Origin of the sequence: Sediminibacterium sp. KACHI17 (assembly GCF_040362915.1) — a bacterium.
In the GTDB taxonomy this organism is placed as follows: Bacteria; Bacteroidota; Bacteroidia; order Chitinophagales; family Chitinophagaceae; genus Sediminibacterium.
The window spans coordinates 346,029-403,699 of sequence record NZ_AP029612.1 but is presented as its reverse complement, the minus strand read 5'-3'; the positions used below and the strand labels follow the sequence as shown (position 1 = coordinate 403,699).

Annotated in this window: 50 protein-coding genes (2 of these 50 cut by a window edge); 23 read left to right on the top strand and 27 right to left on the bottom strand. The window is 40.5% G+C overall.

All coding sequences use genetic code 11. From position 1 onward, the window contains the following. From gltB to murB, 7 genes are all read left to right on the top strand, one after another. Positions 1-4,221 carry the 3' portion of a glutamate synthase large subunit gene (gene gltB / locus ABXG83_RS01640; protein WP_353549757.1) on the top strand. The gene continues 303 nt to the left of window position 1, outside the view, so the window shows 4,221 of its 4,524 coding nt (coding positions 304-4,524); the start codon falls outside the window, past its left edge; its stop codon occupies positions 4,219-4,221. Positions 4,222-4,238: 17 nt separating this feature from the next. Next, on the top strand, positions 4,239-5,711 hold the full coding sequence (locus ABXG83_RS01635) for a glutamate synthase subunit beta (protein WP_353549756.1): 1,473 nt from the start codon (positions 4,239-4,241) through the stop codon (positions 5,709-5,711). Positions 5,712-5,940: 229 nt separating this feature from the next. Then, on the top strand, positions 5,941-7,329 hold the full coding sequence (locus ABXG83_RS01630; RefSeq protein WP_353549755.1) for an ammonium transporter: 1,389 nt from the start codon (positions 5,941-5,943) through the stop codon (positions 7,327-7,329). 152 nt (positions 7,330-7,481) lie between these two features. Further along, positions 7,482-8,510, top strand: coding sequence for an outer membrane beta-barrel protein (locus tag ABXG83_RS01625; RefSeq protein ID WP_353549754.1), 1,029 nt, complete (start codon positions 7,482-7,484; stop codon positions 8,508-8,510). Positions 8,511-8,608: 98 nt separating this feature from the next. Beyond that, positions 8,609-9,349: a lysophospholipid acyltransferase family protein gene (locus ABXG83_RS01620; RefSeq protein WP_353549753.1), complete on the top strand. Its 741-nt coding sequence runs from the start codon at positions 8,609-8,611 to the stop codon at positions 9,347-9,349. 27 nt (positions 9,350-9,376) lie between these two features. Further along, on the top strand, positions 9,377-11,812 hold the full coding sequence (gene priA, locus ABXG83_RS01615) for a primosomal protein N' (RefSeq protein WP_353549752.1): 2,436 nt from the start codon (positions 9,377-9,379) through the stop codon (positions 11,810-11,812). Between the two features lie 17 nt (positions 11,813-11,829). Next, positions 11,830-12,861 (top strand): UDP-N-acetylmuramate dehydrogenase, encoded by a 1,032-nt coding sequence (gene murB, locus ABXG83_RS01610; protein ID WP_353549751.1) that lies wholly within the window; start codon positions 11,830-11,832, stop codon positions 12,859-12,861. A 126-nt stretch (positions 12,862-12,987) separates the two neighbouring features. Here murB and ABXG83_RS01605 read toward each other — a convergent pair whose 3' ends face one another. The 13 genes from ABXG83_RS01605 to ABXG83_RS01545 form a co-directional block, all read right to left on the bottom strand. Continuing rightward, complete coding sequence (locus tag ABXG83_RS01605) at positions 12,988-14,349, bottom strand: OmpA family protein (RefSeq protein ID WP_353549750.1); 1,362 nt, start codon at positions 14,347-14,349, stop codon at positions 12,988-12,990. Between the two features lie 92 nt (positions 14,350-14,441). Further along, positions 14,442-14,969 carry a septal ring lytic transglycosylase RlpA family protein gene (locus ABXG83_RS01600; RefSeq protein ID WP_353549749.1) on the bottom strand — a complete coding sequence of 176 codons (528 nt, stop codon included), beginning with the start codon at positions 14,967-14,969 and terminating at the stop codon, positions 14,442-14,444. A 252-nt stretch (positions 14,970-15,221) separates the two neighbouring features. Next, positions 15,222-15,530 carry a thiamine-binding protein gene (locus tag ABXG83_RS01595; RefSeq protein WP_353549748.1) on the bottom strand — a complete coding sequence of 103 codons (309 nt, stop codon included), beginning with the start codon at positions 15,528-15,530 and terminating at the stop codon, positions 15,222-15,224. Continuing rightward, on the bottom strand, positions 15,523-15,840 hold the full coding sequence (locus tag ABXG83_RS01590; RefSeq protein ID WP_353549747.1) for a DUF952 domain-containing protein: 318 nt from the start codon (positions 15,838-15,840) through the stop codon (positions 15,523-15,525). The genes ABXG83_RS01595 and ABXG83_RS01590 overlap by 8 nt, the downstream gene beginning before the upstream one ends. 21 nt (positions 15,841-15,861) lie before the next feature. After that, positions 15,862-16,854, bottom strand: a complete 993-nt coding sequence (locus tag ABXG83_RS01585) for a chorismate synthase (RefSeq protein WP_353549746.1) — start codon at positions 16,852-16,854, stop codon at positions 15,862-15,864. Positions 16,855-16,865: 11 nt separating this feature from the next. Beyond that, on the bottom strand, positions 16,866-18,143 hold the full coding sequence (gene aroA, locus ABXG83_RS01580; protein ID WP_353549745.1) for a 3-phosphoshikimate 1-carboxyvinyltransferase: 1,278 nt from the start codon (positions 18,141-18,143) through the stop codon (positions 16,866-16,868). Between the two features lie 35 nt (positions 18,144-18,178). Then, complete coding sequence (gene aroB / locus ABXG83_RS01575; RefSeq protein ID WP_353549744.1) at positions 18,179-19,198, bottom strand: 3-dehydroquinate synthase; 1,020 nt, start codon at positions 19,196-19,198, stop codon at positions 18,179-18,181. 18 nt (positions 19,199-19,216) lie between these two features. Then, positions 19,217-20,302 (bottom strand): chorismate mutase, encoded by a 1,086-nt coding sequence (locus ABXG83_RS01570; protein ID WP_353549743.1) that lies wholly within the window; start codon positions 20,300-20,302, stop codon positions 19,217-19,219. Positions 20,303-20,389: 87 nt separating this feature from the next. Further along, positions 20,390-22,081, bottom strand: a complete 1,692-nt coding sequence (locus ABXG83_RS01565; protein ID WP_353549742.1) for a DEAD/DEAH box helicase — start codon at positions 22,079-22,081, stop codon at positions 20,390-20,392. Positions 22,082-22,214: 133 nt separating this feature from the next. Further along, positions 22,215-23,054 (bottom strand): prephenate dehydrogenase, encoded by an 840-nt coding sequence (locus ABXG83_RS01560; protein WP_353549741.1) that lies wholly within the window; start codon positions 23,052-23,054, stop codon positions 22,215-22,217. A 1-nt stretch (position 23,055) separates the two neighbouring features. Beyond that, positions 23,056-24,216, bottom strand: coding sequence for an aminotransferase class I/II-fold pyridoxal phosphate-dependent enzyme (locus ABXG83_RS01555; protein WP_353549740.1), 1,161 nt, complete (start codon positions 24,214-24,216; stop codon positions 23,056-23,058). Between the two features lie 2 nt (positions 24,217-24,218). Then, the gene (locus tag ABXG83_RS01550) at positions 24,219-25,085 is read right to left on the bottom strand and encodes a prephenate dehydratase (protein ID WP_353549739.1); all 867 of its coding nucleotides are present in this window, start codon (positions 25,083-25,085) and stop codon (positions 24,219-24,221) included. Between the two features lie 532 nt (positions 25,086-25,617). Beyond that, positions 25,618-25,806: a hypothetical protein gene (locus ABXG83_RS01545; RefSeq protein WP_353549738.1), complete on the bottom strand. Its 189-nt coding sequence runs from the start codon at positions 25,804-25,806 to the stop codon at positions 25,618-25,620. Between the two features lie 141 nt (positions 25,807-25,947). Between ABXG83_RS01545 and ABXG83_RS01540 the strand changes: the two genes are divergently transcribed. Next, positions 25,948-26,514 carry a sigma-70 family RNA polymerase sigma factor gene (locus tag ABXG83_RS01540; protein WP_250685258.1) on the top strand — a complete coding sequence of 189 codons (567 nt, stop codon included), beginning with the start codon at positions 25,948-25,950 and terminating at the stop codon, positions 26,512-26,514. Between the two features lie 5 nt (positions 26,515-26,519). Beyond that, positions 26,520-27,623: a serine protease gene (locus ABXG83_RS01535; protein WP_353549737.1), complete on the top strand. Its 1,104-nt coding sequence runs from the start codon at positions 26,520-26,522 to the stop codon at positions 27,621-27,623. 110 nt (positions 27,624-27,733) lie between these two features. Here ABXG83_RS01535 and ABXG83_RS01530 read toward each other — a convergent pair whose 3' ends face one another. Next, on the bottom strand, positions 27,734-28,636 hold the full coding sequence (locus ABXG83_RS01530) for a sugar phosphate nucleotidyltransferase (protein WP_353549736.1): 903 nt from the start codon (positions 28,634-28,636) through the stop codon (positions 27,734-27,736). Positions 28,637-28,690: 54 nt separating this feature from the next. Between ABXG83_RS01530 and ABXG83_RS01525 the strand changes: the two genes are divergently transcribed. Both ABXG83_RS01525 and ABXG83_RS01520 read left to right on the top strand, forming a co-directional pair. After that, positions 28,691-29,584 carry a pyridoxal-phosphate dependent enzyme gene (locus tag ABXG83_RS01525; protein WP_353549735.1) on the top strand — a complete coding sequence of 298 codons (894 nt, stop codon included), beginning with the start codon at positions 28,691-28,693 and terminating at the stop codon, positions 29,582-29,584. A gap of 28 nt (positions 29,585-29,612) precedes the next feature. Further along, on the top strand, positions 29,613-30,632 hold the full coding sequence (locus ABXG83_RS01520) for a hypothetical protein (RefSeq protein ID WP_353549734.1): 1,020 nt from the start codon (positions 29,613-29,615) through the stop codon (positions 30,630-30,632). On the opposite strand, the gene lipB is transcribed toward ABXG83_RS01520, so the two are convergent. Continuing rightward, complete coding sequence (gene lipB / locus ABXG83_RS01515; protein ID WP_353549733.1) at positions 30,629-31,345, bottom strand: lipoyl(octanoyl) transferase LipB; 717 nt, start codon at positions 31,343-31,345, stop codon at positions 30,629-30,631. The genes ABXG83_RS01520 and lipB overlap by 4 nt on opposite strands. A 74-nt stretch (positions 31,346-31,419) precedes the next feature. Between lipB and ABXG83_RS01510 the strand changes: the two genes are divergently transcribed. Both ABXG83_RS01510 and bioB read left to right on the top strand, forming a co-directional pair. Beyond that, positions 31,420-32,472, top strand: a complete 1,053-nt coding sequence (locus ABXG83_RS01510) for an RluA family pseudouridine synthase (protein ID WP_353549732.1) — start codon at positions 31,420-31,422, stop codon at positions 32,470-32,472. A 100-nt stretch (positions 32,473-32,572) separates the two neighbouring features. Then, complete coding sequence (gene bioB / locus ABXG83_RS01505) at positions 32,573-33,574, top strand: biotin synthase BioB (protein ID WP_353549731.1); 1,002 nt, start codon at positions 32,573-32,575, stop codon at positions 33,572-33,574. 63 nt (positions 33,575-33,637) lie between these two features. Here bioB and ABXG83_RS01500 read toward each other — a convergent pair whose 3' ends face one another. Together ABXG83_RS01500 and ABXG83_RS01495 are read right to left on the bottom strand one after the other, a co-directional pair. Beyond that, positions 33,638-34,066 carry a hypothetical protein gene (locus ABXG83_RS01500; RefSeq protein ID WP_353549730.1) on the bottom strand — a complete coding sequence of 143 codons (429 nt, stop codon included), beginning with the start codon at positions 34,064-34,066 and terminating at the stop codon, positions 33,638-33,640. A 41-nt stretch (positions 34,067-34,107) separates the two neighbouring features. Then, positions 34,108-35,856: an alpha-glucosidase gene (locus ABXG83_RS01495; protein ID WP_353549729.1), complete on the bottom strand. Its 1,749-nt coding sequence runs from the start codon at positions 35,854-35,856 to the stop codon at positions 34,108-34,110. Between the two features lie 96 nt (positions 35,857-35,952). On the opposite strand from ABXG83_RS01495, the gene ABXG83_RS01490 reads away from it, so the two are divergent. Continuing rightward, complete coding sequence (locus ABXG83_RS01490) at positions 35,953-36,714, top strand: class I SAM-dependent methyltransferase (protein WP_353549728.1); 762 nt, start codon at positions 35,953-35,955, stop codon at positions 36,712-36,714. A 78-nt stretch (positions 36,715-36,792) separates the two neighbouring features. Here the strand turns inward: ABXG83_RS01490 and ABXG83_RS01485 are convergent, their stop codons facing one another. Next, positions 36,793-39,279 carry a hypothetical protein gene (locus ABXG83_RS01485; RefSeq protein ID WP_353549727.1) on the bottom strand — a complete coding sequence of 829 codons (2,487 nt, stop codon included), beginning with the start codon at positions 39,277-39,279 and terminating at the stop codon, positions 36,793-36,795. A 45-nt stretch (positions 39,280-39,324) separates the two neighbouring features. Between ABXG83_RS01485 and ABXG83_RS01480 the strand changes: the two genes are divergently transcribed. The 4 genes from ABXG83_RS01480 to ABXG83_RS01465 all read left to right on the top strand — a co-directional run bounded on the left by ABXG83_RS01480 (position 39,325) and on the right by ABXG83_RS01465 (position 42,668). After that, on the top strand, positions 39,325-40,017 hold the full coding sequence (locus ABXG83_RS01480) for a hypothetical protein (RefSeq protein ID WP_353549726.1): 693 nt from the start codon (positions 39,325-39,327) through the stop codon (positions 40,015-40,017). Positions 40,018-40,162: 145 nt separating this feature from the next. Beyond that, a complete protein-coding gene (locus tag ABXG83_RS01475) occupies positions 40,163-40,729 on the top strand; it encodes a sigma-70 family RNA polymerase sigma factor (RefSeq protein WP_353549725.1) in 567 nt (188 codons plus the stop codon). Further along, positions 40,722-42,032: a hypothetical protein gene (locus ABXG83_RS01470; RefSeq protein ID WP_353549724.1), complete on the top strand. Its 1,311-nt coding sequence runs from the start codon at positions 40,722-40,724 to the stop codon at positions 42,030-42,032. Before ABXG83_RS01475 ends, ABXG83_RS01470 begins: the two co-directional genes overlap by 8 nt. Positions 42,033-42,062: 30 nt before the next feature. After that, positions 42,063-42,668: a c-type cytochrome gene (locus ABXG83_RS01465; protein ID WP_353549723.1), complete on the top strand. Its 606-nt coding sequence runs from the start codon at positions 42,063-42,065 to the stop codon at positions 42,666-42,668. A 64-nt stretch (positions 42,669-42,732) separates the two neighbouring features. On the opposite strand, the gene ABXG83_RS01460 is transcribed toward ABXG83_RS01465, so the two are convergent. From ABXG83_RS01460 to ABXG83_RS01450, 3 genes are all read right to left on the bottom strand, one after another. Beyond that, complete coding sequence (locus tag ABXG83_RS01460) at positions 42,733-43,554, bottom strand: alpha/beta hydrolase family protein (RefSeq protein WP_353549722.1); 822 nt, start codon at positions 43,552-43,554, stop codon at positions 42,733-42,735. 72 nt (positions 43,555-43,626) lie between these two features. After that, the gene (locus tag ABXG83_RS01455) at positions 43,627-45,993 is read right to left on the bottom strand and encodes a M1 family metallopeptidase (protein WP_353549721.1); all 2,367 of its coding nucleotides are present in this window, start codon (positions 45,991-45,993) and stop codon (positions 43,627-43,629) included. 10 nt (positions 45,994-46,003) lie between these two features. Continuing rightward, positions 46,004-46,585 carry a HupE/UreJ family protein gene (locus tag ABXG83_RS01450; protein WP_353549720.1) on the bottom strand — a complete coding sequence of 194 codons (582 nt, stop codon included), beginning with the start codon at positions 46,583-46,585 and terminating at the stop codon, positions 46,004-46,006. A 54-nt stretch (positions 46,586-46,639) separates the two neighbouring features. Here ABXG83_RS01450 and ABXG83_RS01445 point away from each other — a divergent pair, with 54 nt between their 5' ends. Further along, positions 46,640-47,128 (top strand): DUF6702 family protein, encoded by a 489-nt coding sequence (locus ABXG83_RS01445; RefSeq protein WP_353549719.1) that lies wholly within the window; start codon positions 46,640-46,642, stop codon positions 47,126-47,128. A gap of 5 nt (positions 47,129-47,133) precedes the next feature. Here ABXG83_RS01445 and ABXG83_RS01440 read toward each other — a convergent pair whose 3' ends face one another. From ABXG83_RS01440 to ABXG83_RS01430, 3 genes are read right to left on the bottom strand one after another with little or no spacing between them, the layout of a single operon-like run. After that, complete coding sequence (locus tag ABXG83_RS01440) at positions 47,134-48,405, bottom strand: hemolysin family protein (RefSeq protein WP_353549718.1); 1,272 nt, start codon at positions 48,403-48,405, stop codon at positions 47,134-47,136. Between the two features lies 1 nt (position 48,406). After that, the gene (locus ABXG83_RS01435; protein ID WP_353549717.1) at positions 48,407-50,086 is read right to left on the bottom strand and encodes a glycosyltransferase family 39 protein; all 1,680 of its coding nucleotides are present in this window, start codon (positions 50,084-50,086) and stop codon (positions 48,407-48,409) included. Further along, positions 50,083-50,721, bottom strand: coding sequence for a phosphatase PAP2 family protein (locus tag ABXG83_RS01430; protein ID WP_353549716.1), 639 nt, complete (start codon positions 50,719-50,721; stop codon positions 50,083-50,085). The genes ABXG83_RS01435 and ABXG83_RS01430 overlap by 4 nt, the downstream gene beginning before the upstream one ends. 96 nt (positions 50,722-50,817) lie before the next feature. Between ABXG83_RS01430 and ABXG83_RS01425 the strand changes: the two genes are divergently transcribed. Further along, positions 50,818-51,234 carry a hypothetical protein gene (locus tag ABXG83_RS01425; RefSeq protein ID WP_353549715.1) on the top strand — a complete coding sequence of 139 codons (417 nt, stop codon included), beginning with the start codon at positions 50,818-50,820 and terminating at the stop codon, positions 51,232-51,234. Positions 51,235-51,237: 3 nt separating this feature from the next. On the opposite strand, the gene ABXG83_RS01420 is transcribed toward ABXG83_RS01425, so the two are convergent. After that, entirely contained in the window at positions 51,238-51,981 is a 744-nt protein-coding gene (locus ABXG83_RS01420) for a methyltransferase domain-containing protein (RefSeq protein WP_353549714.1), read from the bottom strand. 83 nt (positions 51,982-52,064) lie between these two features. Between ABXG83_RS01420 and glmM the strand changes: the two genes are divergently transcribed. The 3 genes from glmM to ABXG83_RS01405 all read left to right on the top strand — a co-directional run bounded on the left by glmM (position 52,065) and on the right by ABXG83_RS01405 (position 55,289). Continuing rightward, positions 52,065-53,447, top strand: coding sequence for a phosphoglucosamine mutase (gene glmM / locus ABXG83_RS01415; protein WP_353549713.1), 1,383 nt, complete (start codon positions 52,065-52,067; stop codon positions 53,445-53,447). Positions 53,448-53,573: 126 nt separating this feature from the next. Further along, the gene (locus tag ABXG83_RS01410; protein ID WP_353549712.1) at positions 53,574-54,701 is read left to right on the top strand and encodes a cysteine desulfurase family protein; all 1,128 of its coding nucleotides are present in this window, start codon (positions 53,574-53,576) and stop codon (positions 54,699-54,701) included. 96 nt (positions 54,702-54,797) lie between these two features. Next, a complete protein-coding gene (locus tag ABXG83_RS01405; protein WP_353549711.1) occupies positions 54,798-55,289 on the top strand; it encodes a hypothetical protein in 492 nt (163 codons plus the stop codon). 76 nt (positions 55,290-55,365) lie between these two features. Here ABXG83_RS01405 and ABXG83_RS01400 read toward each other — a convergent pair whose 3' ends face one another. Together ABXG83_RS01400 and ABXG83_RS01395 are read right to left on the bottom strand one after the other, a co-directional pair. Then, positions 55,366-56,904, bottom strand: a complete 1,539-nt coding sequence (locus ABXG83_RS01400) for a sigma 54-interacting transcriptional regulator (RefSeq protein ID WP_353549710.1) — start codon at positions 56,902-56,904, stop codon at positions 55,366-55,368. Positions 56,905-57,007: 103 nt separating this feature from the next. Then, positions 57,008-57,671 carry the 3' portion of a VWA domain-containing protein gene (locus ABXG83_RS01395; RefSeq protein WP_353549709.1) on the bottom strand. Its footprint extends 434 nt past the window's final position, so the window shows 664 of its 1,098 coding nt (coding positions 435-1,098); the start codon falls outside the window, past its right edge; it ends in the stop codon at positions 57,008-57,010.

Genomic DNA, 57,671 nt, shown 5'->3' with positions numbered 1-57,671 from the left:
TTAAGACTGCGTGAAGAATGCCGCGACATATTCAATCGCTCTGCAGAAAAATTAGGACTTGAGATTCTTTGTTATCGAAAAGTACCGGTCAATACAACCGATATTGGCAAAACTGCTTTATCCGTTGAACCCTTCATGGAGCAAGTATTTATTGCTTGTCCTGACGCCGTCTCCAACCCCGATGATTTTGAAAGAAAACTTTTTGTACTGCGCAATTATGCTACACATACCATCAACAATACAGTGAAAAAAGATGAGATCGGATTTTACCTTGCCTCTCTTTCTCACAAGACCATTGTTTATAAAGGACAACTAACCAGCACACAAGTACGCGGATACTTCCCGGATCTGAATGATAAAAGAGTCGTATCAGCATTCGGATTGGTACACTCCAGATTTGCAACCAATACATTTCCTTCCTGGAAATTGGCGCAACCTTTCCGATACATTGCACACAACGGAGAGATCAATACTTTACAAGGTAACTTGAATTGGTTAAGGACCAGTGAAAAAGGATTTACTTCTCCTTATTTCACCAGAGAAGAAATGGACATGTTGCTACCGATCGTAACACAGGGACAATCAGACTCTGCTTGCCTGGATAATATGATCGAACTATTGACACTCACCGGCAGATCATTACCACATGTAATGATGATGTTGATTCCGGAAGCGTGGGATGGCAATGACCACATGGACCCTGTAAAAAAAGCGTTTTATGAATACCATGCCTGCATGATGGAACCATGGGATGGTCCAGCTTCTATTTCATTCACTGATGGCAAGATCATTGGCGCTACATTGGATAGAAATGGATTACGTCCATCACGCTATTGCGTAACTACTGACGATCGTGTGATCATGGCTTCTGAAACCGGAACACTTCCTATCGATCCATCACTGATCAAAGAAAAAGGAAGACTACAGCCGGGGAAAATGTTTGTGGTAGACATGGAACAAGGACGCATCATCAGTGATGAAGAACTCAAACAAACCATCTGCTCTCAGAAACCCTACGGTGAATGGTTGAACAAATACAAGATCAGACTGGAAGAATTACCAGAACCAAGAGTCATGTTCACACATTTGGAACATGATCAGGTTTTTAAATACCAGAAAGCATTCGGCTATTCTACGGAAGATCTTGATACGATCATTGCACCGATGGCCATTGATGGCAAAGAACCGATCGGCTCCATGGGCACTGATACACCACTGGCCGTATTGAGTGAGCAGCCACAACACCTGAGCAGTTATTTCAAACAATTATTCGCACAGGTTACCAATCCACCCATTGATCCGATCCGCGAAAGAATGGTAATGTCATTGGCCACATTTGCAGGAAGCAATGGAAATCTGTTGGTGGAAGATCCACTGGCTTGTCACAGTGTGGCATTGAAACATCCTGTACTAAACAACTATGAATTAGAAAAGATAAGAAGCATTGATACCGGTATTTTCCAGGCTAAAACATTGCAAACTTATTTTCGTGCAGATGGTAAGCCAGGATCTTTAAAGGCAGGTCTCGACAGAATTTGTCGCTATGCCGCAGATGCTGTTGAAGATGGTTTCGAAGTACTGATCCTCACCGACAGAGCAATCGATTCTGATCATGCGCAAATCCCTTCGCTATTGGCAACCGCAGCTGTACATCATCACTTGATACGCAAAGGATATCGCGGACAAGTAGGCATCATAGTAGAAGCCGGTGATGTATGGGAAGTTCATCATTTCGCATGTCTGATCGCATTTGGCGCAACAGCTATCAATCCATACCTCGCATTGTCATCCATTAGGGATATGAAATTGAGTGACAAACTACAAACCACATTGGATGCAGATCAACTCAAAAAAAATTATATCAAAGCAGTCAATGAGGGATTGTTAAAAGTGTTTTCTAAAATGGGTATTTCCACTTTACAATCTTATCAAGGAGCACAAATTTTTGAGATCATTGGTTTGAATAAAAAAGTGGTAGACACTTATTTCACCGGTGCAACATCCAGAATAGAAGGTATGGGACTGGATGAGATCGCAAAAGAAACATTGGCAAAACATTTCTTTGCTTTTGGGAAAAAAGAAATCCCTGTAGACCGACTTCCGGTAGGTGGCATTTATCAGTGGAAGAGAAAAGGTGAATTTCATTTGTTCAATCCGCAGACGATACACTTGTTGCAACATGCAACAAAAAGCAACGACTACAATACTTTCAAAAAATATTCAAAGCTGATCAATGATCAGTCAGAGAAAGCCTGCACGTTACGCAGTTTATTTCAGTTCAGAAAAAATCGTCCATCAATATCTATCGATGAAGTAGAACCGGCAGAAAATATTTACAGAAGATTTGCAACCGGCGCCATGTCATTTGGCTCTATTTCATGGGAAGCACATACTACATTGGCCATTGCCATGAACCGATTGGGTGGCAAGAGCAATACAGGAGAAGGAGGAGAAGATGAGATACGATATCAACCCTTACCCAATGGAGATTCTATGCGCTCATCGATCAAACAAGTAGCATCAGCAAGATTTGGTGTAACGAGTTTGTATTTGACTGAAGCAGATGAATTGCAGATCAAGATGGCTCAGGGTGCGAAGCCTGGCGAAGGTGGACAATTACCCGGTCATAAAGTAGACGAGTGGATCGGAAAAACAAGACATGCAACGCCAGGTGTAGGATTGATCTCTCCTCCACCGCATCATGATATTTATTCGATAGAAGATCTCGCACAATTGATCTTTGATTTGAAGAACGCCAACAGAAAAGCGCGCATCAATGTGAAATTGGTTTCAAAGGCAGGTGTAGGAACGATAGCAGCAGGCGTTGCAAAAGCAAAAGCAGATGTGGTATTGATCTCCGGACACGATGGCGGAACAGGAGCCTCTCCTATTAGCTCTATCAAACATGCAGGGCTGCCCTGGGAATTAGGACTGGCGGAAACACATCAGACATTGGTGAAAAATAAATTGAGAAGTCGAATTGTGGTTCAGGCAGATGGACAAATGAAGACAGGAAAAGATATCGCCATCGCTACATTATTGGGTGCGGAAGAATGGGGTGTTGCTACTGCCGCATTGATTGTAGAAGGATGTATCATGATGCGCAAATGTCATTTGAATACATGTCCGGTGGGTGTTGCCACTCAGGATACAGCATTAAGAAAACGTTTTGCAGGAGATCCGGATCACGTAGTGAATTTTTTCAAGTTCATCACACAAGAACTGCGAGAGATCATGGCAGACTTAGGATACAGGACTGTGAATGAAATGGTGGGACAAGCGGATGCGTTGGAAATGCGAGACGGTATTACACATTGGAAATATGATAAACTGGACTTATCAGCAGTGTTATTCAAAGAGCCTGAATCATTGTATACAGGATTATACCAGCAGGAAGAACAGGATCATGGATTAAGCAGTGTACTTGATTGGAAGTTATTGGCATTAGCAGAATCAGCGATCGAGAAAAAAGAGAAAGTGAAAGCAAGTTTGGATATAAAGAATACAGATCGAACTGTAGGCACGATCCTTTCCAATGAGATCACAAAAAAGTATCGGGCACCAGGACTACCGGATGACACGATTCACTTTAGTTTTCAAGGAACAGCAGGACAAAGCTTTGGTGCATTCAATACCAAGGGTATCACATTAGAACTTGAAGGAGATGCAAACGATTATTTTGGAAAAGGATTGAGTGGTGCAAAACTGATCATATACCCTGCAAAAACTGCAGCTTTTGTTCCGGAAGAAAATATCATCATTGGAAATGTTGCGTTGTATGGCGCTACATCCGGGAAAGCATTCATAAGAGGAAAAGCAGGAGAACGATTTGCAGTACGAAATTCAGGAGCCGAAGTAGTGGTAGAAGGCGTAGGCGATCATGGTTGTGAATACATGACCGGAGGTAAAGCCATCATACTCGGCGCAACAGGAAGAAATTTTGCAGCAGGCATGAGTGGAGGCATCGCTTATATCTATGATGTTGATGGATCTTTCACAGATAAATGCAATATGGAAATGGTAGGATTAGATCCGTTGGAGACTGAGGATAGTATGTATCTCAAAGAGATGATCACACAACATCATCAATACACCAATAGTACGGTAGCAGGATTTATTCTGAATGATTTTGAGAATCAACTTAGAAACTTCATAAAAGTGTTTCCGGCAGATTATAAAAAAGCATTACAAAAGAAATTAACGGTACCACAAGGACATTAATCTTACAACAATCATTTATGGGCAAACCAACAGGCTTTATAGAATTTGAAAGGATAAACCCTTCCAGGAGATCGCCACAAGAAAGGATTGGTGATTATAAAGAGTTTGTAGAAAGAATGACGCCGGATCAATTGAATCAACAATCGGCACGTTGCATGAATTGCGGCGTTCCATTTTGTCATAGCGGCTGTCCATTGGGTAATATCATTCCTGAATTCAATGATGCAGTCTATCGACAAAACTGGCATGAAGCTTATGAATTACTCAGTGCTACCAATAACTTTCCCGAGTTCACAGGACGTATTTGTCCGGCCCCTTGCGAGAGCGCATGTGTTTTAGGTATCAACCAAAATCCGGTAGCGATTGAAGAGATAGAAAAGCACATCATTGAAACCGCTTTTGAGAAAGGATTTGTACAACCCAGAAAACCAAATCTAAGAACCGGAAAAAAAGTAGCCGTGGTAGGTTCCGGCCCTGCAGGATTAGCAGCGGCTGCTCAATTGAATTATGCAGGGCATCAGGTTACCGTTTTTGAAAGAGATGCACAACCCGGCGGACTATTACGGTATGGAATTCCAGATTTCAAATTGGAGAAATGGGTGGTGGAAAGAAGGGTTGCATTATTGGAACAAGAGGGTATCACTTTTAAATGCAACGCACATGTAGGGGTACATATCAGTATCAATGATCTCTTAAGAGAGTACCAGGCTATCGTTTTAGCCGGAGGGTCCACCATACCAAGAGATTTGAATATTCCCGGACGCGCATTGAAAGGGGTGCATTTTGCGATGGATTTTTTGAAGCAACAAAATCAGCGTGTATCCGGCGAAGCGTTCAATGGGGAAGTTTTATTGGCCACAAATCGGGATGTAGTCGTGATCGGCGGTGGAGATACCGGTAGTGATTGCGTAGGCACTTCTAACAGACAAGGTGCAAGCTCAGTAACCCAATTAGAGTTAATGCCGAAACCACCGGAAAAAAGAACAGCTACTATGCCATGGCCAACCTATCCAATGGTATTAAAGACAACCTCTTCGCATGAAGAGGGAGCGAACAGACAATGGGCCGTTGTTACAAAAGCTTTCAAGGGTGATGAAAATGGTCAATTAAAATCCATTTTAGTAGCAGATCTACAATGGAAAGCATCATCGGATCATAAGCCAGCCGGATTTGAAGAGATACCGGGCACAGAAAGAGAGATCCCCTGCACACTGGCTTTATTGGCGATGGGTTTTGTGCATCCACAACATACTGGACTAATCGATGAACTGGGGGTTGAACTGGATGAAAGAGGAAATGTTAGGGCGAATGAGCAATATTACCAGACCAGCATTCCCAAAGTGTTTGCAGCAGGTGATATTAGACGAGGACAATCTTTGGTTGTATGGGCAATCAGTGAAGGAAGAGAATGTGCCAGAAGAGTGGATCAGTATCTAATGGGTAGCTCAGTATTAGAATCCAAAGATCAGAGCTATCTAATAAATACATAATTATTTTTACTATATTTTATTTTAAAAACCTTTCAATCTCTATTGAAAGGTTTTTTTATACCTAAAAAGGATAAAAATTATGTTTCAAAAGGCTTTATTTCCAAAATGAATAACAAATATTAATTATTAAAATGTTAATATTTTATTCAAAACAAAGCATAATTATGAGTATTTTGGATATCAGATTATCGAATTAAAATAATCGTAATGTTAAATTTAAAACCCTAGTATGAAAAAAATGACCATTCAGAAGATCGCTCCTTTTGCAGCTTTAGTAGCTGTAGCATTGGCAGCTTTGTTTATTCCATCCTTGCCGAATTACACAGATACGGCAGGAGCTTACAGTGCTGCGGATATTACCTGGATATTAGTAGCTACTGCCTTGGTATTTTTAATGACACCTGGACTTGCATTCTTTTACGGGGGCATGGTACATCGTAAAAATGTGATCTCCACTATGATCAAAAGCGTGGTAGCAACCGGAGTCGTAAGCATATTATGGGTAACAGTTGTTTACAGTCTATGTTTTGGTGAATCAATTGGAGGTTTTATCGGCAACCCATCCACACACTTATTCTTTAAAGGAATCAATTCAGGTGCCCCTTGGAGTCTGGCCCCAAGTATTCCCATTACTTTATTTGCATTGTTCCAGTTGATGTTTGCCATCATTACCCCGGGTCTGGTAGTTGGAGCTGTTGCAGAACGTATCAAGTTCACCTCCTATATTGTATTTATAGCTTTATTCAGCTTATTGGTTTACGCTCCTATCGCACATTGGACCTGGCATCCTGAAGGATTCTTATTCAAAATGGGTGCACTGGATTTTGCCGGCGGAACCGTGGTGCATATTTCAGCGGGTTGCGCAGCATTGGCCGGAGCACTGGTTCTTAAGCGCAGACAAGCGCATGTAGATCAAAAAGAAATTCCACCTGCTAATATTCCTTATGTATTGATCGGTACGGGACTATTATGGTTCGGATGGTTCGGCTTTAATGCCGGCTCTGCATTAGGTGCGAATACTTTGGCTGTTTCTGCATTTGCTACCACCAACACCGCTGCAGCTGCTGCTGGATTATCATGGATGTTCTTTGATGTACTAAGAGGCAAAAAACCTTCTGTACTTGGATTCTGTATCGGTGCAGTTGTAGGATTGGTAGCTATTACACCCGGCGCCGGATTTGTTGCCATTCCTCAATCGATCTTCATCGGCGTAATATCTGCCATCATTTCTAATATAGCTGTCTATTATAAATCGAAATCTAAACTCGACGACACATTGGATGTATTTCCATGTCATGGTATAGGGGGTATCGTCGGAATGTTGCTCACCGGCATTTTCGCTACTAAAACAGTGAACAGTGCAGGTGCGGATGGATTATTCTACGGAAACCCCACATTTTTCTTCACCCAATTAAAAGCCTTGGGTATAGTGGTCGCATACAGCTTTGTCGTTTCTTATGGCATCTTCAAATTCATCAATTTCATCCTGCCTTTACGTGTTAGCTCTGAAGAAGAATTACTCGGATTGGATGCTACACAGCACAATGAAAAATATGTGCAGGGCACTCTGTTAGTGGAAGAAAATGGATACTTGAAAGAAAGTATGCTTGCCGACTAATTTATTCATCCACTGCAAAAAATGCTGACCCATTGATTGCAGTCCTCTCTCCGAATAAACGATTTGCTAAAGAAAATAAGGTACAGCCATATGATAAACCTCTGACCAGGTTTACCGGCTGTACCTATTTGTTAATTATAAAACCAATTGCAATGTTACGCAAAATTTTAACCCTTTCAGCAGCCGCATGCGCCTGCCTTTCATTGAACGCACAATCAGATTCGTCGAAAAAAGCTACCACTGTTTTATCAGGATCCGTTGACGCCTATTATCGGTACAGTTTTTCCGACGCTCCAACAAAAACCAACAACTTTACCAGCTTTACCAACTCTCAAAATTCATTTGAGTTAGGAATGGCCTCCTTCAGGGTTGATCACTCTTTTGGAAAAGTATCTGCAGTTGCAGATATTGGTTTTGGAAGAAGAGCACAAGAGTTCTCCTACAATGATGTCGGATCACTTGCAGCCATTAAACAAATGTACCTGAGCTATGCAGTTACCGATCATCTTAAATTGACCATGGGTAAATGGGCCACACATGTTGGATATGAACTCGTGGATGCAACAGGTAACAGAAACTATAGCATGTCATATGGCTTCTCATATGGACCATTCTTTCATACAGGCGTAAAAGCGGACATTGCATTAGGCGGAAAAACAGCCATGATGATCGGAGTTGCCAATCCAACCGATCAGTCTACTACTACCACTTCTGCCAAATTCATTTTAGCACAAGTGAGCACCGCTTCGAAAAATGATAAGATAAAAGGATACTTGAATTTTCAGGGCGGCAATGGCATCACGCAGTACAACATGGTGATCACTGGTGCTCTTTCAGATAAATGGGGCATTGCTTATGATGGAAGCATGCAATGTCTTAAGTCCGCCGGACAATCATCCAATTGGAAAAGTCATGCCCTCTATCTGAATTATGACCCTATTTCATCGCTAGGTTTTACATTGAGACAGGATTATTTCGATGACAGAACCCTCTCTCCGATTGGTATTGGCGGTAAAATTTATGCAACCACATTATCTGCCAATATCAAAAATCAAAATCTGACCATCATTCCTGAGATCAGAATGGACAATTCTGCCAGTGATGTATTCTTTAAAGGAGCATCAAGTACAAAAACAAAAAGCACTTTGGCATTTCTGATTGCAGCAGTCTACAAATTTTAAAAGACATACTCTTGGAATAAAGGCCGATGCTTTAGCCATCGGCCTTTTTATTTATGCCATTATTTCCTTATGTTCGATAGATGAATCCCCTGGTCAGAATGCTACAGTTTTTGTACTGCGTGTATGCATTTATTCTTTTTGTCATCATTATGCTGCTCGTATTCCCATTTGTAATGCTTTCATTGTTATTCGGAAAGATTACAGGAGGCAATCTGATCTATCAACTGTGTATGATCTGGGCAAAGATCTGGTACTTTCTGATCGGTATTTCGCACAAAGAGATCTATGAGTTTCCACATGACCCTACGAAACAATACATTTTTGTAGCCAATCATATCTCTTATATGGATATCCCCCCATTGGTATTGATCGCACACCAGCCCATCAGGATATTGGGGAAGTATGAAATGGTTAAGATTCCGGTATTTGGTTGGATATACAGAGCTGCTGTTGTATTGGTAGACAGAAAAAATGCTGAAACCCGATCTAAAAGTGTTCGTGCCTTGAAATCTGCATTGAGACATGGTATTTCCATTTTTATTTTTCCGGAAGGCACATTCAATGTGACTCCAACACCCCTAAAAGATTTTTTTGATGGCGCTTTCCGTATCGCAATAGAAACAGAAACACCTATCAAACCTGTTTTATTAGTGGATACGTTAGAGCGACTACATTATGACAGTATTTTCTCCCTGACGCCGGGTAAAAGCAGGGTGGTCTTTTTGGATGAGATCCCTGTAAAAGGCTTAACCATGAAAGACATTCCTTTGCTCAAAGAAAAAGTATATGGTATTATGGATGCAGGTCTGCGCAGATATAGGAATTACCCAACTGCATAAGCCTTATTTTTGATCAAATTAGTCATAGTGTACGCCGAGATCATCATACCACTTGCTTTACCCCTGAATTATACATGGTCGATACCACCGACCCTGCAGGATAAGGTTCAGCCGGGTATTCGGGTGGAAGTGATGTTGGGGAAAAGTAAAAAATATGCAGGTATCATCAAGAAACTGCACCATCAAAAACCCGAAGCTTTTGATCCCAGAGATATCATCAATGTACTAGATCATGAACCCATCGTTCACCCCGAACAATTGCGCTTTTGGGAATGGATGGCTAACTATTATATGTGTAGTGAAGGAGAGATCATGCAAGCGGCCATTCCTGCTAACCTAAAACTATCCAGTGAGAGTATATTGATCTGGAATGAAGAACGAAGTATTGATTTTAGCGACTTATCAGACAATGAATATATTGTTGCAGAAGCGCTGGAACTGAAAAAAGAACTTCGACTGAGTGAAGTACAGGAATTACTGGATGTAACACATGTATATCCGATCATCAAAAAACTGATCGATAAAGAAGTGTGTTATGTGTGGGAGGAATTGAAAGAAAAGTATAAAGAAAAGAAACAGACCTACATTTCTTTACATCCCAATTATAAACAAGAAGAAAAACTGGCAGACCTGCTCAATAGCTGGACGAAAGCTCCTAAGCAAATGGAGTTATTATTGGCTTTTCTGCACTTGCAACGTACAGAGGGTGAAGTTTTACAAAACGAACTTTTAAAAAAATCAAACGCCACTTCAACTCAACTAAAAGGCTTATTGGAAAAGGGTGTCCTGCTTGCCGAAAAGAGAAGCAGCGACAGAATATATTATGGTACACCCGAGCTCAACATCCATTTTACATTATCCACGGCTCAGGAAAAAGCGCTCTCGGACATACGCTTTCAATTTGCGCAAAAACCTGTTTGTTTACTGCATGGTGTAACTGCCAGCGGGAAAACACAGATCTATACCAAACTGATTGAAGAACAGATCAGAGAAGGTAAACAGGTTTTATATATGCTGCCTGAGATCGCTTTGACAGCGCAGATCATTCGAAGATTACAGGAATACTTTGGCGGACATATCGCGATCTATCATTCAAAATTCAATGCCAATGAAAGAGTCGAGATCTGGAATAAAGTGAAGAATGGAGAGATCAAAGTGATTCTTGGTGCAAGGTCTTCACTTTTCCTTCCGTTTAAAGACTTGTCACTGATCATTGCTGATGAAGAGCATGATGGTTCTTACAAACAACAAGATCCCGCGCCTCGCTATCATGCAAGAGATGCAGCGGTATATTATGCCAATCTGTTCAATGCCAAAGTACTATTGGGAAGTGCCACCCCTTCAGTAGAAAGTTTTTTTAATTGTCAGCAACATAAATATGGTCTGGTACAACTAACGGAACGTTTTGGAGAAGCACAGTTACCTGAAATAGAATTGATCGATGTCAAGAAATTTCAACAAAAAGGGAAGATCGCCTTTACTGAGCCACTTCTGGATGGCATCCGCCAATCGCTTGGTCAACAGAAACAAGTCATTCTTTTTCAAAATCGCCGTGGCTATGCCCCCTATCAAATTTGTAATACCTGCGGATGGATCCCACAATGTAAAAACTGTGATGTAACGCTCACCTATCATAAGTTTCAGAATAAACTTACCTGTCATTACTGTGGCACACATTATCCAGTCATACAAACCTGTGCTGCATGTGGAAGTCATGATTTCACACAGAAAAATTTTGGAACAGAGCAGATCGAGGAATTATTGAATGAGCATTTTCCTGACGCCAGAATTGCCCGAATGGATTATGATAGTGTGAAAGGCAAACATGACCATGACGCCCTGATCAAATCATTTGAACAACAAAAGCTGGATATTTTAGTCGGCACACAGATGGTTGTGAAGGGACTGGATTTTGATCATGTAAATCTGGTAGGTATCATAGATGCAGATGGCATATTGGGTTTTACCGATTTCAGGGTCAATGAAAAAGCTTATCAGTTAATGGAACAAGTGAGTGGCAGGGCCGGCAGGAAGGATCAGTTGGGTAAAGTGTTGATACAAGTGAGTAATACAAGACATCCTGTATTAGCTTTTGTGCAACAACATCATTATGAGGCTTTATACCAATATGAAATAGAGAACCGAAAGCAATTTGGGTATCCCCCATACACCCGACTGATACAATTGACTTTTAAGCACAAGGAGAAACATCTTGCCGAAGAAGCAGCACATGTATTGATGAAGGGGATGGCCGCTAACTTTTTAAAAGAAATGAGTGGACCTGCTCAACCGGTGGTAGACAGAATCAGAAACCAATATCTTTGGGAAGTGTTGATTAAATTACCGAAAGATGTACAAAAGATACAACAGTGTAAAAGGGAGATCATGCAGCAGATCGTTATCATCCAATCCAATCAAAGATATAAAGCGGTAAGGATCGTCATCAATGTAGATCCATTATAGCAGGAAAAGTAATGCTTATGTATCACGGAACGCAGTTTATTCCAGATCGATCCCTCAAAGCTTACAATAGTTTTGGGTTGGATGTTCATGCACGTTTATTCGCATCGTTTAACAGCATGGATGCGCTTTTAGAAATGCTGGAACACTACAATGAGCTTCCGTATATGCCATTACTGATTTTGGGTGGAGGAAGTAACATTCTGTTCACCAGAGATGTAGATGGTTTGGTTTTGAAGAATGACCTGAAAGGATTTGAGCTCATTGATGAAGACAAAGACTATTTCTATGTAAAAGCGATGGCCGGTGAAAACTGGCATCAGTTTGTACTTTATTGTATTGAAAAAGGATATGCTGGCTTAGAGAATCTGAGTTTAATACCGGGTAGTGTCGGAGCCTCTCCTATGCAAAACATAGGAGCATATGGTGTTGAGATCAAAGATGTATTTCATTCTTTGGAAGCCTGGCATATCAATGAAAAACACAAAGAGATCTTTTATCTGAAAGATTGTGAATTCGGATACCGAGAAAGTGTGTTCAAAGAGAAATACCGAAACAAATTTATCATCACCAGTGTCACCTATCGATTGAGAAAAGTTCCTGATTTTAATACTTCTTATGGAGCAATTAATGAGGAATTGGAAAAAATGAAGGTAAAGGAACTGAGCATCAAAGATATTTCCGATGCGGTCATTCGTATCAGGCAATCAAAACTACCTGACCCTTCACATTTGGGAAATGCAGGAAGTTTCTTTAAAAATCCGGTCATTTCAATTGGAAGATTTAAAACCTTGGAAGAAAAATTCCCTCAAATAGTTGGGCACCCTGTAAATGAACATAAAGTAAAAATTGCTGCCGCCTGGTTGATCGAGCAATGCGGATGGAAAGGGTTTCGAAAAGGCGATGTAGGCTGTCATGAGAAACAACCACTGGTATTGGTCAATTATGGGAATGCAACCGGCGCTGATATTTTCAAACTCTCTACTGATATCATGCAATCGGTATTTGAAAAATTTGGCATCCATTTAGAACGCGAAGTGAATATTGTCTAATTATCGAGATCGAGCCTTATCGTATCCATGATCTTCATCAGATCAATAAAATAAAAAAGCTCCGAACATAGTCGGAGCTTTTTTATTCGAAACTTATTTGTTTCTTGAATTTATTCTTGCTACTTATTAATAGTATTTCAGTTTCATTTCAACTCTTCTGTTCAAGGTACGACCAGCAGCTGTTTTATTATTAGCAACAGGCTTAGATGAACCGTATCCTTCAGAGCTCAATCTAGAAGCATCGATACCTTTACTTACTAAGTAATCATGAACTGCTTTTGCACGATTTTGACTCAATGGAATATTCACTTTATCAGTTCCTGTATTATCAGTATGACCTTCGATATCTAATTTCAGGGCTGCATCTTCTTTCAGAATAGCTACTACTTCATCCAAAGCCTTGAATGACTTGGTTTGCAGTTTCGCGCTACCAGTAACGAAGAATACATTCTTTGCACTAGCTGCTACTTTCTTAACGATTTCCTCTTTAACAGCAGGACAACCATTGTTTTCTCTGATACCAGGTACAGTAGGACATTTATCTTCTTCATCATTGATACCGTCTTTATCTGTATCAGGTACAGGACAACCTTGGTAACGAGCTACGCCTGCAACTGTTGGGCACTTGTCTTCTTCATCATTGATACCGTCTTTGTCAGTATCAGGAATTGGACAACCATCGTATTTAGCCAGACCTTTTACAGTAGGGCATTTATCATTGTCATCATTGATGCCATCACCATCTGTATCAGGAACAGGGCAACCATCGTATTTAGCAACACCTGCAACAGTTGGACATTTATCCTTACTGTCAAGGATGCCATCACCATCAGTATCTTTTTCAACTGGCGGAGGTGGTGGTGGAGGTGCTACTTTAACTGGCTCTTTCTTATCAGTTAATGGAGACGAAAGTCCAATTGAGTAAGCCAGATTATTTACTGCTAAACTTGAAATAGCAGATCTGTGAACGAATTGTGTATGGAGAAAAGTTTCTTGACCTAAGTTAAATTGTAAACCCATACCCGCTGGTGCGTATGCAGCGAAATAAGTTCCAGTGTACATAGAAGCACCAATACCAAAACTTAAATAGGGAACTACAGTATACTTATCTGTCAGTAATTTGATATTTGCTGCAGCATCCAGTTCTAAAAGAAACTTGCTACTTGTTGGTTGAGCTACACCTGATCTTGAGTAGAAAGGATATCTAACAAAAGAACCAGCAAGTGTTGCTTGAAAATCAACATACTCAGTTAACCCTTGAAAATATTGAAAACTCAATCCTGGATCCAATCTTTTAAACGGAGTCCATTGTCTGTTAGAAATAACGGACGACAATGAACTTCTACTGATAGCATCAGAAGTGTACATGTCTTTCAAAACGAAATTTACTCCTAACGAGGGTCTTTTTTTATAGCTAACCGGAGTGGTCTGGGCGAATGCAACTACTACCAAACAACTGGCTATCAGGGAAAAAAGAAGTTTCTTCATAACAGTTTTTTATTGATTGGCACAAAAATACATGGTGAAAGTGATTTTCCGAAAATTAAGATAACTTTAAGTTATTCCGAACTTATTCCCATTCAATTTTTAGTTAATGGAACAATTGGCTGCACGGAAACTTTTACCAGCCCTCTTTGGATAAAATCCAGCTGTTTTGCTGCATTTCGTGTCAAATCGATCACACGACCTTTCTTCTTCATTCGGTTGTGCATGCGATCTGTAATGAGCACTATTACGCTTTTGTTATTTCTTAAATTCGTAACCAGAACAAGGGTATTTAGCTTGAAATGGTTACTCGCGCCGGTCATACCCGCATTCTTGAACACAGTACCATTAGCTGTTTTTCTACCTTCAAATTTGGAACTATAGTAGCTTGCCGTTCCTTTGACCAGCTTCCCTTGAGGTATCAATGAATCTCCTAACAGATCTGTACTAGCTCCCGGGATAGTGTCTTTATAGAATATCACCGTATCACCCCCTTGTTTCAAAGATGGAATGGTATCTTGAACAGGAATGGTATCTGTTTTAGGACCACCCGTCAGCGCCAAGGGCTTTCCGACTGGAAGTAAAAAATACAAAGTACCGATCAGGTATAATACTATTTTCATAATGTTTGATTCTGTACCGCCGTTACTTCACTTGAGTAATATTACTCTTCCTAGCCTCCAAATACAAATGAGGATATGCACATACGGTCAAGCCCCATTAACCAAACACCATGCCAGAAATCAAAAAAATATTCTATTTTTTATTCAAAAAATAATTATAAATAAATGAAAATCATTTATTTATAATTATTTAATATAAAATAGCTTAAAATCCGATAAACCAGAATTCAGTGAATTTAAACGAAGGAATGATCAGTCTCGATACTGAACCGTCTTTTCATCAGAGGTCATATCAGCTTCGGCACGCAACTGCAATTGCACCTGCAATACCCACTCCGGACATTTTTGAGCAGCAAGGAAGTTGTTGATTTTATCAATAAGCTGCATAACTGACTTATAATCAGCCTCAATTGAAGTAGAAAATGGACCAACCTCGTATCTTATACCCGAATCTTGAATGATCCCGATTACGTCATCAATCCATACATAAGGATGCTTTATACCAGACACAATCGGCACCAACTGTAATGAAGCACTAATAATGTAGCTATGATTATCCATGTACCGGATTTACATCGATGACTGCATCCAGATTCAAAACACCATGAATATGCGGAAAAACCTCATTGATTGACCCTGCTAGTTCAAAAATTACAGGTCTATCCACCTTTTGACGATCAATGGTCAATTTCACAAGACCTGTCTGCCCTTGGTAATAACGTTCCAATACACCCGCCACCTGGTCTTCAGTACTACAATGAATAAATCCCTCAACAGCCAAACTGTCGGCTTCATAGAAACCCATAGACTTTGCCTTTTCCCAGCTTTCAGCCGTTGTAATATGATAAATAAGTTGTGATTGATTATTCACAATAATTTGATATTTAATTAATTATAAAATTTTATTGATTTTTTGGTCTAATAACATTAAGTCCGCCAACACGACAGCCGTTACCGCTTCCAGTACAACCGGTACTCGTAATGCAATGCACAGGTCATGTCTACCCTTGACCGAAAGGGTATCTAGTGCATCCATTTCTTTATTCCAGGTAGTTTGTTCTTTGGGAGTTGAGGAGGTAGGTTTGACAGCTACTCTAAAAACCAGTTCATTTCCATTGGTGATACCTCCCACCACGCCGCCGGCATGATTGGTTCCTGTTTTTCCGCTTGCGTCCATTATTGCATCATTATGGACTGACCCGAACATTCTAGCAGCTGAAAAGCCTGCACCAAACTCGACCCCTTTGATGGCCGGTATCGAAAAGATTGCATGTGCAAGGACCGATTCTACTGAATCAAAAAAATGCTCCCCCAATCCTACCGGCAACCCACTGACCCTGCATTCTACAATTCCGCCAATACTATCTTTTTGATCAATGGCTTTCTGCAAACCTTTTTCCAGATCAACCTCACCACCAATCTCCAAAATAGTGGCTACCGGTACAGCCTGTTGAAGTAATTTCTTTGCGATCACCCCAGCTGCAACCAATCCAACCGTTAACCTGCCACTGAAATGTCCCCCACCTCGATAGTCTTCATATCCCCCATATTTTACAGCAGCAGTAAAATCTGCATGTCCCGGACGAGGAATCGCTCTCTGCTTCTCGTAATCGCCGCTACGGGTATTGTTATTCTCGAATAAGATAGTGATCGGTGCTCCGGTTGTTCTTCCATTGAAAACCCCTGTTTTGATCAAAGGAATATCATCTTCTTTTCTGGGTGTGGTTCCTTTTTGAGTACCGCCTTTCCTTCGCTCCAGATCTTTTTCAAAATCTGCGATGTCGATGGATAATCCAGCCGGACAACCATCAATGATCACACCTACGCACTCGCCATGCGATTCTCCAATGATATGTATTCTGAATATTCGTCCGATCGAGTTCACGGTCTTTTGATTTATAGATTGATAATATCAGCACCTAAATGCTTAAGGTGTTCATAAAAATCAGGATAGGATTTATTGATCGCGTTAGCATCCTGTATCACTACTTCACCATCAGCACATAAGCCTGCCACCGCACAAGCCATTGCAATACGATGATCATGATGTGAATGAACTACCGCACTGCGGATGCCAGTTCCTCCTTTGATTACCATGAGATCATCCTGTAAACTGATTTCAATTCCCAATTTACCAAACTCTTCCTGTAAGGTAGCACCTCTGTCACTTTCTTTATATGAAAGACGACTTACCCCTTCAATCACAGTCGTTCCTTCACAACAAGCCGCTAGCGCTACCAGTGGTGGAAAAAGGTCCGGACAATCCGTAGCATTGAAATGAAATGCTTTCAAAGGCAATGGCGCAATATCTATATATGATTCAGTAATGGATATACGGCATCCGGTATCCATCAAAGCTTGCAAAACTGCTTTATCGGCCTGGGTAGAAAACACATCCAACCCGGTTACACGAATTGGTCCGGCAATGGCGCCAGCAACCAACAGAAAAGCGGCCCCACTCCAATCGCCCTCTACTTGGTATTGCAATACCCCAGCTTTGGGTGCTACTTTCCCATGAAAATGAAAAAATTCATGATTATCATGTGTGACTTTCCATCCGAAAGCAGCCATCACTGATAAAGTGAGGTCGATATATGGTTTGCTTTTTAAGTCCTTCACTTGGATGGTAACACCATCCGCACCCGCGGCTGCATACGCCATCAATAATCCAGTCAGGAACTGAGAACTTAATGATCCGTCCACTTCAATATTGGCCGGACGCAATGGCCCTTGCAACTGAAGAGGTACTTTACCCTGATTGGATTTAACCTGTACATTCAATGCTGGTAGGATCTCATCAAAAAAATGCATGGGTCGATTTACCAGGCTTCCACTGCCATGTATGGTAAGCGGTTTTTCACTGAGTGCAGCGATGGGCGTAAACATTCTGATCCCCAAACCGCTTTCACCGCAATTGATCTCTTGTTCTATGGGAGATAAGCCATTGGAAGAAACATGAAGATCCCCATGATCCGTATATCGAATAGAGGCCCCTAGCTTTTGTATAACATCAATGGCTGCAAGGTCATCATTGCTTTTTCCGGGATTGATGATCAATGTTTCACCTTTACGCAATAAGGCTGCTGCACAAGCTCTCTGCATACTACTCTTACCGGCAGCCGCCCGAACAGTTCCCTGAATGGTTGATGGATTTATTTTTACCTGAGTAGACATACGATCATGCATCATCGCACCAGCGTGCGGTATGATTAAAACTGTTTGAAAATTTCTTTAAGTTGTACAAACAATAAGGGTTGAACAACAGCCTTACCTGTTTTTTCGAGAAGGATATAATGAATACTGACCGCATCCTTCTTTTTATCTTTTTGTAATACCTGAAAAGCTTTTTTGGCATCAAAGGCTGCAAAAGTTGGTAAGCCATAACGGGTCAGCAATGTTGTAACAGCTACCGTGTCTTTAAAACCTTTTAGTTGCTGAGAAATAACAGCCGCATAGGTCATCCCAATACTGATAGCTTGTCCATGACTCAGTTCATACATATTTTCGATGGCATGTCCGAGTGTATGCCCAAAGTTTAACAGCTTTCTTTCTCCTTGCTCACGTTCATCTGACAACACAACTTTTGTTTTAAGCAAAGCATTTCGCTCGATCAGTTTCACCAATAGCTGATGATCTTTTTTATAGTCACTGAGCTTATACTTTTGTAATTCTTTAAACATGAACGCATCTTTGATACAAGCATGTTTAATGATCTCAGCAAATCCATTCTGCCATTCGGTTAATGGAAGTGTTTTTAAAAAACTGTAGTCATACAAAAGGAATGAAGGCTGACGAATCAATCCTACCATATTTTTATAAACACCAACATCAATTCCATTTTTACCACCGATTGCGGCATCTACCATGGCCAATAAACTGGTAGGAACAAAACCTACATCAATACCACGCATGAAAATACCTGCTACATAACCTGTGATATCTGTAACCACACCTCCACCAACACCTACCAATACTGTTTTCCGATCTGCTCCCATCTCTACCAGCTGATCAATGATCATATCCACTGTCTGCTGCACTTTATAAGCTTCGCCGGGTTTCAACACGATGGTATTCCATCCTTTGAATTTCTTTTTATGACCTGCAAAAACATGCTCATCAGTAATGAGTACTACTTTTTCTTTATCAACGATCTTTTGTAAATGATCGAATGATGCATCAAAGTAATAGTTCACTTTTTTATCCGGAAATGATACTGTTTTCTTCTTCATAACCTCTATGACGATGCACTAAGCATTCATGATCTTATTCTGATGATTGATACTTTCCATATGCACAGCATCAAAATATTTGGTGATGAACTCACGACTTAAACCTAATTGATCTCCCTTCGCAAACGCTCTATCCAGAATAGCATTCCATCGATTGGTTTGCAGGATCGTAATATTATTATCCTTCTTGTACTGACCGATCTTATCGGCCACTTTCATTCTTTGTCCAAGTAATTGCAATAATTCATCATCCAGCTGATTGATCTGCTGACGCATTTTTTCCATTGCCGCATGCAGTTCTTCAGAGCTGATATCTTCCTTACGCCAGATAATCGAACTGATCATCTCACCGAGTCTTTCAGGGGTCACTTGCTGTTTCGCATCACTCCATGCATTATCGGGATCGATATGGCTTTCGATGATCAAACCATCAAAATCAAGATCGATCGCTTTCTGGGCTACATCCATGAGGATATCTCTTCTTCCACAGATATGAGAAGGATCATTGATCAAGAGCATATCCGGATTTCTTCGCTTCATCTCAATGGCTAAATGCCACATCGGAGCATTCCTGTATTCGGTATTTCCATAAGAACTGAATCCGCGATGAATCAGTCCGATATTTTTGATACCCGCTTTGGCCACTCGTTCCACAGCACCGATCCATAATTCCAGATCAGGATTGATCGGATTTTTGATCAGTACGGGTACATCTACCCCTTTTAATGCATCTGCCACTTCCTGTACACTGAATGGATTAACCGTGGTGCGTGCACCGATCCACAACACATCAACATCAAAATGCAAAGCATCTTCTACCTGCTTACCCGTTGCCACTTCAACAGCTACAGGTAATCCTGATGCTTTACGTGCCTGTTGCAACCATGGCAGCCCTTTGGTACCAATACCTTCAAAACTACCCGGACGTGTACGTGGTTTCCAGATACCGGCTCGCAAGATATCTACCTTACCTGTTGCTGCGAGTCTGGTAGCAGTTTGTAGCACCTGCTCTTCGGTCTCGGCACTGCACGGACCGGAAATGATCAATGGGCGCTTCTGCAATAAAGCATCCACATTTGTTTTTTGTTCGATTGCTTGCTCCATAAAATATTGCTGATTTCAGATGTCGGATGTCAGATATCCGGTTTGAACTCATTCAAATCTGACATCCGACATCTGACATTTTAAATTTTATTCTTCTCCTCTTCGCGGCTTCCTCGCTCCACCTGAGTCTGCATCATTCATTCTGATCCTTCTGCCCTTATAATTCTTGCCATCAAGTGCACGGATCATCTGATTGGCTGCACCCTTTTCAATTTCGATCCAGCTGTTCATGTCTTTCATATCGATCTTACCCAACACATCTTTCTTCAAATCACTCATGTCTAAGATGAACTGCAGGAAACTTGCTTTATAAAAGCCATCTTTTGTTCCGAGATTCACAAATAAGCGGCTATAACCACCTCCACGCTTGTATTCTTTTCTGTTATCGCCTTTTCCGCTATCTCTTCGTCTTCCCTGATCCGGTGCGTCATTGTACTCGCGTCTATTCTTCTCACGGAAATTCAGGTCTTCCGCATTTTCATAATACTTCAGGAAACGATCGAACTCCATGGCTGCCACGCGTTTCAGTACATCTTCCTTACTTACATCTGCAAACTTTTCTGCAAGCATAGGCACATAGGTTTCATAATCGCCATGACTGATGTCTGCTGACAAGAGTTTATCCATGAAGTGAAAGAACTGTTTACGACATACATCTTTTCCACTTGGAATATCGAGTTTATGAAACTTAGAGTTATTGATTCGCTCTATTTGTTTCAGTCGATACATTTCCTTGCTATGTACGATTGAAATACAGATCCCTACATTTCCTGCACGTCCGGTTCTACCACTTCTGTGTGTGTAAACCTCTACATCATCCGGTAATTCATAGTTGATCACATGCGTGATACCTTGTACATCAATTCCGCGGGCTGCAACATCCGTAGCGATGAGGAGCTGCAGACTTTTATCCCTGAACTGACCCATCACTTTATCACGTTGCCCTTGTGTTAGATCTCCATGTAGTGCATCGATATCATAACCCTCACGCGTCAATCTTTCCGATATTTCTTGTGCATCGATTTTAGTTCTGGTAAAAATGATACCATAGATACCAGGATTAAAATCAATGATACGTTTTAAAGTTTCATATCGGTGATGTGAACTCGTTACATAGTATTGATGATCGATACTTTTGTTCGCTGTATTGACTTTTCCTACTGTTACTTCAGCAGGATCTTTCATGTAACGCTTACTCACTTTGCGGATCTCAGGAGGCATGGTTGCACTGAATAACCAGGTACTTTCACGCTGTGGGGTGTTCTTTAAGATGAATTCAATATCATCCTGGAATCCCATGTTCAGCATTTCATCTGCCTCATCCAAAACCACATACCTGATCTCTTCCAAATTGATCGCTTTTCTTTCAATAAGATCGATCAATCTACCGGGTGTTGCTACTACTATTTGAGTTCCTCTTTTCAGATCACGGATTTGCAATCCGATAGAAGCTCCTCCATAAACAGCTACAACTGAAACCCCTGTCATGTATTTCTTGAACAGTTCTAACTCTTTTACGATTTGTAAGCAGAGTTCGCGGGTTGGACAAACAACCAGCGCCTGTGGATGTTTAGCCTTTGCGTCGATCACATGCAGCAGTGGTAATCCAAATGCTGCTGTTTTACCTGTTCCTGTTTGGGCGAGACCAATAAAATCCTTCGTACCACTGAGTAGTACAGGTATCGCTTGTTCTTGTATTGCGGTTGGGTTCACATACCCCAACTCATTCGTTGCCTGAATCAATCTTGCATCAATTCCCAACGCTTCAAATGTCATCATGTATAAAAAATTTGTGCAAAGTTACCTAATATAGGGGGCTTTGCCGGTTTTATTTGGGTTTTAGCGGGTAGCTAACGGTTCATAGCTAATAGCAGATCGTCTTACTATGATCTATTGACCATCAGCGATTTGCTTAACGGAGAATCCGCTTAATCCCGTTCGCATTCTCAATCAACTCCTGTAAATAATCATAGTTCTCCTTTTCCAGACAGGCTTTGAATTTCCTGAGCTGGGCGATATGTTCATTGAGCACATCCAGCACATTATCACGGTTTTGCATGAAAATGGGTACCCACATGGCCGGATTACTCTTGGCCAATCGAACCGTACTTTCAAAACCTCCACTTGCCAGCTCAAAAATGGCATCTTCTTCTCGCTCTTTCTCTAAAACAGTATTCGCCAATGCAAAAGAGGTAATGTGAGAAATATGGCTCACATATGCCACATGTACATCATGATCATCAGCCTTCATGTAAAGAATATGCATGCCCAAAGCGCTGTATAGTGCTTCTACTTTTTCAACTGCGTCTTGATCACTCTCCTCCCTTGAACAAATGACAGTGGCTTTATTGGCAAATGCTGCTTTCATCGCTGCATCAGGACCACTGTATTCTGTTCCCCACATTGGGTGAGTGGCTACAAATCGACCACGCTTCGGATGATGGGCCACAGATTCACAAATGATTTTTTTAGTGGATCCCACATCCATCACCACCTGGTCTGTCACCTGATCCAATATCTGTGGCAGCATCGCTTCCGCAGCATTGATGGGAGTTGATAAAATGATCAGGTCTGTTTTTGCGATCGCTGTTGTCAGATCTGCAATTTCATCTACCAGTTTTAACTCCAGTGCTTTTGACGCATGTGTTGGGTTGTTCTCAACACCTACTGCAAAAGTGATCCATCCTTTTTCACGCAATGTCAATGACAATGACCCGCCAATCAATCCTGTTCCTATGATCGTTATTCGCATTTTATAATCTGGTTTGAATTCTTTGAATAGCTTCTTCGAACTTCTCAATACTTCCGCAAAGGCTTACACGGATATAGTTCTTACCCGCATCACCAAAAATACCGCCCGGAGTGATGAAGACCGAAGCACCGTATAATACACGATCGCTCAGTGCATATCCATCTTTAAACGAATCAGGAATAGCCGCCCACACAAACATTCCTACCTGGTCTTTGGAAAAGCGACAATTCAATTGCGAGAGTAATTCAAACACTTTTTCACGTCTCGCTGCATAAATGGCATTGATACCATCATACCAGTCTCTTCCCAATTCCAATGCTTTTGCAGCAGCCAATTGAACAGGCAGAAACATTCCACTATCCATATTGCTTTTGAAACGAAGTACTTCATCGATCCTTTCTTTGGCACCACATAACATCCCTACTCTCCATCCGGCCATATTTGCACTTTTGCTAAGTGAATTCAATTCCAATACCACTTCTTTTGCATCCGGTAAACTCAACAGACTCGTGGGGTGATCATTCAGAATAAAACTGTATGGATTATCATGACAGATCAATATGCCATGCTTTTTTGCAAAAGCGATCAGCGATGTATAAAAATCGCGAGAGGGCATTTGTCCCGTCGGCATATGCGGATAATTGACCCACATCAACTTAACACGAGAAAGATCTTTTTGTGAAAGTGCTTCCAGATCAGGTTGCCATTGTTTCGCTTCTGATAGTTGATATGTAACCGGGGTACCTCCCGCCAATTTCACTGCACTGCTGTAGGTCGGATATCCGGGGTCAGGAATCAATGCTTCATCACCTTTATCAAGATAGGTCATACAAATATGCATGATCCCTTCTTTACTACCGATCAAAGGAAGTACTTCTGCATCAGGGTCTAATGTTACACCATACCATTTCAGGTACCATTGACTGATCGCCTTACGCAACACAGGTGAACCTTTGTAGCTCTGGTAAGCATGTACATTATCTTTTGCAGCAGTTTCCTGTAACACGCTGATCACTTCCGGATGAGGAGGCAGATCGGGACTGCCGATACCTAGGTTCAGGATATCTTTCCCTTCCTTGTTCAGCATTTCTATCTCTCTCAGTTTTTGTGAAAAATAGTATTCCCCAATACCATCCAATCTGCTGGCTATTTTCATTTCCATCATTATCCTTTTACAAGTTTTCCTTTTGTATAGATCCCGAAAATTTTGACACTATTGGTTAACGATTCGATCGACTTAAGCACGTGTTCAAATTGTTTTTGACTTTCAAATTCCATGTCTGCATAAAACCCGTATTTGAAATGACTACCGGGAATCGGCATGCTTTGCAACTTGCTGAGATTGATTCCGCCTGCTGCAATCTTCGTAAGTACTTTGGATAGTGCACCTTTATCATGACTGGTTTGAAAATAAACGGATGCCTTATTTGCGTGCACATCCGGTGTGAACGTGCCTGATCTTTTTAAGACCAGAAAACGAGTGATATTATTCTTCATTGTATGAATATCCGGACAGATAATATCCAATTGAAATAATTCGGCAGCCAATTTACTGGCGATAGCAGCAGTATGTTTACTTCTGTGTTGATGCAGAAGTTTTGCGCTCAAAGCCGTATCCTCTGTTTCCACCAATTTCCATGGATATTGCTCCAGATAATCCAAACATTGGAGTATGGCCATGGGGTGGCTATGTACTTCTTTAATATCTTCCAATCGAACACCCGGGTTCACCAATAAATTCTGACTGATAGATAGATAAACCTCTCCGACAACTTTGAGTTTACTTTTTTGCAAGAGGTTATAGTTCGGAAGAATACTACCGGCGATAGAATTTTCAATAGCCATAACAGCACCTGCGGATTGTTTGGCATCACCGGCAATTTGTATCAATTCACGAAAACTGGCACAAGGAATCACTTCAACATTTTTTCCAAAAAATGATCGTGCAGCTACCTGATGGAAACTGCCTTCATAACCTTGTATGGCGATCCCTGATTTTGTATTGGGTAATATGTCTCCGTGTTTTATCATATTGGTTATAGATCAAAAAAAATCCCGACCATTTGGCCGGGACTGTATGTTGATTGTTGTTGTTCACTTAAGCTTTAACAAATACTACCCGGCTCCTTTGATTAAAGAAGTAATAAAAGAAAAAATAAAACCAGGTATTGTTTGTTCTTGTGTTCATTGATTCAAATATAGAACAGGAAAACATATGAAACATCAATACGAGAAAAATTATTTTACTAACAAACCTTAGTTTCCCTCGTTGTATGTTTCATACGATTGATGAAACACTTCACAGGATGACGATTGTTGATTAAATGTAAAACCACAATATCGCGAGATCATTTCTCGTAGAAATTCTTTTCCAAGATCTACAAAAAAACGTCATTCTGAGGAACTTCCGATCTCTGATCGGAATGTGACGAAGAAAAAAAAAGCCCCTCCGTGGAAACGGAGCGGCCTCTAACGATTGCTTGCCATATGAAAAACTCTTTGAGAACCCTATCAGCCGGCAAGCTGGCACTTCATGATCTTATGCACGGGTTCTGCGTTCAAATTAATGAGCAGCTGGAGCAGCAGCAGAGCTGTCTGTAGTAGCAGCAGCGCTATCAGGAGTAGCTGTAGCAGCGCTATCAGTTGATACAGGAGCTACAGTTGCAGATGAATCAGTTGTAGCTTCTTTGTTTTCTGCGTTACCGCAAGCAGCGAATACGCCCAGTGCCAGAACGAATAATAATTTTTTCATTGTGTGGTTTTTTTTGAGTGATTTTAAGGTTAATACCCGCTTATAGTAAAAGGTAACCCGGCATCACCTATTTTTTTTCAAAAATATTTTAGGTTTATTTTGGGTTACTTTTACCCTCTACACCGTATTAAAAGAACAATAGTGAAAGCCGATACCAACGAGCAAGCATTACTGAAAGGACTGGCCAATAACGATTCCAAGGCAATTGAAACGATCTACAAGGATAATTTCAATACCATTCAGGCTTTCATATTGAATAATAATGGTTCTTACGACGACGCCAGGGATATTTTTCAGGAAGCTATGATTGCGCTATATGAAAAAGCACAAAGCGAATCATTTGTCTTAACCTGTCAAATTAAAACCTATGTATATTCCATATGCAGGCGTTTATGGCTTAAACGATTACAACAACTGGGAAGATATTCGAATCAAGTGGACAGCCTGGAAGAGACTATCCCGGTGGAAGAAGATCTCGAAAACCATGAAAAACGAAACGCAGCTTTCGCCATCATGGATCGGGCAATGAATAGTCTGGGTGAACCCTGTAAAAGTCTTTTAGAAGGGTATTACCTGAAAAAAATGGGGATGCAAGAGTTGGCACGCGAATTTGGTTATACCAATGCCGATAATGCCAAAAACCAGAAGTATAAATGTTTAATGCGCTTAAAGAAACTATTCTTTACGCAATATAATATCGGAGAGTAAGTACCATGGATGACATTTTATTATTAGAAGCCATCGAAAGATACCTCAGCGGCGACATGAGTGCCGAGGAGCGTACTTATTTTGAGACGCTTCGTAAAAATACACCTGAGATAGATCAGATGGTGGTGGAGCATAACATGTTCCTTCATCAGATGGATATGTATTCCGCTCACCGTAACCTGAAACATGGCTTGCATGAAGCACATCAGCGTTTACTGGATCGCGGAGATATCAATGAAGGAGGTGTTATTAGCACACGAGGTCGTGTGGTTCAATTATGGAATAAATACAAACGCGTAACGGCTATTGCTGCGAGTGTTGGCGGCATGATCGCACTTTTCATCAGCGGCTTGGTCATGTATTTTGCTCCCTCTGTGAACGGAAATCAACTCCAGCAATTAAGTAATGATATTGCTGTCATTAAAAAGAATCAACAAGTTCAAGGGAATCTGATCAATGAGGTAAAAAGCAAACTTCCTGAAGGTGTACGCTTTGTAAGCGGCGGTTCCGGATTTTTGATCGATCCTAAAGGATTCATCATAACCAATGCCCACGTTTTGAAAGGCTCTGGCGCCATTGTTGTCAATAATAAAGGGAAAGAATTCAATGCTGATATCGTTCATATCGATCAGGAGAAAGATTTAGCCATATTAAAGGTTACAGACAAAGAGTTCATTCCGCGCAAGAGTCTCCCGTATGGTATTCGCAAATCAGCTTCTGATCTAGGCGAAGAAATTTATACCCTTGGATATCCTCGCAACGAAATCGTGTATGGCATGGGTTATCTCAGTGCACGTAGCGGTTTTGATGGCGATTCTCTTTCTTATCAATTACAAATGAGCGCTAATCCGGGTAACTCCGGCGCTCCGGTTCTGAATAAAAATGGAGAGATCATCGGTGTACTCAGTACAAGACAATCTTCAGCAGAAGGTGTTGTATTTGCCGTAAAATCTAAAAATATTTTTGGACTGGTAGATTCTTTCAGAAAATCAGATACTGCTGAAAAGATCAAACTCCCAGCTAAATCCAGCATCAAAGGAACACAACGCAAACAGCAGATCGCGGAAGTAGAGGAATGTGTGTTTTATGTGAAGGCTTTTGCGAAGTAATAACAGATAACAATTGAATCAACAAAACGGCGAACATCTTTATTGTGTTCGCCGTTTTGTTTTAAAGCAGTGATCTTAGATTTTACAAATCTGCCATCAGATATCTACCATTATTTCCAGAGACTAGCCGGGTACTCTCCTGCTGCCACCAATGCATTGATACTGGCCTGTACCCCGGGAGCATCTTCTTTGTAGGTTACCCCAAACCACTGAGACGAAGTCGGAATCACTTTTACAACCCCTTTACCTGATTGTACAAAATGTTTTGTCACGGTTGGAATGTAAAACTCTGATTTTAATTCTTGCCCTTGCTTTTCCAGAAATTCATTGAACAGTTTTTCTGCCAGATCAATATAACCAGGAGCAAAGCAGAGATAATTCATGCTTACCAGGCTATTTTCAGGCAGCACCGTCAATTGATCATTTTCCTCATACACGATATCCCCCTCAGGTCTTGCAAAGATCTTTGTACGCTCATTGATATCCGTCAAATTACCCATTGCATCAATCTCACAAACACCCCTGCTAACTGTTCCATTATCACTCAGCGTGTTTCTCAACTGATAACCAATGATACAATAAGTCTGTTCGTTACATTGTGTTGTTAAAAAAGTATATGCTTTCGCAAAAGCATCTTTTCCATAAAAATCATCTGCGTTGATCACCGCAAAAGGTTCGTTGACCTTGCCCTTACAGCATAATACGGCATGTGCAGTACCCCATGGCTTTGTACGGTCAGCTGGAACTGCATATCCATTGGTAAAAGCAAACAAATGCTGATACACATAATCTATGGCGATTTTACCTTTAAGCTTGGGTTCGAATATCGATTTAAATTGCTCGGCGAATTCTTCGCGGATGATAAAAACAACTTTTCCGAATCCTGCACGGATAGCATCGTAAATTGAATAATCCATAATAGTTTCGCCATCGGGACCAAAAGATTGGATCTGTTTCATGCTTCCATATCGACTGGCCATCCCGGCAGCTAAAATCACTAATGTTGGCTTCATAATATCCTATTGAGAGCAACGAAACTAAAACTTTCAGCTGTACGAAAAGAACAGATGTTGATAAATATTGAAAATATTCATATTCAATCAGTAAAAACACTTTCATCCAATGATGTTCATACTGATATACTCCGATTAGACCTCATACACCCCGTGATCAGCGGCAATAAATGGTTTAAAATTCAACACTACCTAAAAGAAGCCATTGCATTAAAGTCTACCCGATTGGTGAGCTTCGGAGGCGCTTATTCCAATCATATCGTTGCGTTAGCTTTAGCCGGACAACAAGCCGGCATTCCTACCATTGGTTTTATTCGTGGAGATATTCAAACCGATCTATCCCCCACCATGCAAGAGGCGATGAGCTATGGAATGGAATTACGATTTGTAAGCAGAGCTGAGTATCGACTGAAAGATCAGATACAAGCATCCCACCATCAATCAGGATGGTATTGGATACCCGAGGGGGGGTATGGAATACTAGGCGCTAAAGGTGCTGCAGATATTTTACGCATATATGATACATCATCATACAGCCATATCATTTGCGCAACCGGCACAGGCACCATGATGGCCGGCTTGATTCAAGGTGCATACTTGCCACAGCAGATACTCGGTATCAGCGTCTTGAAAAATCATCATTCCATAACACAAGAAATACAGACACTCTTACAAGAACAGGAAAATGGCTTGCCTACATTTCAATGTATTCATGGATATCATTGGGGTGGTTATGCGAAGTATCAGCCCGATTTATTATCGTTTATGCAAGATCTCTGGCATAAGGAACATATACCAACTGATTTTGTATACACTGCAAAAATGATCTATGCTATTAAAGACCTGATCCAAAAGCACCATTTTGCACCGGGTAGCAGCCTACTGCTCATTCACAGTGGCGGTTTACAGGGAAATAGATCCCTCCCACCTCATATCCTTCCTTTTTAATCGAAACACTGCCTTTATATTTGCTGTCATGAATGGAAAAAAGCTACTGATCTTTTTATTGATCCTTGTATTCAACCAGATTCATGCACAAAGGGCCTTACCTGGTTTTACTGTAAAAGACCTTGGCAAAGGCAAAGTAAGTATCAGCTGGATCAACCCATACCCATCCTGTAATCAGCTGGCCATTCAACGCTCTACTGATAGCATCAATTTTCGTACAATTTTTTCAGCCCAATCTCCCGAACTCCCGGCCAATGGATTTGTCGATCAAAAACTTCCATCGGCGCCTCGCATCTATTATCGGATCTTCTATGTATTGAAGGGCGGAAGCTATTTTTTTACTGATAGTAAATCACCTGAACCGATAAGTTCGCAGACCCCTCCAATAGTTCAGATCGATGATGTGAGTGCGCGCATCGAAATCCCTAAAACAGAAATAAAAAAAGATAGCACAACCACTACTACCACCGTTGAAAAATATATTCAGATCTTTAAAAGAGGGGTGCCAATATTTCAATTATCCGTTTCTGCGTACCGGAACTTCCGTGACTCATTGATCAAACAGACGCAAGATTCGTTGTCAGTGATCAAACCCGGCGAGATCAACTGGAAACCATTTATTCCAAAACCAAAAGAATATGTGAGTGTATTTGTAAAAGACACATTGCTTGTTCAGATAGAATTGCCTTTCTATAAGCGTTTCAAAGATTCCGTGACCAATACCACAAAAGATACGATCTATCAGATCACCACATTCAGGGCTGAATTGCACCGATTCATTCCTAAACCAGTATGGAAGCCCTCAATTTTTATCTATACCAATACATCCGGCTATTTGAATATATCAGTGCCTGAAAAAGATTTCCAACTATATCGTATCATATTTTTTGATGCGGAGGGAAAAGAACTCTTTAGAATCAATAAGCTGAAAGAGCATGAATTGGTCATGGACAAAGCCAATTTCAAAAAGAGTGGTTGGTATGATTTTGAATTGTATAAGAACAACGACCTGATCGAAAAAAATAAATTCTTTCTGCAGAAAGATTAGCTTTCAGTCAAAACAACATCAAAAACTTTTTCAAAATTATTTTTGACCAAAGCCTTTACTTCCTCAAAAGGAATTGCATGCCCCAATTCTTTTTCCAGTGAAGTCACTTGTTTACCAACAATACCACAAGGAACAATATGATCAAAATAAGTCAGATCAGTATTTACATTGAATGCAAATCCATGCATGGTGATCCACCTGCTGCATTTAATACCCATAGCACAGATCTTTCTTTCTTTACCCGGAATATCTGGATCTAACCACACCCCTGTTTCACCTTTACTTCTATCGCCTTTCAAACCATAATGTGCGAGTGTAAGAATGATCACTTCCTCCAAACTTCTAAGATACCATCCAAGATCCGTTTTAAATTGTTCCAGATCGATGATCGGATAACCAACGATCTGACCTGGGCCATGAAATGTGATATCCCCTCCGCGATTGATATGAAAATAATCAATACCTCTCTCCTGCATCTCTTGCTCTGAGATCAGAATATGTTCTGTCTTCCCACTTTTACCCAAGGTATAAACAGGCGAATGCTCAACGAATAAAAGATGATGGGCTATTGTATTCTGGGCAGCCTGATCAACAGGATCAAACATTCTTGCAGCCGATTTCATTTCCACCTTCTCCTTGAGCATGGCTTCCTGCTCATCCCAAACCGACTGATAGGACCTGAATCCCAAATCCCTGAATATCACTGACTGCATGATGCAAAAGTAATATTGAAAGTGGATATCAGTTCATTTTAATCCGCTTGGATGGTTTCTGCTATTTTTGCAGGATGCAGGAAGAATTAGATCTCCAGCCGGAAGAAGGCACAGAAGAACTATATGAACGAAAGACTTTTAAAGTTGATAAAGGTCAGGAGCCTTTACGCATTGACAAATGGGTACAAGGACGCATTGAGGGTGCTACCCGTAACAAAGTTCAAAAAGGTATTGATGCCGGTTTCTTAACGGTAAATGGACAAGTTGTTAAAAGCAATTACAAGATCAAGCCGGGTGATGAGATCGTTTTGATGAGTCTGATCAACCCTGAACATACCGAGCTAAAACCGGAAAATATTCCGTTGAATATTGTGTACGAAGATGATGCGGTAATGGTACTCAATAAACCTGCGAATATGGTAGTACATCCCGGCATCGGTAATTTTACTGGCACCATGCTGAATGGCGTTGCCTATCATTTTTTACAACAGAATCCGAATCTCGACGAAGAATCGCTTCCTCGTTTTGGACTGGTGCATCGAATTGATAAGAACACTACCGGACTCATCGTTCTAGCCAAAACGGGTGATGCTGCTGCTCATCTTGCCAAGCAATTCTTTAACCATACAGTGAATCGAAAATATCTGGCATTGGTATGGGGAGATGTTCAGGAAGACAGTGGCACCATTGAAGCCCATATTGCGCGTCATCGTCAACATCGAAAAATGTTTGATGCATATCCTGAAGGAGAGATCGGCAAACATGCCATCACACATTATAAAGTCATTGAGCGATTCAATTATGTGACACTGGTAGAATGTGTTCTGGAAACAGGACGTACCCATCAAATTCGTGTACACATGAAACACATCGGTCATACCCTTTTCAATGATTGGGAGTATGGTGGAGATAAAATTTTAAAGGGAACAATCTATACCAAGTACAAACAATTTGTAGATAACTGCTTTGACATTTGTCCGCGTTGTGCACTCCATGCGCAAACACTTGGGTTTATTCATCCTGTGACCAAACAACCCATGCATTTCGAAGCTCCATTACCCGATGACATGCAAAAAGTCATTGAAAAATGGAGAAACTATGTTCGAAACAAAACGATAGAATCATAAATGAGCAAAGGAGTTGAAACCTGGAACATTCCTCAACTCCTTGTTTCTGTGTTTCTCTGTTCATTTCCCCCCCTTATATTTGTAGTCTAAATTCAAATTTATGTCTAATGACATCCGTAATAACTGGACACTGGAAGAAATACACGACATCTATAATACGCCTCTATTAGAACTCGTATTTCGTGCAGCACAACTGCATCGTAAATACAATGATACTGCTGAGGTACAGGTTTGTACATTGTTAAGTATCAAAACCGGAGGATGCAGTGAGGACTGCGCTTATTGTCCACAAGCGGCCCGCTATAATACGGGTGTTGATGTACAGGCGCTCATGAAAAAAGATGAGGTACTAGCTTATGCTCAAAAAGCAAAAGAAGCAGGTTCTACACGTTTTTGCATGGGTGCTGCATGGCGCGAGGTAAGAGATAACCGCGATTTTGACCGCGTATTAGACATGGTGAAAGGTGTCAATGAAATGGGCATGGAAGTATGTTGTACACTTGGAATGTTGACTGAGGACCAAGCCAAAAAATTAGCAGATGCAGGATTATATGCTTACAACCATAACCTGGACACCAGCAAAGAACATTACGGCGAGATCATTACTACGCGTACTTATGAAGACCGTTTGGAAACGCTGGAGAATGTGCGCAAGGCTGGTGTAACGGTTTGCTGTGGAGGTATCATCGGATTGGGAGAAACTCATGAAGACAGAATAGGTATGCTACACACTCTGGCAACCATGCCTGAACATCCTGAAAGTGTACCCATCAATTCATTGGTAGCCATTCCGGGAACACCATTGGAACATAATACCAAAGTAGATGTATGGGATATGGTACGCATGATCGCTACAGCAAGAATTTTGATGCCCAAAACAATGGTACGTCTGAGCGCCGGCAGAACAGATATGAGTGTATCAGATCAAGCACTGTGTTTTATGGCTGGTGCAAATTCCATTTTTGCAGGAGATAAATTGTTGACCACTCCGAACCCTTCTTTTGATGAAGACAATCAAATGTTCCAATTATTAGGCTTGAAACCAAGAAAAGCTTTTAAAGAAGAGAGTAAACAATATCTACACGAGATGATTGAGTCATAGTACTCTGATCATTTGTTCTAACCAATAGGCAAACATTAACATCCTATTGGTTAGAACAGATGATTATTGATCGAAGAATTTCTTAAATGCTGACTCATAATCTGAAAAATCAATTCGCTGAAACCCTTTTTGGGGTGAAAAGAAATAGAGCTGCCATAGTTCCCCATTTTGTTCCAGATCATACTTCACGACTTTTCCTTCTGCATTTTTATACTTGAGCGAATGGACTCCTGAAAATGTATAATTGACCACATTTTTATCTAAAAAGAACCCGGACATCGCATTTGCATAAAACACGTAATCATCCTGACCAATATTAAAATCTGATGACCTTACTTTTTGTTGAAGACTATCTAACTGCGATTGTGTAGGCTGAATGATGATGGTTGAATTGGTGTAAAGTACATCTCCCGGATCTTCTTCAACTACTTGGCTACTCACAACTACTTGCTCCTGTTGATTGCTACAATTTGTAAGTAAAAAACAAATCATCAACATTATTTTGCACCTAATAATCATAGTTTTCATAAGGATTACAATTTATAGATCACAGCCTGATAAGGCGCGAGATCAATCTTACCATTTGTGATTATGGGATTTGCATTAAGGTTCGACAGTAACAGTTGTGCTTTTTGCATATTCAATCCAGGACTTACCCCTTTTGTTTCTTTAGAAAAATTAAGAACGATCAATAACTTCTCATCCTTACTCTCTCTTGTATAGACATATACATCCGGATTATTCTTATCCAACAACGTATACTTTCCATATACCAATGAGGCCACATGCTCTTTGCGCAATTGAACCAATTTTTTAAAGTAGCTCAAACAACTATTGGGATCTTTCTCTTGCAGTGCTACATTAATTTCTGTGTGGTTAGCATTCACTTTGATCCATGGAAGACCTGTTGTAAATCCGGCATTTTTACTGCCGTCCCACTGAAAAGGAGTTCGCCCATTATCTCTGCTGGATGCTTGTATCTTTTTCAAATAAGCGGCAAGATCACCCTTATTCATTTGAATACGTTTGTATTCATTCAGTGTTTGTATATCTCTGAATTCATCAATACTGGTAAATCCAGCATTGGTCATTCCTAATTCATCACCGTTGTAGATATAGGGTGTTCCACGCATCGTTATTATAAACGTATTCAGCATTGTAGTAGATGCTGAACGATAAGCAGGAGCATCATTGCCGAACCTGCTTACCATTCTTGCCTGATCATGGTTACTGAGGAAAATAGACAACCATCCTTTTTGTGCAAAAGCGCTATCCCATCTCGAGAATACTTCTTTAAAAACCAAAAGGTTATATCCTTCAGGTTTAGCAATATCCACGCCTTCAAAAGCATAAGCCATATTCAACTCTTTTCTATCGGCATCTACAAGGTTATGTGCATCTTCAAATGAATTACCCGCTCCTTCGGCAACACTAAGTACTTTATACTTACTAAAAACTTTTTCATTCATCTCTTTTAAATAGCCATGCAGATCTCCTTGCATAGCGTAGTACTTCATAAAGTTTTTTTCATACCCTTCAGGAAATGGAGGATAACTAGTATTCTTTGCAGCAAATTGAAAGGCATCTAGTCTAAAACCATCAATACCTTTTTCAGCCCAAAATTTCATGATATCATACACTTCCTCACGCAATTTGGGATTCTCCCAATTAAGATCAGGTTGTTTCCGAGAAAAATAATGTAGATAATACGCATTCGTGAGCGAATCATACATCCATGCATCATGATTCACATCAAATAAGCTGTAACGATACGGAGGCTTTCCTTTCTCCGCATTCCACCAATGGTAATAGTTTCTGTATGGATTATCCCTTGAACTTCTACTCTGTTTGAACCATTCATGTTCATCACTACTATGATTTACTACCAGATCCATGATCAACTTAATTTTTCGATCATGCAACCCTTTCAATAATTGATCAAAATCATCCATCGTACCGAAATCTTTCATGATATTTCGATAGTCACTCACATCATAACCATTATCATCATTGGGAGAACTATAAATCGGATTGAGCCAGACAGCCGTGATACCAAGACTCTGTAAATAATCTAATCGGGAAATAATTCCTTTCAGATCACCTACCCCATCTCCATTACTATCCTGAAAACTTCGTGGATATAACTGATAAACGATCTCTTCTTTCCACCATTGGGGACCCTCGCCATTCACTGAGGAATCAGCAGGGGAATTAGACTTACAACCCATCATCATAGAAAATACAAGGATTACACAACTAATTTTTTGATAAATAGCCATCATAAAAGACTGGAATGATTCCTTGTAAGTTACTTATTTATTGGTTCAATACTTTATCTTGTCTTAGAGATGTATCAATCGTTTAAAAAAATAATCCCCTTGAGATTAGTCGACCAACTAGTCTATCGTTGGCAACAGTTTAGGTATGCATATCCCAATCTTTTATTTCGTCTCAAACATCCTGACTTGCATTTACCCGACGACTATGTATTATATGAATCTTACCTGCTACACTATCAAAAATTCATAGACGATGGCGCATTGACTACTGCTGAGATTTGGGCAGCTTTAAAACCCCATGTACCTCTAGCTCCTTTTATTCTGGACTGGGGATGCGGACCAGCCCGAATAACCAGACATTTGCGAAAGCATGCTCAGGATGCAACGATCTATGCCTGCGATCCAAATATTGAAACCATCGTATGGAATCAAAAAAATATACCGGACATCCACTTTGAAGTTCAGGAAAAATATCCGCCACTCCCCTTTCCAGATGCCTATTTTGATCTGGTGATCGGTTTCTCTGTACTGACACATATTCCCGGTCAAGATCAACGCAAATGGCTTCATGAAATCCATAGAATACTTAAGCCGAATGGCATCGCATGGCTTACAACACATGGCCATTATTTTATCCAACGATTATCCAAAAAAGAAAAAATAGAAATTGAAACGAAGGGAGTATATAACACTTACTATCATCAACCCGGTCACCGGATGATGTCTACATATCATTTACCTGAAAAATGGGAAAAAGAATTGGAAGAAAAATTTGAAATATTGGAATACTGGGATGGAGAAAAAAGTCCAACCAAAGCAGGTAAACAAGACCTGTGGATACTAAGGAAAAAGAAAGTTTGATTTTTGATCTTTGATTTCTTGATTTAGTATTTACTCCGAATCAAGAAATCAAAGATCAAAAATCAAACATCAATTCAATTACTTCTTCTTTGCAAGCTTACGCAATTCATCGAGTTTAGCGATGTACAAACTACGTCCATGTGTTCCCACAACGATCTCACCATCTCTAGGATGAACTACAACATCATGAACCGGAATACTGCTAGGCATTCCTTTATTCCATAACATAGAGCTGTTTCCACCATCAATGCTAACATATAAACCGCCGTCAGTTCCAACATAGATGATGTTTGCATCTTCTGTATCTTCTTTCACTACATTCACTGGTTCTGCAGGCAGATCGGTCATGATTTGTCTCCAGGTATTACCATAATCATCACTAACATATACATAAGCAATGAAATGATCATTACGATATCCATTCAAAGAAACATATACACGCGATTCATTGAAAGCACTCGCTGTTACACGGCTTACATACAAACCTTTTGGCAACTTCTTATTGATCAGTGTCCAGGTATAACCACCATCTTTTGACACCTGAATATTTCCGTCATCAGATCCAACATAGATCAATCCGAAGCGGATTGGGCTCTCGCTGATAGATGTGAGGGTTCCAAAAGGAACATCCCCTTGTTTTGGATTGGTGGTAAGATCAGCACTCATGGTCACCAAGCTATCACCGCGATTCATGCTGCGATGAAACTTATTACTACCGTAATAGAACACATCCTGATTATGACGGCTCAATAAGATAGGAGTCTGCCAATTGTAACGTAAAGGCGTTTCACCAAGATCTCTTGCCGGACGTACACTTCTTCTATCTCTGGTACCAAGGGTTTGTCTGCTGTAAGCACCAAACTGTGAACCACTATACACTGTTTTATTGTCTCTCCAATCTACCTGCACCTGCATACCATCACCACCACCAATAGAAGTATACGGGTTATGTCCACTATCATACCAGTCGTAATTCTCTCTGGTGGTGCTTGCACCAAACCAGGTACCATTATCCTGTAAGCCCCCGTACACATTGTAAGGACGGGCCATGTCTACTGCTATGTTGTAGAATTGTCCAACAGGCGGCGTATTCGCTTTGAACCAATGTTCACCATTATCATAGGTGATGTTACAACCACCATCATTACCATTGATGATATGGCTATCACGTTTAGGATTGATCCATACATAGTGATGATCAGAGTGTACATTTTCTTTACCGATCTGTTTGAAAGTAGCACCACCATCCGTACTCATCAATAAGCCTACGCCGGTAAGTATGATCTTCTTGTCATCAACCGGACTTACCCATACTTTACCAAAATAGTATCCATAAGTACTGTACAGGTTAGGGATCGCATCTTTATGTGTCATTTTCCAGGTAGCACCACCATCATCACTGCGGTATAATTGTGCACCATAGATCGGTGTTTCAAATAAAGCAGTATTAGCGTCATACAAATAATCCCAAATCGCTGTAGGAGCAAGTGTACCATTTGTCACCGCCTCTTTCAATGAAGCTGCAGTATACTTTTGAGGAATACCATTTCTGGGTGAACGTATGAATGCATTGAGTTTATTATCATTCAGGGCCAGGAATTGATCCTTGCTCAGATCTTTGAAATCAGCCAATACATAACGGCTGGTATCTGCCTGACTTTGTCTGGCATTTGCCGGCTGACGGAAATTATTATCCACTACAGCAAAAATGGTGGATGGATTAGAAGGGTACACCATCAATCCAATTCTTCCCACACCATCTCCAAATGGAAATCCGGAACCTTCTTTTGACACCAACTGCCAGTTCTCACCACCATCGGTGCTTTTGTAAATGCCACTGGTCTTACCTCCTTCTTCAAAATTGGAAGCGGAACGAGTACGATACCACATGGCTGCAAAGAGTTCATTCGGATTTTTTGGATTGACATCAATATCTACCGCACCGGTATTATTGTCTACATACAAAACCTGTTTCCAATTTTTTCCACCATCAGTTGTTTTGTAAACACCTCTTTCTTTATTAGGAGAATAGAGATGTCCGAGTACCGCAACCCAAGCAGTATTCACATCAGTAGGATGTAATTTGATCTCTCCGATATGATGACTTTCCGGAAGGCCGACATACTCCCAAGACTTTCCATTATTATTAGATTTGTATACACCAATACCCGCATAACTAGAGCGGCTGCTATTTACTTCACCGGTTCCTACCCAAAGTGTACGGCTTTTCCAGTCCATTGCGATATCGCCGATCGTCATGATATCTTCAGAATCAAAAATGGAATTGAAACTGATACCGTTATTGGTAGTATGCCATAAACCACCGGATGCATATGCAACATAGAACTCTGTAGGATCTTCCGGATTTACTTCCATGTCCACTACACGGCCACTCATAACACTAGGTCCGATATTACGGAAGCTTGTGTTGTTGATAGGCGACTGTTGTTGCATTACTTTTCTTTGCTGAACGCCTTTCATGCGCTCATCCGCTGACGTAGGCTTCACCTGAGCGAGTCCGATCACGGACCATAACAGGAAGCAAGCAGTTGTTAATTTTCTCATACTAAAATAAATAGTTGGTAATTTGGGATGCCCAATTTAGTGAATATGCGTTTTCTGACCTTGCCATTGTTCATTTTCTTTTCGCTGGCTTCTACGGCTCAGTGTTTGACGTTTAAACTCACTTCGAAACGTGACACGATCAATTGTACCGACAAAAATGGACTCAAACAGGGACGTTGGAAAGTGGAAATGCCTCCCCTAAGAGGCGAACGCGGTTATGAGGAAGAAGGTGCTTTTTTGAACGGAAAAAAAGAAGGGGTATGGCGAAAATTCAACCTAATGGGAGATCTTCTTGCGGTTGAAAATTACAAATGGGGGCTTAAGGACGGCATGTGCAGATACTACACTATTGCAGGCCTGGAGCGGGAAGAAGGCTGGAGAGCTGTAAATCCTGCCAAACAATTTGACACTATCGAAGTACAAGATGCGATCGATCCTAACAAGAACGAAACTGTGATTGTTAAAATCAATGGCAATGCATTGAAACATGGTCGCTGGCGTTTTTTCTACCCCATGACAGGTGAACTGATCAAAACAGAACACTGGTTTCTTGACCAGATCGTTGAACCCGGAAAAGAACCCGGAAATACGGAAAAAGGTGCAAAAAAAGCGGACAGTACGTCGGTGAAAAAGGACACTTCATCGGTAAAAACAAAGCCCAAAGAAGTGCTTGAATTCGAAAAAAAGAACTCCGGCAAGAAAAAAGTACAAATACGGGATGGCAAAACAGGCGGCTAATCCCACTTTCTATAGATTTTACTTCGTTTGATATATTTCTCTTCCCGCAGGCAACCTCTACAACAGAGATTGCGTATTATGATAGTTTATTGTAGTTTAACAGAAAGGCCAAAGCCATTTACTACCCGTTTTGCCAACCCAGACTGTGTCCATAATAACCCTGATCAACGATTGTTGTAAGAACGATCGTATTGCCCAACGTATGTTGTATGAGGGGTTGTTTGACTATGCCATGAAGATCGCTTTTCGTTATATCCATCAACAAGAGGAGGCAGAGGAGATCGTTCATGAATCGTTTATCAAACTCTATAAAAATATTGACCGCTTCGATATCCAACGTAATGGTGATACGGAAGCCTTATTCAAAGGTTGGTTCAAACGTATCATCGTGAATACTTGTATCGATCAGTTGCGCAAAGTGCAATTGAATATCATACATCCGGAAAAAGATACCGATTATGATCATATTGGAGATTCACAGGAAAATGCTCTGGATAAAATTGGTTATCAGGAAATCATTGAAGCGATCAGACAATTGACACCTGTCTACAGAACGGTTTTCAATCTTTTTGTTATAGAAGGATTTAGTCATGATGAAATTGCTCAGACATTAAGCATCAGTGTTGGTGCTTCGAAATCGAATTTGTCAAAAGCCAAGAGTAATCTGCGAAAAATTATTTCACAAAGAAACATTCATACAAATTATGTCTAATCCGGAAAACGATAGCAGACTAGAGCAGCTGAGCCGTGAGGCAGCAGATCGCTATACGGTGAAGGCCTCTCCTTCCTGGGATACCATGGAGAGAGAACTGGATAAAGTATTGCCAACAGAGAAAAAGAAAAGAAGGCCTTTCTTTTTCTGGTGGATCATTCCGGGCGTATTACTCGGTGGAGTTGCCCTGTGGTACACATCACTTAAGCAAAAAGTAAGTGAAAAAGATCCGGTTACCGAAACCTCCATCCATGAAATAAAAAAAGAGCCCGCTACAACAAATGCCACAATACAAGAAAAGACACAGTATCCCCTGATTTCAAAACCATCGCTATCAACTTATAAAACAGAAAAAAGAATTACTGCGACTAAAAAATATACCGGTTCATCATCTTTTGTTAATGCTGGCAAGCGTAAAAACAATTCTCTTACCACACAGCAAGATGAGTCATCCGCAACCAACAGCTCTAATCAGTTGTTCCCTATTACAACTGAAGAAAAGAAAGCGACTGCTGCTTCAGTCAGCATAACTACAACTGATAAAAGTGAATCTATTCGTCCTACCATAGATACAGGCAGCAATATGACCGACAAAAGTATCCTTGCCTTGAAAGACAGTACTTCGAATACTGCTATTCAAACACAAGAACCGATAACAGTGGATACGAAAGATTCTGCCATATCAAAAAATAAAAAAGAAAAAGGGGGCTTTGCTTTTACACTGGTTGCCGGAATGGACGCCACAACTGTTAAATTCCGATATGCCGATAAAGCCAGTTTATCAGGTGGAATCCTAATCGGATATTATTTAGATAATAATTGGTCGATATATACCGGAGGGCTTTTCACTAGAAAAAATTATAAAATGGCCGGCAGTGATTTTAAAGCACCTGCAGGCAGTTGGATCGCCAATTATAAACTGGAGACAGTTGATGGTTTTTGTAACATGTGGGAAGTACCGCTTTTGCTGCGTTATACTTTTGATAGCAAAACCAAAACCAAAGCATTCATCAGTACTGGTCTTTCCTCTTATTTCATGACAAGAGAGAACTACAACTATTTTTATTATTACAATGGAACACCTGTGAGAAGAAATGTGAACTATCCAAATGGCAAAACACATCTATTCTCCATTTTGAAACTATCTACTGGTTGGGTCCGTGAGACAGGGAAACACTCCTCAATGATCATTGAACCCTTTGCCAATCTACCGCTCAGCGGTTTAGGATTTGGAAGTGTTAAACTGAGCAGTTTTGGAATAAATTTTTCTTATCAGTTCAGGCAACCAAATAAGAAGAAGTAACGTATATGTGAGTACATCTAAAACCAATTTATGAATCAAATACGCAAAACCATATTCGGATTGATGATGATAGCAGGCACTGCCAGTATCATTGTAGCTTGTAGTAAAGGGGGGGATAGTCCATCAACGGGTAATCCTCCATCAGGAAATACTTGTGCCAGCAAAAATATCACGGTAACATTGGCTCCTACGAATGCTTCCGGTTGTACTGGCGGCACTGTAACTGTTACTGCGGGTGGCAGTACCGGATTCACCTACAATATTGATGGCGGTACTTTTCAAGCCTCAAATGTTTTCAGTAATGTGGCTGCAGGCGACCATACCATCATAGCAAAAGATGGAGAAGGTTGTACCAAATCTGCAACAGTTACTGTTACCTCGGCTCCAAGTGGCGTTCTATTTGCTGCGGTAAAAGCAGTGATCAACACAAATTGCGTAAGCTGTCATTCTGGTGCAGCTGCACAAGGTGGTATTTCACTCAGCAGTGATTGTAATATTATCAATGCATCCGCTCGCATCAAAGCTAGAGCTGTGGATGGCAATCCATCTTTCATGCCACAGGGCGGACAACTAAGTGCTACTGATAAGAAGAAAATAACAGACTGGATAACGGCAGGTGGAAAATATACAGACTGATAACGGGTACACTGTATAACATGCAGTAAGAAGCAACCTCAGGCAAGGAGGTTGCTTTCTTTTTTTAGTTAAGCATTTTATCAAAGTGCTTTCGGAAGAACAACAGTTGGTAATCAATAGCCGTTCTCCAATAAGGCCAATCATGTCCACCTGGTCTTTCTATGTAATCGTGTGGAATATTTAGTTTCATCAATTTATCATGTGCTGCACGGCTCATACCGATGATCCGGTCTTGTATACCACAATCAATAATGATCGATAAAGAGTCTTTAGGATATTGCTCAATCACTTTCAATACACTCCAATCCTGCCAATACTTTTTATTCAATGCAGTATCCCCTAATCTTTTTTCTACATCATATCCTTTGGTGATCATAGATACATGCAGGGCTCCGCTCATACTGCCACAACCACTGAAACGATCCGCATGCCTGAATCCTATGAACATCCCTCCATGTCCGCCCATACTCAAACCGGTGATCACCCTGCCCTTTCGATCAGCTATGGTGTGATAAGTGCCGTCAATAAAATCAGGCACTTCCTTACTTACAAAGGTCTCATACTGATAGCTGCTATCGATCGGACTATCAAAATACCAGCTACCGATGGCACCATCAGGACAAACGATCATCAGCTGATGTTGGTCTGCCAGTGTTTGGATCTGTGGAACTCTGGTGATCCAATTTCGATAGTTACCGCCATACCCATGCAGTAAATACACCACAGGATATTTCTTTTTTCCCTGAAAGTCATATCCTTCCGGCTTTACTACAACGGTCTTGATGTTTTTACGCATCGCCTTGCTATAAATTGTTATCGTATCCACAGAAGCTGCGAACAGATTGATCGATAAGCATAATAAAAGAGAAGATAAAATGAAGCGCATGGATGTTTGTTTTACATAAAAAAGCCGTTTCTACGATGGGTAAGAAACGGCTTTATAAAGAATCAATTCAGTTTAATTTTTCTTTTGTTGTGCATTTTGCATTGGGTTCACTCCTTGTGATTGACCGCGAGCAGCAGCACGCATTTTGAACAACTGGAATTTAGAAGGTTCAGCTACTGATGGCCACTTGTTATTTGTTTCATTGATATCAGCCGTTTCACGCATCGGGTCTTGCTTGATGCTCACTGCTTTTTTCTTGGTCATGAACAAGCGGGTCACTTTATTCTCATTCTTTCTCCAAATCTGTGCAGAAATACGTTCTGTTTCTTTGGTTCCATCTTCAAAAGTGAACTCAACGATCAATGGCATTACCAATCCACCTTTATTGCTAAAAGTGATCTCATACAAATGCATATCCTTGTATTTCGCTTTTTCCGCATCACTCAGTGCTTCCGGTGTTCCGAAAGAAGGGAAAGGAACTCTGGTCACAGAATCATAAGGCTCAAGACCACGTGCATATCTCCAATAAAAATCACGCAAAGAAGTATCTACATCTGTTTGGAAAACAATGCTTTTATCTTCTCTGTTACGGATCTTTGAAATGTCTTCAAATGCATTCAATACAGGTTTGTCGATCGGCATGGTACGACCTTCAGTTGAAGGACGCTGCTGAGGTTGTGCATTCGGATCGAATACAGCATAACGTACCGTATCAATAGCGATATCACAAGCATCAATACTATAAAACCAACCTCTCCAGAACCAGTCCAGATCAACAGCACTGGCATCTTCCATTGTACGGAAAAGATCTGCAGGTGTTGGGTGTTTAAATGCCCAACGACGTGCATACTCACGGAATGCAAAATCAAACAACTCTCTTCCCATAATGGTTTCACGAAGAATATTCAATCCGGTAGCAGGTTTTGAATAAGCGTTTGGACCAAACTGAATAATATTTTCACTATTGGTCATAATTGGCTCTAACTGTTCTTTCGGAGATTTCATGTAATCTACGATCGCCCAAGCTGGCCCACGACGTGAAGGATATTTATTGTCCCATAATTCCTCTGACAGGTATTGAACAAAGGTATTCAATCCTTCATCCATCCATGACCACTGACGCTCGTCACTGTTCACGATCATAGGGAAGAAATTGTGTCCTACTTCATGGATGATCACTCCCAGCATACCATATTTAGTGGCTTCACTGTAAGTTCCATCAGCATTCGTTCTTCCATAATTGAAACAGATCATTGGATATTCCATACCATTTGATGCTTCAATACTTTGAGCAACCGGATATGGATAAGGAATAGAGAACTTAGAATAACTCTTAATGGTATGAGCAACCGCTTTGGTAGAATATTTTCTGTACAAGCCATATGCTTCTTTACCATAACCGCTCATACACATTACTTTCTTACCCTCAATATATACAGGCATTGCATCCCATACATATTTACGGCTGGAGGTCCATGCAAAGTCACGAACATTATCTGCTTTGTAGATCCAGGTCTTCTTTTGTGTACTCTTACCTTGTTCAGCTTTTTTAGCTTCTTCTAGGGTTACGATCTCTACCGGTTCTTTAGCAGATTGAGCCTGATTCCAGCGAGCCATTTGCGCCGGTGTGAGCACTTGCGCATAGTTTTGACATTCACCGGTACTTAACACAACATGATCAGCAGGAACAGTGATCTGTACATTGTAATTACCAAAAGTCAGTGCAAATTCACCTCTTCCGGTGAATTGATGGTTCTGCCATCCCTGAAAATCACTGTACACGCAAAGACGAGGAAACCACTGCGCCATCGTGAACAGATGATTACCATCCACCAACTCATATCCACCACGACCGTTTTTCACCATACGATCAGAGATCTTATAACTCCAATCCAGATTGAACACGAATTTTTGTCCTGGCTTTAAGGGTGTCGGTAAATCAATACGCATCATCGTACGATTGATGGTATATTTTAAATTTTTACCGGTAGCATCTGTCAATTTGCTGATAATATGACCGTAGCCATTATCAGATTTACGCTCTTGCATATTATCCAAAGCATTCACACTCACCTGACGCAATGAACTGGCATCTTCATAGCCGGCATTGTTCACAGAGCTGTGCTCATTTTCATCCAACTGTAACCAGATATAGGTCAATACATCAGGAGAGTTGTTGTAATAAGTTACTGTTTCACTTCCTTTGAGTTTGAGGTTAGCTTCATCTAACTCTGCTTTGATGTTATAGTCTGCACGCTGCTGCCAATATTTTGGTCCGGGTGCACCACTCGCAGTACGATACTCATTCGGTGTTGGAAGAATGGTACCTAACTGCTCAAATTTGTTTCCATGATTAGAAGTGGGATTATTCATGATATTCTGCGCCTGAAGCGAGATGATCATACCAAATGCCACTACCAGTGAAGCAATTTTTTTCATCTTTTGGTTTTTATTGAGGTAGTCTTTCTAATGCCATAAGAAGTGCCACTGCAAATACCCCCCCTGTTATGAACAAGAGAAACTCTCTGCGGTTCCACTTCAAAAGTTGAACGAATATAAATGAAATGAGTAAAATAGCCATCACGATTATGATCTGTCCGGCCTCTAATCCCAAATTAAAGGCCAGTAGCTGACCAATGATACTTTCATCCTTTCCCAGCATACTTTTCAGGTAATTGCTAAAGCCCAAGCCATGGATCAGCCCGAAAAACAGGGCAAAGAAGTAGATCAGCGGAAATTTGCTTTTAAAGGTAAACTTGGTCACAAAAACGTTACTGATCGCTGTGATAACAATGGTTACCGGAATCAAAAACTCGATCCATGCAACAGAATAATGTACAATATCAAAGACACTTAAAGCTAGGGTAATGGAATGTCCGATCGTAAAGGAAGTGACCAGGATCAGGAGTTTTTTCCAATCGGCAAACTGATAACGGATACAAAGCGCGAAAACAAAGAGGATATGATCGATCCCCTTCAGATCGGCTATATGCTGAAATCCTGTTTCAAAATAAACTAAAAACTGATCCATAGGTGAATTGTAATTTTATTGTGACCTTTGTATCTGCAAAAGCAAGATTTTGAGATGGTAAATATAATGATTCAATGGATGCTGGTCGGATTGCTCAATGTAGCGCATCCTTTTTTTATGTCGGTTATTGACATCAATCATAACCAGAAAGAAGCCACCTTAGAAATTAGTATACGGGTATTTAGTGATGATCTGGAAAAGACCTTACAACAATTCAGCAAACAAAAGATCGACATATTAGATCCTGCAAAAAAGGAATTGATTGAAAAACACCTACAGGCTTATGTTTCACAGCGATTAAAATTGAATGTGAACGGGAAACCCGTAAGTTTTCACATCCTGGGATATGAGCGACAAATGGAAAGCACCTGGTGTTATTTTGAAGTAGAAAACCAGTCGGTGATCAATACTGTTGCAGTGGACTGTAGCCTATTGTATGATTATGAGACCAATCAGGTCAATATTGTCCATATGAAAACAAAAGGTGTACAAAAAACCTATAAGCTGGATTATCCGAAGAGAGAGACCGTTTTCCGATTCTAATAGATTTATTCAATGATGGTCACCAGGATCTTATCGATTCGATGTTGATCCATATCGATGATCTCAAAACGGAACATTTTCCATTCCATCATATCACCTGTGACTGGAATCTTTTCGAGTTCATGAATGATGAATCCTGCCAGTGTATCAAAACCGCGGTCTCCTTCCATCATCCATTCAGTTTTATCAAAATGAGTAAGGAAATCGTAGAATGGAATTTGAGCATCCACTAAAAAGCTACCATCTGCTCGCTCCAGAATTTCATAAGCCTCATCTTCTTCTTGAGGGATATCTCCAACAATGGCTTCCAATATATCATTGAGGGTGATCAAACCCAGTACTGATCCATATTCATCCACAATAAAACAGTGATGGATCTTGGTTTGCTTGAATTTTTCCAGTACCTGATAGGCCGTATTGTTTTCAGGCACATACATGGCATCTTTCATCAGACTGCTGATCGTAGCATCCGCATGTGCCGCAAACAGATCTTTGAGTGATACCACACCTTTGATATGATCGATATCCTTTTCACAAACAGGATATACGGAATGCATATTTTCCATCACCTCCCCTCTCACTTTAGTGACAGTATCATCTACCTCTAACCAAACAATATCACTTCTATGTGTCATGAGTGAAGTAATATTTCGATCACTCAAATGGAAAACACGTTCGATGATTTCTTGTTCTGCTTCTTCAATGGTGCCCTGCTCTGTTCCTTCACTGATAATGGCTTTGATCTCTTCTTCCGTTACCTGATTATCATTGGGCTTCATATTCAGCAAGCGAATAATGAGATGTGATGACTTACTCAATAACCAGATAAATGGAAAGGTGATCCAAGTAACCACACGCATCGGACCCGCCACTGATTTGGCTATGCCTTCGGGATTACTTAGGCCGATTCTTTTCGGTACCAGTTCTCCTAATACGAGTGAGAGATAGGTTACAATGATCACGATGATAATCGTGGCTACGGTACTAGCATACTCACCAAATGTGCCATATTGAGATAGCCAATCTTTCAAAGGTTCTTTGAATGTATCGCCGGAGTAGATACCGGTTAAAACCCCTACCAATGTAATACCGATCTGTATGGTTGATAAGAAAGTGTCGGGATGATTGGCCAGATCCAATGCCCTTTTTGCTTCTGCATCTCCTTTTGCAGCCTGCGCTTCTAGTCTTGCCTTTCGCGCAGATACCAAAGCAATTTCTGCCATGGAGAAAAACCCATTCAGAATGATTAATCCGAGTATAATAAAAACTTCAGTCATGTTATTGTTTCTTATTTTTTTGTCCATCCAGATCTACCAGGACATAAGAAACGGTTTCTTTTGATCTTGTTTTTGGATTCAAAAAAGGTAAGGTCAACATACTTACCCCGAAATATTCTCCCTCAAATATAGTATTCAGGTTGGGAAAGCGCTCTTGAAGTGCGGAAACTGTTGATTTCTTTGTTAATACAACCTGATCTGTTCGTAAGGAATCCAATGCTTTTGTCTCTTGAAAAATATGTTGCCCATAAAAGTGCAATGCCCTGCTATTATCGATCTCATACATCACTACCTTATCTTTTTCAAGCCCTGAGCGGTTGATAAATGAAGCTGCAGTATTACCCAACTGATATTTTAGTAACTGCGGATAAAATCCGGTAACCAATAACAAGTTCACACCTATTACAGTATAAATGGCCCATTGGAAAAGTGGCGGGGTCAATGAAGTTGGTCGGAAAAGCAGATATAAAGCGCCTAGTAATCCCAACACAGCTACGATTTTCAGTATTACAGCAGTTTCTGGGAAAGGCCACCAGGTCAACGCTACGGCAGCGATCCATAGTAATAGAAAAATAAAGCCATGCAGGCCATTAAAAATTTTATGCAAAAGTGATTTTCTTGTTTCAAATAAAAGATGATACAGAAACCGAGCTGATACAATAGCAGCCAGTGGCAATACCACAAAAATATAATGCGGCAGTTGCGCCTGACTGCGTGCGAGGATACAATAGGTGATGATAAAACCTCCGGCACTGATCCATTCTTGTTGACCAGTAAGTTTCCATTTTTGTTGTATCAGTTGTTTTACAGCGTAGATCAATCCGGCTAGAAAGAAAAATATCCAGGGAAGAAAACTCCAAAGCATATTTTCCAACAAAAAGGTGAAATGATTCATTTCATTGTAAACATTTTCACCTGTATATCTTCCAAAGCTTTGTGTCCAATAATAGAATCGAAGACCAGAATTGATGGGTCTTCCATGAAATATTTTTCCGGGCTCCAGATCATACTGTTGGTACAATCCTATACTCATCGGAATCAGTAAAATGGCAACGATCAATAAACCGATCAAATATTCCCATCTAAAAAATTGTTTCCACTCTCTACGCAGGGCAAAATGTGGAACAAAAGCAAAAGCAGGAACCATCAATGCTATAGGTCCTTTTGTCATCATTCCAAATGCAATGGCAACAAATGCTACGATTACATACTTCCATTTTTTTGTTTCATACCATGCTGCCAACTGCCATAAACTCAATGTAACCCAGCCCAGCAACATTGTATCACAACGAACATCATGAGCTATTAAAAAGACAGCCTGGGAACTTGCTAAAATAATGGCAGCTAGTTGAGCAATGATCTTTTCATAATACAATAATGATAACCGATAAGTAGCGTAAATCGCAACCAGTAATAATAAAACGGAAGGAATTCGGTAAGCCCAATCATGCACACCAAATAAACGCATGCTTTGAGAGGACAACCAAAACAACATGGGAGGTTTATCCAGATAATCTTTACCCAGGTCATACAATTTAAGATAGCTGCCATTCTCCAACATTTCCCTGCTCATGGAAGCATACTGTGCAGCATCGATATCGATCACTGGAATGCTCCACATGCTTATAACATATACTACCAGACAAGCAAATAAAATTCCTTTGAATAATCTATCATTCATGATGAGAGGGATGTTTCATTTTGCACTAAAGTGATCGGCCCTATTTTACGGTTGTAATAGCCTGCGGTCAATGTTCCAATACAGATCCCCAATAATGCGCCAAAGAGGATGTCGACCGGATAATGTACTCCAACATAGACCTGACCATAACTGATCGTAGCAGCCCATACAAATAACCATCTACCCCATTTACCAAAAACATCTTTGGTCGTTAAGAATACAAACATGGCAAATCCAAAATGATTGGTGGCATGTGAGGAAGTGAAACTGAAACCACCCGAGCAGTGTTCTAATAATAATCTCATTTTCCCGTACAATAATTCCTCGTTGCATGGGCGAACACGGGCGAACCAATTTTTGATCAGTGAACTACTGGCCTGATCGGTCAACGTTACATTGATGATCGCAAACAAAATCCATGACCAGGCTTTTTTACCAAAATTCACGATCGCCAATACGATCAGAAATAAATAAAACGGTACCCATAACTCTGAATCGCGCCAGAGCGGAAATATCTTATCGAGTATTGGATGAGTAAATACAGTATTGATTTTCAGGAATAACCAGCTGTCCCACTCCAAAATGGTCTGAAGTAGACGCTGAAAGAACGACTGTAATAAAGAGTAATCAAACATGAGAGGATAAAGTTACTGTATGTGTCGTTAATAAACCTTTAACAAAATATCTATCAAAAAATCGTGCACCCATTTTAAAAATGATTAATTTAAAGTATGAAAAAAGCACTACTTCTGCCAATGCTGATCTTGTCTTATGTAGCCTCTTTTTCTCAGCAAAAAGAAAAAAAGACCGTTAACGTATCTACCAATAAGCATATGAGACAGTTTTTGGATAGTAGAAGTAAGCAGAAGCGGACGATTTTACTTGAACCATTAACAGAAAAAGAATATCCGCAACAAACGATTTTACTAGACACTTTGCGAAGAGGTCTTCTACGAAAAGAAAATCAAGTAATCATTACCAACAGTATCCCGGTTTGGTCGCCAGATAAAAATTATGTTTTTAATATGCCGGGGTCATTCGCTTATGATAAGAGTCAAACCAGAATACATACGCCCAGACATGTAACTGTTATTGACCTCAAGAAAGCGACAACTCCGGAGAATACATCTCCTGCAAAAGAAAAGTAATAACTAAGATTTCTTAGCCAGAATAATCATTCTGGGAGATTTACGCACATCATATCTGCCTAATTGGTAATCACCGAATACTTCTTGAACCTGCATGCCTTGATATGCCAGCATATCAGTAAAATCACCCAATGAAAATTTAGCTACTCTTTCAGTGTATAAGTGATGCGGTGTAGGATGTGTAGGATCCGTAATTTGGATTTGTTTGAAAAAATGGTCTTCATCATGCCACTTACTGATATGAAAAACTACTTCACCGGCCTTTATGATATTTGATTTTTCCAAATGATCTTCTGCATAGTGTACATTGAGGTAATCAATGATAAATCCGCCACCATGTTGTAAACTTTGTGCTACAGTTCGAATAGCGCTATCATGCTCACGACGTGTTTTGAAATAGCCAAAACTGGTAAAGAAATTAAATGCATAATCGTAGTAGTTCACCCAAAAAGGCAAACGCATATCATGCTGATAAAAATGTAATGTATCTGATTCTTGTTCTTTAGCTGCAATAATGGATTCTGCAGACAGATCGATACCTGTAACATCAAAACCCATATCGGCCAGAGCCTTGCTATGCCTTCCCTTACCGCAAGCAACATCCAGCATTCTGGTGCCGGCTTGAGGCTTTAAATAACCGATCAATGTAGCAATGAAATCCATCGCCTCACGATCATCCCTATGCTGGTATAATAAATGATAGTAATGAGAGTTGAACCAATCCTTGAACCACGCTTTGTCCGGCATAAAATCACATTGATATCGCAAAATTACATGAAGCAGCGCTACAAAAATTGAATTATGTTTGCAGCCGCAAAATATCAGGCAATATGGCACTTATCAAGAGCATTTCAGGCATCAGAGGAACGATCGGGGGTAAACCGGGTGATACATTAAGTCCTTTGGATGTGGTTCGCTTTACTGCAGCGTATGGAACCTGGCTTGCTAAAAGAGCAGGCAATAATCAAAAGGTGGTGATTGGTCGTGATGGACGTATCAGTGGTGAAATGGTACAGCGCTTGGTAATTAGCACTTTGAATGCACTTGGATTGGATGTCGTAGATCTTGGGCTCAGCACCACCCCTACTGTAGAAATGGCGGTTGTTTTTGAAAAAGCAGCCGGTGGTATTATACTTACTGCCAGTCATAATCCTAAAGAATGGAATGCCCTGAAATTATTGAATGAGAAAGGAGAATTCATTAGCGGAGAAGATGGTGCTGCTTTATTAGAAATTGCTGCTAAAGATGATTTCACCTTCGCCTCCGTTGACAAACTAGGAACGTATACTGTAAATGATACGGCGCTTCAACAACATATTGATGCTGTATTAGCATATCCTTTGGTGGATATTGCTGCCATCAAAAAAGCTAAGTTTAAAATCGTATTAGATGCGATCAACAGTACAGGCGCGATTGCTGTGCCTGCTTTATTGAGAGCTTTAGGTGTTAAGGACATTACGGTTCTTAACGGTGAAGTGAATGGTAAATTCGCACACAACCCTGAACCATTACCAGAACACTTACGTGAATTATGCAATGAGGTCAATAAGCAAAAAGCTGACATTGGAATAGCCGTAGACCCAGATGTAGATCGCTTATGTTTTGTATGTGAAGATGGATCATTATTTGGAGAAGAATACACACTGGTTGCTGTTGCTGATTATGTATTAAAAAACAGAAAAGGAAATACCGTCAGCAACATGTCTTCAACCCGTGCTTTGAAAGATGTTACGATCAAACATGGCGGCACCTATACGCCTAGTGCTGTAGGAGAAGTAAATGTTGTGAATAAAATGAAAGCCGTTAATGCTGTGATCGGCGGTGAAGGAAATGGCGGTATCATTGTTCCGGATTTGCACTATGGTCGTGATGCCCTGATCGGTATCGCATTGTTCTTATCACACATGGCATTGGAAAAGAAATCAGCGAAGCAGTTGAGAAATAGCTATCCTGATTATTTCATGAGCAAAAATAAAATCGAGCTCACTGCCGGGTTTGATATCAAGAAAATATTTGAGCACATCAAAAAGAAGTACAAACAACATCCTATCAATACTGAAGATGGCTTAAAGATAGAATTTGAGAACGATTGGGTACATCTCCGTACCAGCAATACAGAGCCGATCATTCGTATTTACGCTGAAAGCAATTCCGAAACTGTTGCGGCTAATATTGCCAATAAACTGATCAAAGATATTCAGGAGGTAATGTGATTTTGAGTTGACAGATTTCAGTTGACAGTTGACAGAAAGGAAAAGCAGGTATATCTTTCAAGACTATCAACTGTCAACTGAAATCTGTCAACTTATCTTGACTATTCTTTTCCCTACCTTTGCCCCATGGAAAGGATATATCTCGATAATGCGGCCACAACTCCGCTTGACCCCATTGTTCTGGAGGCAATGATGCCTTATCTGACCAACCAGTTTGGTAATCCATCTTCTATTTATAGTTATGGAAGGGAAAGCAGGTTAGCGATTGAGAATGCACGCAAAACAGTAGCCAAAATACTGAATGCACATCCGGCAGAAATATTCTTTACCAGTGGCGGAACCGAGAGTAGTAATACCGCTATTACAGCAGCCGTTCGTGATCTGGGATGTAAGCACATCATTTCATCCGTGATCGAGCACCACGCAACCACTCACACTGTTGAATTCCTATACCATACCGGGGAAGCTGCATTGAGTTATGTGAAATTGCTTCCTAACGGACATATCGATCTTGAAGATCTTGAACGTTTATTAGCGGAGAGTGAAGAGAAGTGCCTGGTTACACTCATGCATGCCAATAATGAAATTGGCAATATTATGGACATCCATGCCGTAGGAGAACTTTGTAAACTATACGGAGCTATATTCCATAGTGATACGGTACAAACTGTCGGACATTTCCCTTTTGATCTTCGTAATACACCTGTTCATTTTATAACCGGTGCCAGTCATAAATTTCATGGTCCAAAAGGGGTTGGATTATTATACATCAACGAGAATGTAAAGATCAAACCTTTTGTACATGGAGGTAGCCAGGAAAGAAATATGCGGGCAGGGACAGAAAACCTATACGGTATTGTAGGCTTTGCAAAAGCATTGGAATTGGCAACAGTAAATTATGAGCAAGACAGTGCTTATATCAAAGGACTGAAAGTATACATGATGGAGCAATTGAAAAAGTATATCAAAGGAGTTGCTTTCAATGGCGATACATTAGGACGATCCTTGTATACAGTGCTGAGTGTTAGTTTCCCTAAAACGGAAAAAAGTGAGATGATTCTTTTCAATCTGGACATCAATAATATTTGCGCCAGTGGTGGCAGTGCTTGTACCAGTGGAGCCGATCAGGGTTCGCATGTGATCAGAGCAATCAATAATAACCCCAATCAGGTAACGGTACGTTTCTCCTTCTCCAAACACAATACCAAAGAAGAAATTGACCGTGTCGTAGATCAGCTCAAAGCAATGATCTAATTGATTCACACATAAATATGTGATGTTGATGAGCGGTCATTCCGCTTATTCATGCTTGGTTTATTTTCGCCTATCAAGAAACAAAATAAACCAGTCATGAAAAAAATCTTTCTTTTAGTAGCGTTAGTTGTGAGTTTTCATATTACAGTAACCGCTCAGAGAGACAACAATGATTCACCCCAACCTGCTGCCAGAAGTATTTATGGAGAAATAGGCGGACCAGGAATTCTTTCCCTGAACTATGACCAACGTTTTAAAGGACAAAAAGGGCTCGGATTTCGTGTGGGCGCTGGTGGAATTGGCTTTTTGACTTCAGGGGTATTTGCAATACCGGTCGGACTCAATTATTTGTCTGGAAGAAATGGCCACTATCTTGAACTTGGAGCAGGCGCAAGTGCCATTACCATTACAGATGGCGAAGATTTCTTTGAGAACAATTCGTCTACTGTTTTTGGCTACCTCAATTTTGGATACAGATATCAACCTGAGAAAAATGGATTTACAGGCAGGGTATTTGTGTCTCCATTGATCACCGGAGCAGGCGTTTTCCCCTTTTATGGCGGTATCTCTTTTGGATTCAAGTTCTAATAATCGTATCTATTCTCTGCAATGTGATCAACTTGCAGAGAATAGATACAACTAACTACTCAAGTCAGGAGTAGGATCAGTTATAGTCTTCATCCTCATCTGTACTATCAAAATTCATTTCTCCTAGATTCATCATACTACCGATGAGATCTTTGAACTCAATACGACCTTCAATGGTTTTCTTGCTGATGAGTGAATAAGCAGCCAATCCATGTAAAACAAACTCCATCAATAATGCATTTTGTTTTTCATTGGCCTGAGGAAAATGTTTTTTCACAAAAGCATACAGTCCATCCACCTGATACAAGGCTTGAATGCGTGCTTCATCTTTCATATCAGTTAAGAGGTCTACATGATTCCCTCCATCAAACCAACGAATGATCGACCTATACGGGTTCTCCGGTTCTTTTTCTTCCACTGATTTTTTACCCGTACTTCTTTTTTTCTTGACTTGATCAGGATTAGGGAAATATTGAACGAACTGAGAGCGGATCGCTTTATCTACCAGATTCAAAGCAACCTGATAAGGCCCCTCCTGCTCTCCTTCATATACCAACTCGATCTTTCCGGTGATCGCGGGAATGATCCCACTCAAGTCACTGATCCATATTTGTGTTTGTTTTTCTTGATGGATCAAAGCTCTTCGTTCTGCACTGCTGACTGCATTTTCATACGCAGCAATCGTTAAACGTGCGCTCACGCCACTTTTTTTATCTACATATTCATTGTTGCGCGCCTCAAAAGCAACTTGCTCTATTAACCGCTTCACTAAATCACTGACCTCAACTTTTGATGATTGATCTGCAGATATGTTCGCCTCCTGTTCGGTGATGGCCAACGAATTTTCAATGGTCTTTGGATAGTGCGTTAAGATCTGACTTTGGATACGATCTTTTAAAGGTGTTACAATACTGCCCCGATTGGTATAATCTTCCGGATTCGCAGTGAAGATGAATAAAATATCCAAAGGCATCCGCAACTTGAACCCTCTGATCTGAATATCTCCTTCCTGCAAAATATTGAATAATGCTACCTGAATTCTTGCCTGCAGATCCGGCAATTCATTGATCACAAAAATACCTCTGTTGCTTCTTGGAATAATACCATAGTGAATGACTTTCTCATCAGCAAAGCTCAATTTTAAATTGGCGGCTTTGATGGGATCGATATCTCCGATCAGATCCGCTACACTCACATCAGGCGTTGCTAACTTTTCGCCATATCGTTCACTGCGATGCATCCATTTGATGGGCGTATCATCTCCATGTTCTGCTATCAGATCACGCGCAAACTTACTCATGGGCTGTAAAGGATCATCATTCACCTCAGAGCCTGCTACGATCGGAATATATTCATCCAACAGGTCTACCATTTGTCTGGCCATCCTTGTTTTAGCCTGACCTCTCAATCCAAGGAAAAGCATATTGTGTCTGCTTAAGATAGCTCGTTCTGTATCAGGGATCACAGTATCCTCATATCCAATGATTCCGGCAAAAGGATTCTCTTTCGATTGAATAGAACGGATCAGATTTGCTCTGACCTCATCTTTTACGGAACGTGATTGATATCCACTTTTTTTTAATTCGCCTAATGTGTTGATGTGCTGAATCTTCATTCTATCTTTTTCTTACTGATTAATTTTTCATTTGAGGATTCGATATTTCAAGATCTTTTTTTTAAGTGTATGACAGTGAAATAAAGTCATTCATCAGAACACCTTAGTATACGGTTCTTCTTTTGCCACTTTCAAAATCTTTAAAAATAAATGCCCCTAATTTATCCAGGCTTGCAAAAAATGCTTTCCCATTATTCATTTCAGTGAATTCTTGTACAAAACTTTGCAGATAAGGATCCGAAGCGATCATAAATGTTGTGATCGGGATCTTTAGCTTTTTACATTGTGCTGCTAGATTGATACATCTGTTCACTACTTTTCTGTCTAACCCAAAACTATTCTTGTAATATTTCCCTCCGATCTTTAAACAGGTAGGTTTCCCGTCTGTGATCATGAATATTTGTTTGTTCGGATTCTTACGTCTGCGTAAAAGATCCATTGCCAACTCTAAACCGGCAACAGTATTGGTATGATACGGACCAACTTGTAAATAAGGCAGATCCTTGATCTCGATACTCCATGCATCATTTCCAAATACAACAATATCCAATGTGTCTTTTGGATACTTTGTTGTGATCAGCTCACTCAATGCCATTGCTACTTTTTTAGCAGGCGTGATGCGATCTTCTCCGTATAAGATCATGGAATGAGAAATATCGATCATGAGAACGGTTGATGTCTGTGTTTTAAAATCACTCTCTCTGATCTGCAGATCTTCTTCCTGCATGGAGAAACTTTCAACTCCCCTATTGATCTGTGCATTGCGT

Bases quoted from the DNA above. Each gene is read 5' to 3' on its own strand.
- ABXG83_RS01635 (WP_353549756.1), top strand. From the start codon at position 4,239: ATGGGCAAACCAACAGGCTTTATAGAATTTGAAAGGATAAACCCTTCC.
- ABXG83_RS01630 (WP_353549755.1), top strand. From the start codon at position 5,941: ATGAAAAAAATGACCATTCAGAAGATCGCTCCTTTTGCAGCTTTAGTA.
- ABXG83_RS01625 (WP_353549754.1), top strand. From the start codon at position 7,482: ATGTTACGCAAAATTTTAACCCTTTCAGCAGCCGCATGCGCCTGCCTT.
- ABXG83_RS01620 (WP_353549753.1), top strand. From the start codon at position 8,609: ATGCTACAGTTTTTGTACTGCGTGTATGCATTTATTCTTTTTGTCATC.
- murB (WP_353549751.1), top strand. From the start codon at position 11,830: ATGTATCACGGAACGCAGTTTATTCCAGATCGATCCCTCAAAGCTTAC.
- ABXG83_RS01605 (WP_353549750.1), bottom strand. From the start codon at position 14,349: ATGAAGAAACTTCTTTTTTCCCTGATAGCCAGTTGTTTGGTAGTAGTT.
- ABXG83_RS01600 (WP_353549749.1), bottom strand. From the start codon at position 14,969: ATGAAAATAGTATTATACCTGATCGGTACTTTGTATTTTTTACTTCCA.
- ABXG83_RS01595 (WP_353549748.1), bottom strand. From the start codon at position 15,530: ATGGATAATCATAGCTACATTATTAGTGCTTCATTACAGTTGGTGCCG.
- aroA (WP_353549745.1), bottom strand. From the start codon at position 18,143: ATGTCTACTCAGGTAAAAATAAATCCATCAACCATTCAGGGAACTGTT.
- aroB (WP_353549744.1), bottom strand. From the start codon at position 19,198: ATGAAGAAGAAAACAGTATCATTTCCGGATAAAAAAGTGAACTATTAC.
- ABXG83_RS01570 (WP_353549743.1), bottom strand. From the start codon at position 20,302: ATGGAGCAAGCAATCGAACAAAAAACAAATGTGGATGCTTTATTGCAG.
- ABXG83_RS01565 (WP_353549742.1), bottom strand. From the start codon at position 22,081: ATGATGACATTTGAAGCGTTGGGAATTGATGCAAGATTGATTCAGGCA.
- ABXG83_RS01560 (WP_353549741.1), bottom strand. From the start codon at position 23,054: ATGCGAATAACGATCATAGGAACAGGATTGATTGGCGGGTCATTGTCA.
- ABXG83_RS01555 (WP_353549740.1), bottom strand. From the start codon at position 24,216: ATGGAAATGAAAATAGCCAGCAGATTGGATGGTATTGGGGAATACTAT.
- ABXG83_RS01550 (WP_353549739.1), bottom strand. From the start codon at position 25,085: ATGATAAAACACGGAGACATATTACCCAATACAAAATCAGGGATCGCC.
- ABXG83_RS01545 (WP_353549738.1), bottom strand. From the start codon at position 25,806: ATGAAAAAATTATTATTCGTTCTGGCACTGGGCGTATTCGCTGCTTGC.
- ABXG83_RS01535 (WP_353549737.1), top strand. From the start codon at position 26,520: ATGGATGACATTTTATTATTAGAAGCCATCGAAAGATACCTCAGCGGC.
- ABXG83_RS01530 (WP_353549736.1), bottom strand. From the start codon at position 28,636: ATGAAGCCAACATTAGTGATTTTAGCTGCCGGGATGGCCAGTCGATAT.
- ABXG83_RS01525 (WP_353549735.1), top strand. From the start codon at position 28,691: ATGTTGATAAATATTGAAAATATTCATATTCAATCAGTAAAAACACTT.
- ABXG83_RS01520 (WP_353549734.1), top strand. From the start codon at position 29,613: ATGAATGGAAAAAAGCTACTGATCTTTTTATTGATCCTTGTATTCAAC.
- lipB (WP_353549733.1), bottom strand. From the start codon at position 31,345: ATGCAGTCAGTGATATTCAGGGATTTGGGATTCAGGTCCTATCAGTCG.
- ABXG83_RS01510 (WP_353549732.1), top strand. From the start codon at position 31,420: ATGCAGGAAGAATTAGATCTCCAGCCGGAAGAAGGCACAGAAGAACTA.
- bioB (WP_353549731.1), top strand. From the start codon at position 32,573: ATGTCTAATGACATCCGTAATAACTGGACACTGGAAGAAATACACGAC.
- ABXG83_RS01500 (WP_353549730.1), bottom strand. From the start codon at position 34,066: ATGATTTGTTTTTTACTTACAAATTGTAGCAATCAACAGGAGCAAGTA.
- ABXG83_RS01495 (WP_353549729.1), bottom strand. From the start codon at position 35,856: ATGATGGCTATTTATCAAAAAATTAGTTGTGTAATCCTTGTATTTTCT.
- ABXG83_RS01485 (WP_353549727.1), bottom strand. From the start codon at position 39,279: ATGAGAAAATTAACAACTGCTTGCTTCCTGTTATGGTCCGTGATCGGA.
- ABXG83_RS01480 (WP_353549726.1), top strand. From the start codon at position 39,325: ATGCGTTTTCTGACCTTGCCATTGTTCATTTTCTTTTCGCTGGCTTCT.
- ABXG83_RS01470 (WP_353549724.1), top strand. From the start codon at position 40,722: ATGTCTAATCCGGAAAACGATAGCAGACTAGAGCAGCTGAGCCGTGAG.
- ABXG83_RS01465 (WP_353549723.1), top strand. From the start codon at position 42,063: ATGAATCAAATACGCAAAACCATATTCGGATTGATGATGATAGCAGGC.
- ABXG83_RS01460 (WP_353549722.1), bottom strand. From the start codon at position 43,554: ATGCGCTTCATTTTATCTTCTCTTTTATTATGCTTATCGATCAATCTG.
- ABXG83_RS01455 (WP_353549721.1), bottom strand. From the start codon at position 45,993: ATGAAAAAAATTGCTTCACTGGTAGTGGCATTTGGTATGATCATCTCG.
- ABXG83_RS01450 (WP_353549720.1), bottom strand. From the start codon at position 46,585: ATGGATCAGTTTTTAGTTTATTTTGAAACAGGATTTCAGCATATAGCC.
- ABXG83_RS01445 (WP_353549719.1), top strand. From the start codon at position 46,640: ATGGTAAATATAATGATTCAATGGATGCTGGTCGGATTGCTCAATGTA.
- ABXG83_RS01440 (WP_353549718.1), bottom strand. From the start codon at position 48,405: ATGACTGAAGTTTTTATTATACTCGGATTAATCATTCTGAATGGGTTT.
- ABXG83_RS01435 (WP_353549717.1), bottom strand. From the start codon at position 50,086: ATGAATGATAGATTATTCAAAGGAATTTTATTTGCTTGTCTGGTAGTA.
- ABXG83_RS01430 (WP_353549716.1), bottom strand. From the start codon at position 50,721: ATGTTTGATTACTCTTTATTACAGTCGTTCTTTCAGCGTCTACTTCAG.
- ABXG83_RS01425 (WP_353549715.1), top strand. From the start codon at position 50,818: ATGAAAAAAGCACTACTTCTGCCAATGCTGATCTTGTCTTATGTAGCC.
- ABXG83_RS01420 (WP_353549714.1), bottom strand. From the start codon at position 51,981: ATGCCGGACAAAGCGTGGTTCAAGGATTGGTTCAACTCTCATTACTAT.
- glmM (WP_353549713.1), top strand. From the start codon at position 52,065: ATGGCACTTATCAAGAGCATTTCAGGCATCAGAGGAACGATCGGGGGT.
- ABXG83_RS01410 (WP_353549712.1), top strand. From the start codon at position 53,574: ATGGAAAGGATATATCTCGATAATGCGGCCACAACTCCGCTTGACCCC.
- ABXG83_RS01405 (WP_353549711.1), top strand. From the start codon at position 54,798: ATGAAAAAAATCTTTCTTTTAGTAGCGTTAGTTGTGAGTTTTCATATT.
- ABXG83_RS01400 (WP_353549710.1), bottom strand. From the start codon at position 56,904: ATGAAGATTCAGCACATCAACACATTAGGCGAATTAAAAAAAAGTGGA.